Source organism: Burkholderia sp. RF7-non_BP4, assembly GCF_001521935.1.
Taxonomy (GTDB): domain Bacteria; phylum Pseudomonadota; class Gammaproteobacteria; order Burkholderiales; family Burkholderiaceae; genus Burkholderia; species Burkholderia diffusa.
On sequence record NZ_LOTA01000007.1, the window covers coordinates 1 to 57671 of the forward strand.

The 57671-nt window shown below is 67.0% G+C and carries 50 protein-coding genes and 1 pseudogene (1 of these 51 running past the window's edge); 35 read left to right on the forward strand and 16 right to left on the reverse strand.

Features of this window, described 5'->3' with window-relative positions:
• The 13 genes and pseudogenes from WS49_RS35510 to WS49_RS02590 form a co-directional block, all read left to right on the forward strand.
• A pseudogene (locus WS49_RS35510) lies at positions 1-435 on the forward strand (bacteriophage T4 gp5 trimerisation domain-containing protein); the annotation flags it as partial.
• Complete coding sequence (locus WS49_RS02535) at positions 435-1364, forward strand: DUF4123 domain-containing protein (protein WP_156441317.1); 930 nt, start codon at positions 435-437, stop codon at positions 1362-1364. The pseudogene WS49_RS35510 and the gene WS49_RS02535, both read left to right, overlap by 1 nt.
• A 10-nt stretch (positions 1365-1374) precedes the next feature.
• Positions 1375-4194 (forward strand): toxin VasX, encoded by a 2820-nt coding sequence (locus WS49_RS02540; protein WP_156441318.1) that lies wholly within the window; start codon positions 1375-1377, stop codon positions 4192-4194.
• On the forward strand, positions 4191-5117 hold the full coding sequence (locus WS49_RS02545) for a hypothetical protein (RefSeq protein ID WP_156441319.1): 927 nt from the start codon (positions 4191-4193) through the stop codon (positions 5115-5117). Before WS49_RS02540 ends, WS49_RS02545 begins: the two co-directional genes overlap by 4 nt.
• A complete protein-coding gene (locus WS49_RS02550) occupies positions 5114-5596 on the forward strand; it encodes a hypothetical protein (RefSeq protein ID WP_156441320.1) in 483 nt (160 codons plus the stop codon). The genes WS49_RS02545 and WS49_RS02550 overlap by 4 nt, the downstream gene beginning before the upstream one ends.
• On the forward strand, positions 5593-6543 hold the full coding sequence (locus WS49_RS02555; protein WP_059524198.1) for a hypothetical protein: 951 nt from the start codon (positions 5593-5595) through the stop codon (positions 6541-6543). Before WS49_RS02550 ends, WS49_RS02555 begins: the two co-directional genes overlap by 4 nt.
• Positions 6540-7022, forward strand: a complete 483-nt coding sequence (locus WS49_RS02560) for a hypothetical protein (RefSeq protein WP_156441321.1) — start codon at positions 6540-6542, stop codon at positions 7020-7022. The genes WS49_RS02555 and WS49_RS02560 overlap by 4 nt, the downstream gene beginning before the upstream one ends.
• The gene (locus WS49_RS02565; protein ID WP_059524202.1) at positions 7019-7426 is read left to right on the forward strand and encodes a hypothetical protein; all 408 of its coding nucleotides are present in this window, start codon (positions 7019-7021) and stop codon (positions 7424-7426) included. Before WS49_RS02560 ends, WS49_RS02565 begins: the two co-directional genes overlap by 4 nt.
• 251 nt (positions 7427-7677) lie before the next feature.
• Entirely contained in the window at positions 7678-7935 is a 258-nt protein-coding gene (locus tag WS49_RS02570) for a PAAR domain-containing protein (RefSeq protein ID WP_059524204.1), read from the forward strand.
• A gap of 585 nt (positions 7936-8520) precedes the next feature.
• On the forward strand, positions 8521-9882 hold the full coding sequence (rimO, locus tag WS49_RS02575) for a 30S ribosomal protein S12 methylthiotransferase RimO (protein WP_059524206.1): 1362 nt from the start codon (positions 8521-8523) through the stop codon (positions 9880-9882).
• A gap of 3 nt (positions 9883-9885) precedes the next feature.
• Positions 9886-10812, forward strand: a complete 927-nt coding sequence (locus tag WS49_RS02580; RefSeq protein WP_059524207.1) for a sugar kinase — start codon at positions 9886-9888, stop codon at positions 10810-10812.
• 221 nt (positions 10813-11033) lie between these two features.
• Positions 11034-11576 (forward strand): hypothetical protein, encoded by a 543-nt coding sequence (locus WS49_RS02585; RefSeq protein ID WP_059524210.1) that lies wholly within the window; start codon positions 11034-11036, stop codon positions 11574-11576.
• 113 nt (positions 11577-11689) lie between these two features.
• A complete protein-coding gene (locus tag WS49_RS02590) occupies positions 11690-12874 on the forward strand; it encodes a cystathionine beta-lyase (protein ID WP_059524212.1) in 1185 nt (394 codons plus the stop codon).
• 85 nt (positions 12875-12959) lie between these two features.
• On the opposite strand, the gene serB is transcribed toward WS49_RS02590, so the two are convergent.
• Positions 12960-13805: a phosphoserine phosphatase SerB gene (gene serB / locus WS49_RS02595; protein ID WP_059524213.1), complete on the reverse strand. Its 846-nt coding sequence runs from the start codon at positions 13803-13805 to the stop codon at positions 12960-12962.
• 189 nt (positions 13806-13994) lie between these two features.
• Positions 13995-14936: a LysR family transcriptional regulator gene (locus WS49_RS02600; RefSeq protein WP_059524215.1), complete on the reverse strand. Its 942-nt coding sequence runs from the start codon at positions 14934-14936 to the stop codon at positions 13995-13997.
• A gap of 123 nt (positions 14937-15059) precedes the next feature.
• Between WS49_RS02600 and WS49_RS02605 the strand changes: the two genes are divergently transcribed.
• The 3 genes from WS49_RS02605 to WS49_RS02615 all read left to right on the forward strand — a co-directional run bounded on the left by WS49_RS02605 (position 15060) and on the right by WS49_RS02615 (position 17563).
• Entirely contained in the window at positions 15060-16076 is a 1017-nt protein-coding gene (locus tag WS49_RS02605; RefSeq protein WP_059524218.1) for a zinc-binding alcohol dehydrogenase family protein, read from the forward strand.
• A 209-nt stretch (positions 16077-16285) separates the two neighbouring features.
• A complete protein-coding gene (locus WS49_RS02610; protein ID WP_059524538.1) occupies positions 16286-16837 on the forward strand; it encodes a DUF6013 family protein in 552 nt (183 codons plus the stop codon).
• Positions 16838-17089: 252 nt separating this feature from the next.
• A complete protein-coding gene (locus WS49_RS02615) occupies positions 17090-17563 on the forward strand; it encodes a PliI family lysozyme inhibitor of I-type lysozyme (protein ID WP_059524220.1) in 474 nt (157 codons plus the stop codon).
• A 42-nt stretch (positions 17564-17605) separates the two neighbouring features.
• Here the strand turns inward: WS49_RS02615 and WS49_RS02620 are convergent, their stop codons facing one another.
• Positions 17606-18409 (reverse strand): ABC transporter permease, encoded by an 804-nt coding sequence (locus tag WS49_RS02620; protein WP_059524222.1) that lies wholly within the window; start codon positions 18407-18409, stop codon positions 17606-17608.
• Positions 18406-19107 carry an ABC transporter ATP-binding protein gene (locus WS49_RS02625; RefSeq protein ID WP_059524224.1) on the reverse strand — a complete coding sequence of 234 codons (702 nt, stop codon included), beginning with the start codon at positions 19105-19107 and terminating at the stop codon, positions 18406-18408. Before WS49_RS02625 ends, WS49_RS02620 begins: the two co-directional genes overlap by 4 nt.
• 152 nt (positions 19108-19259) lie before the next feature.
• Between WS49_RS02625 and WS49_RS02630 the strand changes: the two genes are divergently transcribed.
• Together WS49_RS02630 and WS49_RS02635 are read left to right on the forward strand one after the other, a co-directional pair.
• Entirely contained in the window at positions 19260-21557 is a 2298-nt protein-coding gene (locus tag WS49_RS02630; protein WP_059524226.1) for an AsmA family protein, read from the forward strand.
• A 132-nt stretch (positions 21558-21689) separates the two neighbouring features.
• Positions 21690-23282, forward strand: a complete 1593-nt coding sequence (locus tag WS49_RS02635; RefSeq protein ID WP_059524228.1) for an ABC-F family ATPase — start codon at positions 21690-21692, stop codon at positions 23280-23282.
• Between the two features lie 227 nt (positions 23283-23509).
• Here the strand turns inward: WS49_RS02635 and WS49_RS02640 are convergent, their stop codons facing one another.
• A complete protein-coding gene (locus tag WS49_RS02640) occupies positions 23510-23875 on the reverse strand; it encodes a hypothetical protein (RefSeq protein ID WP_059467440.1) in 366 nt (121 codons plus the stop codon).
• A 268-nt stretch (positions 23876-24143) separates the two neighbouring features.
• Here WS49_RS02640 and WS49_RS02645 point away from each other — a divergent pair, with 268 nt between their 5' ends.
• From WS49_RS02645 to WS49_RS02655, 3 genes are all read left to right on the forward strand, one after another.
• On the forward strand, positions 24144-25580 hold the full coding sequence (locus WS49_RS02645) for an aldehyde dehydrogenase family protein (RefSeq protein WP_059524229.1): 1437 nt from the start codon (positions 24144-24146) through the stop codon (positions 25578-25580).
• A 129-nt stretch (positions 25581-25709) separates the two neighbouring features.
• Positions 25710-26900 carry an NAD(P)H-dependent flavin oxidoreductase gene (locus WS49_RS02650; RefSeq protein ID WP_059524230.1) on the forward strand — a complete coding sequence of 397 codons (1191 nt, stop codon included), beginning with the start codon at positions 25710-25712 and terminating at the stop codon, positions 26898-26900.
• 66 nt (positions 26901-26966) lie between these two features.
• Entirely contained in the window at positions 26967-27608 is a 642-nt protein-coding gene (locus tag WS49_RS02655) for an OmpW/AlkL family protein (RefSeq protein ID WP_059524231.1), read from the forward strand.
• Between the two features lie 75 nt (positions 27609-27683).
• On the opposite strand, the gene WS49_RS02660 is transcribed toward WS49_RS02655, so the two are convergent.
• A complete protein-coding gene (locus tag WS49_RS02660; protein WP_027784516.1) occupies positions 27684-27887 on the reverse strand; it encodes a DUF1289 domain-containing protein in 204 nt (67 codons plus the stop codon).
• Positions 27888-28247: 360 nt separating this feature from the next.
• On the opposite strand from WS49_RS02660, the gene WS49_RS02665 reads away from it, so the two are divergent.
• The 4 genes from WS49_RS02665 to WS49_RS02680 all read left to right on the forward strand — a co-directional run bounded on the left by WS49_RS02665 (position 28248) and on the right by WS49_RS02680 (position 32333).
• Entirely contained in the window at positions 28248-29342 is a 1095-nt protein-coding gene (locus WS49_RS02665; protein WP_059524232.1) for a polyamine ABC transporter substrate-binding protein, read from the forward strand.
• Positions 29343-29428: 86 nt separating this feature from the next.
• Positions 29429-30589, forward strand: coding sequence for an ABC transporter ATP-binding protein (locus WS49_RS02670; RefSeq protein WP_059524233.1), 1161 nt, complete (start codon positions 29429-29431; stop codon positions 30587-30589).
• A complete protein-coding gene (locus tag WS49_RS02675) occupies positions 30586-31515 on the forward strand; it encodes an ABC transporter permease subunit (protein WP_059524234.1) in 930 nt (309 codons plus the stop codon). The genes WS49_RS02670 and WS49_RS02675 overlap by 4 nt, the downstream gene beginning before the upstream one ends.
• Positions 31512-32333, forward strand: a complete 822-nt coding sequence (locus tag WS49_RS02680; RefSeq protein WP_059524235.1) for an ABC transporter permease subunit — start codon at positions 31512-31514, stop codon at positions 32331-32333. The genes WS49_RS02675 and WS49_RS02680 overlap by 4 nt, the downstream gene beginning before the upstream one ends.
• Before the next feature lie 86 nt (positions 32334-32419).
• Here WS49_RS02680 and WS49_RS02685 read toward each other — a convergent pair whose 3' ends face one another.
• The 4 genes from WS49_RS02685 to WS49_RS02700 form a co-directional block, all read right to left on the reverse strand.
• The gene (locus WS49_RS02685) at positions 32420-34030 is read right to left on the reverse strand and encodes an RICIN domain-containing protein (RefSeq protein WP_059524237.1); all 1611 of its coding nucleotides are present in this window, start codon (positions 34028-34030) and stop codon (positions 32420-32422) included.
• A 138-nt stretch (positions 34031-34168) separates the two neighbouring features.
• A complete protein-coding gene (locus WS49_RS02690) occupies positions 34169-34975 on the reverse strand; it encodes a sulfite exporter TauE/SafE family protein (RefSeq protein WP_059524239.1) in 807 nt (268 codons plus the stop codon).
• A gap of 18 nt (positions 34976-34993) precedes the next feature.
• Entirely contained in the window at positions 34994-36685 is a 1692-nt protein-coding gene (locus tag WS49_RS02695) for a bifunctional protein tyrosine phosphatase family protein/NAD(P)/FAD-dependent oxidoreductase (protein WP_059524241.1), read from the reverse strand.
• Between the two features lie 29 nt (positions 36686-36714).
• On the reverse strand, positions 36715-37584 hold the full coding sequence (locus tag WS49_RS02700) for an MBL fold metallo-hydrolase (RefSeq protein ID WP_373557182.1): 870 nt from the start codon (positions 37582-37584) through the stop codon (positions 36715-36717).
• 264 nt (positions 37585-37848) lie between these two features.
• Between WS49_RS02700 and WS49_RS02705 the strand changes: the two genes are divergently transcribed.
• Positions 37849-39231: a sigma-54 interaction domain-containing protein gene (locus tag WS49_RS02705; protein ID WP_059524245.1), complete on the forward strand. Its 1383-nt coding sequence runs from the start codon at positions 37849-37851 to the stop codon at positions 39229-39231.
• 68 nt (positions 39232-39299) lie between these two features.
• On the opposite strand, the gene WS49_RS02710 is transcribed toward WS49_RS02705, so the two are convergent.
• From WS49_RS02710 to WS49_RS02725, 4 genes are all read right to left on the reverse strand, one after another.
• A complete protein-coding gene (locus WS49_RS02710) occupies positions 39300-40328 on the reverse strand; it encodes a MerR family transcriptional regulator (protein WP_059524247.1) in 1029 nt (342 codons plus the stop codon).
• 123 nt (positions 40329-40451) lie between these two features.
• Entirely contained in the window at positions 40452-42023 is a 1572-nt protein-coding gene (locus tag WS49_RS02715; RefSeq protein WP_059524248.1) for an efflux transporter outer membrane subunit, read from the reverse strand.
• Positions 42024-42025: 2 nt separating this feature from the next.
• Entirely contained in the window at positions 42026-45172 is a 3147-nt protein-coding gene (locus tag WS49_RS02720; RefSeq protein ID WP_059524250.1) for an efflux RND transporter permease subunit, read from the reverse strand.
• Positions 45169-46278, reverse strand: coding sequence for an efflux RND transporter periplasmic adaptor subunit (locus WS49_RS02725; RefSeq protein WP_059524253.1), 1110 nt, complete (start codon positions 46276-46278; stop codon positions 45169-45171). Before WS49_RS02725 ends, WS49_RS02720 begins: the two co-directional genes overlap by 4 nt.
• 191 nt (positions 46279-46469) lie before the next feature.
• On the opposite strand from WS49_RS02725, the gene WS49_RS02730 reads away from it, so the two are divergent.
• The gene (locus tag WS49_RS02730; protein ID WP_059524255.1) at positions 46470-47090 is read left to right on the forward strand and encodes a TetR/AcrR family transcriptional regulator; all 621 of its coding nucleotides are present in this window, start codon (positions 46470-46472) and stop codon (positions 47088-47090) included.
• 16 nt (positions 47091-47106) lie between these two features.
• On the opposite strand, the gene WS49_RS02735 is transcribed toward WS49_RS02730, so the two are convergent.
• On the reverse strand, positions 47107-48840 hold the full coding sequence (locus tag WS49_RS02735) for a ClcB-like voltage-gated chloride channel protein (protein WP_218921275.1): 1734 nt from the start codon (positions 48838-48840) through the stop codon (positions 47107-47109).
• Between the two features lie 114 nt (positions 48841-48954).
• Entirely contained in the window at positions 48955-50031 is a 1077-nt protein-coding gene (locus WS49_RS02740) for a YeiH family protein (RefSeq protein WP_059524260.1), read from the reverse strand.
• Positions 50032-50142: 111 nt separating this feature from the next.
• Between WS49_RS02740 and WS49_RS02745 the strand changes: the two genes are divergently transcribed.
• The 8 genes from WS49_RS02745 to WS49_RS02780 all read left to right on the forward strand — a co-directional run.
• Positions 50143-51036: a LysR family transcriptional regulator gene (locus tag WS49_RS02745; protein ID WP_059524262.1), complete on the forward strand. Its 894-nt coding sequence runs from the start codon at positions 50143-50145 to the stop codon at positions 51034-51036.
• 153 nt (positions 51037-51189) lie between these two features.
• Positions 51190-51954 carry a TIM barrel protein gene (locus WS49_RS02750; protein WP_059524264.1) on the forward strand — a complete coding sequence of 255 codons (765 nt, stop codon included), beginning with the start codon at positions 51190-51192 and terminating at the stop codon, positions 51952-51954.
• 28 nt (positions 51955-51982) lie between these two features.
• The gene (locus tag WS49_RS02755; protein ID WP_059524266.1) at positions 51983-52975 is read left to right on the forward strand and encodes a sugar kinase; all 993 of its coding nucleotides are present in this window, start codon (positions 51983-51985) and stop codon (positions 52973-52975) included.
• A gap of 163 nt (positions 52976-53138) precedes the next feature.
• A complete protein-coding gene (locus WS49_RS02760; RefSeq protein ID WP_059524268.1) occupies positions 53139-54419 on the forward strand; it encodes an MFS transporter in 1281 nt (426 codons plus the stop codon).
• A gap of 5 nt (positions 54420-54424) precedes the next feature.
• On the forward strand, positions 54425-55390 hold the full coding sequence (locus tag WS49_RS02765; protein ID WP_059524540.1) for a 2-hydroxyacid dehydrogenase: 966 nt from the start codon (positions 54425-54427) through the stop codon (positions 55388-55390).
• Positions 55391-55712: 322 nt separating this feature from the next.
• Positions 55713-56756, forward strand: coding sequence for a LacI family DNA-binding transcriptional regulator (locus WS49_RS02770; protein ID WP_059524270.1), 1044 nt, complete (start codon positions 55713-55715; stop codon positions 56754-56756).
• 54 nt (positions 56757-56810) lie between these two features.
• Positions 56811-57599 carry a YhfC family intramembrane metalloprotease gene (locus WS49_RS02775; RefSeq protein ID WP_059524272.1) on the forward strand — a complete coding sequence of 263 codons (789 nt, stop codon included), beginning with the start codon at positions 56811-56813 and terminating at the stop codon, positions 57597-57599.
• Positions 57600-57612: 13 nt separating this feature from the next.
• Positions 57613-57671, forward strand: the 5' portion of a protein-coding gene (locus WS49_RS02780) for a DUF3022 domain-containing protein (protein WP_059524274.1). Its footprint extends 304 nt past the window's final position; the window shows 59 of its 363 coding nt (coding positions 1-59); it begins with the start codon at positions 57613-57615; the stop codon falls past the right edge of the window.

Here is a 57671-nt window from a genome sequence, read left to right on the forward strand (position 1 = left end):
ATCGGCCGCAACCACACCATCCACACGGCGAAGGACCGCACCGAGGAAGTCGGCAACCATCGTCGCGACAAGACGGCCGCCAATCACACGGCAGACATCGGCGGTCATCTGGAGCAGCGCGTGCAGGGGCATGCCGAGCTGGAGGTGGGGCAAGCCATTCGACATCGCACCAAGGTCTATGAAATTCACGCTGCCGAGCAGTTGGAAGTCAAAGGCCCCGGTGGCACCGTGCGCATCGATGGCGGTGGGATCACGCTGGAAGGCGCGGCGATTCGTACGAAAGGACCTATGCAAATCAACTCGGGCACCGCAAGCAACGCGCTCGCGTTGCCTGCTGCGCCTCGTACGGGGCAAGGCATGGACCGCGCCTGCGCGATGCGTGCCGACGGTTCCTGCCCACGGAAGCAGTGTCCCTGCGGCAAGGGAGCAGCGTGATGAATACGACGATCGATCAACGCCAATGGTCGCGTGAGGTGGTGAACACCCTCTCTCGCCCAAGTTGGGCAACGCTGGAGCAAGGGTCCCGCCCCTGGCTTTGGTTAAGTGGCGCACATAGCGAAACGCTTGAAGAAGACGTGCAGTCGATCACTAACGGTTTTGAGTATCGGTGGGTCTGGCGCAACACAGCCTGGGAGTATGGCTCCCCTGGCTATCGTCAGGGCCCCTTGCTGGTGCCGCTCGACGAGGCGCTATATGCCCATGCCGTCGACCATTGGCTAACTCGACAAGCCGGACTGATCCTGCTGAGCCCGGACGGCTGCGACAACCTGGTGGTCCACCTCCAACGACTGCGCCAGTTGACGGCATCCGACGGATTTCCGCTCGGCTTCAGCCTGCATGCGGCGCGACAACTCGAAGAGCTCTGTGAAGGATTGCCGTCGGCTCGCCTGTCCGAACTGTTCGGTCCTATCCAGCGCTTCATCTGGTATGCCGGTGAGGAGCAGACGGGGGAATGGTTGTTTGCCGATGCGCCGTCCACCGATCGCCCTGCGTCGATAACCAATGAACCTATCGCTTTGTCCTTGGACGACGAGGACGCACTTGACCAAGCCAGCCACGCATGGTTCATGCGCGACTGCGCCCGCAGGTTCCGTCATCGCTTTCCTGCCTACGACCATCCGGATAACGAACCGGTGCTATGGCGGTATCTGAATCACTTCGCCAACGAAGCAACTGATCAACTGGCGCTCACTACGGAGCGGGACGTGCGTCACTACATGGCACTGCGTTTCCAGTATCCGCATGACTTCTTTGCCAAGGACTCCACCTTGCGTGACATCTTGCTCCAGCGACAGGTGAAGGCGAAACAGCGACTGTTCGACGCCGAGGCGCGATTGGCGGCGCGGGCCGCCGAGACGTCCTGAAGGAAATCCTATGGAAACCACCTGTAAAAAGGCCCTATGCCCGGACCGTCCCGGCGAGAAAAAAATCCGCAAAGCTACATCGGCACCCCCGTGCGAGCGAGGCGTGCCCGTCTATCCGTTGCGCTATGGCATTGCGGATAGCGCTCCAGACAGCAAAGTGTTTTCGACGCTCACCATCGCGAGCTATCCCGCGCTCAAAGGGGGCAAAGCCTACGGTTTGCGCGTGCTACGTCCAGGCAGCTACGTCTATCTCTGCTACTTCGAAAACGGCCGCATGTGGACGCAGCACTACCAGGTGACCGAGCAGGTGCGCTTTGCGCGCATCTGGTGGCGCGAGGAGGACGACAAGGATGCCGCACCAGGACGCCTGTCGAAACCCGGCGTAGGCACAGCGAAAACACATCTATTAGCTCCCGAGACAGCCGAGACGGTGTACATCCTGGTGGCCGATACCGTGCTCACCCACGAAACGCTCTGGCGTATCGAAACCAACCGGGACGGACTGCGTGACAAGCTCGCCACGACCGTTAAACCGGCGGGCGGCGCTGGACAGCGACATGCTTTCCCGGTTGAGCAGCTCCCCAATGCCACGCCGGAATTGCATTCCTTCGTCGTCAGCACCTTGCCTCGGCAAATCCCGTGGAGCGAGATTCCGCTTCCTGGAGAAACGCCTAATCACTATCGCATCCTGGAGGGCATGTACATCGCGCTGGCACCACGGAAAGACACCAAGCCATTGGTCGTGGTGTTGCAAGACCCGCTCGGAGTCGTCAGCGAGCTGCACTACTTGGCCACGGGCGCAGTCAAGGAGAAGGCGCAATTCGAGAGCAAGCATGCCCACAAACTGCAAAGCGCGAAACACATCGCCAATTACTTCACCGCCGCGGAGCAGCGCGCACAATGGTCACCCGACTTGGCTAAAACCGTCGCCAAGCAACGCAGGCTGATCGACTTCAACGGTGCGATGGCCTTTCCTGCCACATACGCCACGCAGCTTTCCAGATTCGAGGACCGTATCAAGATAGCTGTCTCGGACGTGGCGGCTTGGGTCAAACACATCGACAAACGCACGCTATTGGGTGCTGCGCTCACTTGCTTCGACCTGACTGTGCTGCGTAATGCGCGTGACTATGAAAAAGCCGTGTTCCAGTGTCTTGGTGCCTTGGTCCATACCGAGGAAGGGCAGAAAACGCTGGCGGACATCGTCGAGATATCGGCCGACAAAAGTCCCTATTGGCTGGCCTTGGCCAACGGTAGCGAAGTGCTCATGGAGCGTGTGAAAGACAAGGCGCTGGATATCGCCAAGAACGTTTTCGACGTGGTGGACAAGTTCCTTGAAGAGCATGCGGCCACGCCGGCCACCAACGCCTTGATTGGTCTGTTGCAGGCGCTACCGCCGGCAAAGTCCGCAGATGTGCTGGTGCGGCGCGTGCGCCACGTGCTCGAAATCCGCTTCAATGCCACCATTGTTCTTTACGAACTCTCCATCGCGGATTTCCAGCGCTTCCTTTGGGAATTCCAGGGGTTCAAGACGCTGGGCGCGGAGCGCCTGCGCGGCTGGAAGTTGCCCACGCCCAAGGTGATCCACGAGGAGGGGACAGCACGCGTCGTGTTTTACGACTGGGTCAAGGTCGGCGAAACCACTTACCGTGAATTGGACCAGGCTCCTGCCAAACGACCGGCCCTGCCGCCGAAGCGACCTATCGCGTTGGAAGGGAATCCTTTTGTTAATGCACTGAATCGGCTGCGTGGGCCGGGGGGATACTTCTTTACCGGGTTAGGGGGGTATTTGGCTTGGAAGAGCATGACGGATGCGAACAAGCAGTTCAATATGGCCGGTGGCATTGCAAATCGGATCAACTTAGCGGGCGCGACCTTCGCCTTGGTGGGCGCAGGGATCGAAGTCAGTACGACTGTCTTGGCCTTCGCTGCCGAACGACGCACAAACGCTGCGTTGGCTACAAGCGCAAAAATCTTTGGCGCCAAATACGGCGTTGCCATCCTTGGCGCAGGTGGTGCGGGGCTTGCAGCCTTGGCGGATATGGTTCGCGCGAGAAGCGCACTAAACGACGGCAACTCAGAACAAGCGTTCATGTATCTAGGATCGGCAGTTGCTGGCGGCTTCATGGCCCTCGCCGCTTGGGGAGGCGGTACGGCCACAGCGGCAACCGTGGCTGGTGGTGGTGCGCCTGCCCTCGTGTTAGGTTTGACGCCGGGGGGCTGGCTTGTCGTGGGTCTTCTTGCGTTCGGCGCGGGCATCGCTTTTGCGGTCGGGATTAATTTGACCAAAGACGGGCCCGTGGAGATATGGCTCAGGCACAGCGCATGGGGCGCCAATTACCGTCATTACACCAACAGCGAGGAACTCGACGCCATCCACGGTCTCTATTTCCGCCCGCGCTTGAGCGCAGAATGGAACCAGGCATCCGGTTACAAGGTCGGCACGCTGCGTATCAATTGCCAATTGCCCGGCGTCACCGATAGGCCCGGCGAACGCTTCCAGACCCGGTTGGCAATCACCCTTCGGGGTGATCCGATGGCACGGGTCGACGGTCCGATTGTGTATGCGTCGGGAAATCCCATCAATTACAACGTCCAGTGCTTAGTCACGGCCCTTGGCGATACCGGCAACGAGTGTGGCTGGGCCATCCAGATGCACCAAGACGCCACGGTGGCGTTGGAGTATCTGTATCTCCCCGATCCTGAAACGCAACCTGGTTTGGCCATTGACCAGCCTGGTGCGCCAACGCCCTTGGTGTTCACCTCGGGCGGCTTATTTCGTGCCCCGATCGATAACACCAAGCTTGAGCCGGTGAAGGAGCCGCAATGAGCGAGACCGTCAAACGCTTACCGCGGAACCTGCGATTGGGTGGTACGCAACTGTACTGCGGTCAGGAGACCGGCGTACCGCCACGGCCGGATGGGGTGCGGCGTGTCAATGCCCAATGCGTCGAGCTCGAAACGTATGCGAATCTCACACATAGTAGTACTGCGGGTTTCATTGGAATAGTGTTCGTTGCTGCGGTTGCCATAACGTTGCTGATGCTTATTGTTTTTGGTTGGGCAAGCATCACCCATGAGCTGATTACGAGTCTTGCGTTTTGTGTATGTCTCGTTGTCGCGATGGCCTTCCTGTTTTACTATGCGAGCGGCGCGCACCGCTGTCGCGGCACCCGCAAGCTGTACTTCACCTACCCCAACGACCTCACGCGCCTGCACGCGCTCGACTGGGACCAGCTCGAAGTTCTCGCCGGCTTTATCCCCATTGTCTCGGCCAGTGGCTATGCCAGCCGTCATCCGCTTTATCTGATCGGCGTCGATCACGCCATGGATCCGCCCACCGAGATTTGTGCTGCCGCCGGCAATCTCGGCCTGGTCGACGGCGACCGTTCGGCGCGGGCGTTGTGGGCATATCTGCAGGCTTTCATGGCACACGGCCCGGAAGGGCTGCCCGAGCCTGCGCCATTGCCTCCGCGGCTGAGCCGTGGACAGGCGACACTGCAACCTTACCGCGACTGGTACACCGGCTTGCGTCGCACGTTGGCGAAGCCGCACGGCAAGCTCTGGACACCCATCACCATTCCCTTGTGGCTTGGCTGGCTGCTGATCAACGCCTTTCCCAACAGCGTCGAAGCGTGGCTGCAATACCACGTGCCCTATGCCACGTTTCCGAAGGAGATTGACGAGCTGTGCGGCTTCGCCGAGAAACGCAAGCCAGTGATTCGCGTCAATGGCGAGATCATCGAACCATGAAGGACATTCGAAGTGAACGTGGCTGCGTTCTTTCAGCACCATGGAATTTCAAACTGCTGCCAACCAGTTTGTTCTCTGGCGCCAAGCATTTGTCGCGGGGCTATGCGCTGATTAACGATCCGAGCCATGTACGCGAGTTACTGAGCGTGCGCAGCGTCAGTGAACAATGGGTAGAGTTGGAGGCGCAAAACAATGATCATCGCAACAGTGCGGCCACTTTTATTGGGCAGGGCTTCGCGCAGGAGCGCTCGATACGCGGCGCCACTGACCACATCAGCAACGAGTGCCGCTGGGCCATCCAGATGTATGAGGACGCTACGGTTGAGCTGGAGTATCTGTATCTACCCGATCCTGAAACGCAACCTGGTTTGGCCATTGACCAGCCTGGTGCGCCAACGCCCTTGGTGTTCACCTCGGTCGGCTTGTTCCGTGCCCCGATCGATGACAGCAAGCTGGCGCCGGTGAAGGAGCCTCAATGAGCGATGCGATCAAACGCTTGCCGCGGAACCTGCGCTTGGGCGGCACGCGGCTGTACCACGGTCAGGAGACTGGCGTACCGCCGCGGCCGGATGGGGTGCGGAGAGTCAACGCGAAGTGTGTGGAGTTGGAGACCTATACCAACTTCACGCGTAGCGGAAGTGCCGGGGCAGTAGGTATGTTCTTTATAGTATATCTCGTCGCCATATTGTTCGAGATATTCGTCGGGGGTACTGAACGCATCACCTTGGGGGTGATGTGGGGCATGATCATTTGCCTTCCACTCGTGCTAGGGGTGGGCTTTTTGTTTTACTACGCGAGTGGTGCCCACCGTTGCCGTGGCACCTTCATCCGCGTCCATCGCGGCACGCGCAAGCTGTACTTCATCTACCCCAACGACCTCACGCGCCTGCACGTGCTCGACTGGGACCAGCTCGAAGTTCTCGCCGGCTTTATCCCCATTGTCTCGGCCAGCGGCTATGCCAGCCGTCATCCGCTTTATCTGATCGGCGTCGATCTCGCCATGGATCCGCCCACGGAGATTTGCGCCGCCGCTGGCAATCTCGGCCTGGTCGACGGCGACCGTTCGGCGCGGGCGTTGTGGGCATATCTGCAGGCTTTCATGGCACACGGCCCGGAAGGCCTACCCGAGCCACCGCCATTGCCTCCGCGGCTGAGCCGTGGACAGGCGACACTGCAACCTTACCGCGACTGGTACGCCGGCTTGCGTCGCACGTTGGCGAAGCCACACGGCAAGCTCTGGACACCCATCACCATTCCCTTGTGGCTGGGCTGGCTGCTGATTAACGCCTTTCCGGACAGCGTCGAAGCATGGCTGCAATACCACGTGCCCTATGCCACGTTTCCGAAGGAGATTGATGAGCTGTGCGGCTTCGCCGAGAAACGCAAGCCAATAATTCGCGTCAACGGCGAGATCATCGAACCATGAAGGGCATTCGAAGTGAACGTGGCTGCGTTCTTTCAGCACCATGGAATTTCAAACTGCTGCCAACCAGTTTGTTCTCTGGCGCCAAGCATTTGTCGCAGGGCTATGCGCTGATTAACGATCCGAGCCATGTACGCGAGTTACTGAGCGTGCGCAGCGTCAGTGAGCAATGGGTAGAGTTGGAGGCGCAAAACAATGATCATCGCAACAGTGCGGCCACTTTTATTGGGCAGCGCTTCGCGCAGGAGCGCTCGATACGCGGCGCTACTGACCACATCAGCAACGAGTGCGGCTGGACTATCCAGATGCACGAGGACGCTACAGTTGAACTGGAGTATCTGTATATACCCGATCCTGAAACGCAACCTGGTTTGGCCATTGACCAGCCTGGTGCTCCAACGCCCTTGGTGTTCACCTCGGTCGGCTTGTTCCGTGCCCCGATCGATGACAGCAAGCTGGAGCCGGTGAAGGAGCCGCAATGAGCGATGAACAATCGCTGGTCGATAACCTTTCCCGCCTGGGATTCCTCCGTCGATACATGGCCGAAGGGTTGTCCGCCGTGCAACCCGATCCGCAGCGCACCCTCTACAAGTCCAGCGGCTTCACGAAGCCTGTCACCCTGAGCGATGGCCTGTTTGAATTCCTGTTCGACAAACTGGTCATTATCCCCGGCTACTACTTGGCCGGCGGCCCCTTGATCGACCGCTACCTGATTAGCCGTGCCGCGCGAGCTCAATGGCCGGCGGAAGTCGAGCGCCTATGCGCACCGGGTGCCGACCTGAGCGGCTACGACACGACACCCGTGGAAGCCCGCAAGGACGTCTTTTACCGCTTCAACGGCCACGGCTTCGATCTGGTCAATCGCCAAGGCGACGTGGTGGGTTGAGGTGCGTGCTCGAGATAGTCTCCCCGGTAAAAAAATGATGTTTGGAAAAGTCAAGAAGGTCCTGAGTTTCGAGGCGACCATTGCCCTGTGGCTGAAGTGAAGTGGCCCGCGGACATGGACCTCGAGTCGAGAACGGCACCTTGAAACAGGTGCACCGACACAAGCCATGGAGGCAGCGCCTACGGGGCAACACAAGTTTCAGTACGCGATGTCATAGATAGAGATGTAGTCCCAACCCAAAGGAGCTTGATATGCGACCTATCGTACTCGTCGGCCACCGACACAGCTGTCCTGTCCACGGTGATGGCACCGTCGTCAGCGGTGCAGGGTCCGCCGTCATCAACGGCCGGGCGGTGGCGCGCGTGGGTGACCGCATCAGTTGCGGCGCGGTGATCCAAACCGGTTCAACCGGCACGGAGATCGAAGGCCAGCCGGTGGCGCGCCAGGGCGACACCAGCAGCCATGGCGGCACCCTGGTCGAGGGCGAGGCCGGATGGATGGTGGAGTGACCGCAGCCCGTGGCAGTGGTCCCGACCGGAGGCTGCCGTCATCGATGTCTACCGAAGACGGGGGCGCGCGCCGCGGCCAAGGAAGGAGCGATGGAATCGCGGACCTGGCGATCATCAAGAGAGTGCCGATAACGGCGGGCGGCATGGATAAGGCGTCTGACCGTACCCGAATGGCCGACGTCGAGAGCGTTTTCGACCGTTGGCGAGCTCCGCCCCGTAGATGACGGTGAAAAATTGCAGCTGATTGAGGATATCTTGGCGGTGGTCCGGCCGAAACTTTTCGGTTCAGCGCGACTCAGTCGGTCCAAACCACCACATCGGCACCGAGGCGGCCGCTACCTGACCGTCCGTGACGGCGCGCAGGAATATGCCGACCGCGCCTTACGGGACGAAGCGCTGATGGCAGGCTGACAGCCCTTCGTCTTGAAGTGATAGGGACGCATCAAAGTCCGTCTTGTCGTCGGCCACCTGCCGGCCCGCGCAGTCAAGCTGGCGGTCTATGCCGCCGCCGGCCGCCGGTTTTGCCTCCCTGACCCATAAATAGCTGTAAACTCACGCTTTTGCCGCCACGCCCCCACATTCCAGATGTCCCAGTCCCCCAAAGTAGGCTTCGTGTCGCTCGGGTGCCCGAAGGCGCTCGTCGACTCCGAACAAATCATCACCCAACTGCGCGCCGAAGGTTATGAAATCTCCGGCACCTACGACGGTGCCGACCTCGTCGTCGTCAACACCTGCGGCTTCATCGACGAAGCCGTGCAGGAAAGTCTCGACGCGATCGGCGAAGCGCTGACCGAGAACGGCAAGGTGATCGTCACCGGCTGCCTCGGCGCGAAGTCGAGCGCCAGCGGCTCGAACCTGATCGAGGAAGTCCACCCGAAGGTGCTCGCCGTCACCGGCCCGCACGCGGTGGGCGAAGTGATGCAGGCCGTGCACTCGCACCTGCCGAAGCCGCACGATCCGTTCGTCGACCTCGTGCCGGCCGCCGGCATCAAGCTCACGCCGCGCCACTACGCGTACCTGAAGATCTCCGAAGGCTGCAACCACCGCTGCACGTTCTGCATCATCCCGTCGATGCGCGGCGATCTCGTGTCGCGTCCGGTCGCGGAAGTGATGCTCGAGGCGGAGAACCTGTTCAAGTCGGGCGTGAAGGAACTGCTCGTGATCTCGCAGGACACGAGCGCGTACGGCGTCGACGTGAAGTACCGCACGGGCTTCTGGAACGGCAAGCCGATCAAGACGCGCATGACCGACCTGGTCGCCGCGCTCGGCGAACTCGCCGCGCAGTACGGCGCATGGGTGCGCCTGCACTACGTGTATCCGTATCCGAGCGTCGACGAAGTCATTCCGCTGATGGCCGAAGGCCCGTTCAAGGGCCACGTGCTGCCGTATCTCGACGTGCCGTTCCAGCACGCGCATCCGGAAGTGCTGAAGCGCATGAAGCGCCCGGCGAACGCCGAGAAGGTGCTCGAGCGCGTGCAGAAGTGGCGCGAGATCTGCCCGGACCTGACGATCCGCAGCACGTTCATCGCCGGCTTCCCCGGCGAGACGGAAGAGCAGTTCGAAACGCTGCTCGACTTCATCCGCGAGGCGGAACTCGATCGCGTCGGCTGCTTTGCCTATTCGCCGGTCGAAGGCGCGACCGCGAACGACCTGGACGGCGCACTGCCGGACGACGTTCGCGAAGAACGCCGCGCGCGCTTCATGGAAGTCGCCGAGGAAGTGTCGGCGCGGCGCATCCAGCGCAAGGTCGGCAAGACCCTCAAGGTGCTGATCGACGAAGTCAGCGAGGAAGGCGGCATTGGCCGCACGGCGGCGGATGCACCGGAGATCGACGGCGTCGTCTACATCGAACCGGCGACGAAGGCGTCGAAGCGCTACAAGGTCGGCGATTTCGTGTCGGTGAAGATCACCGGCGCGGACGGCCACGACCTGTGGGGCGAGGTCTAAGCGATGACCGCAGCGTTTCCGCAGATCCTCGCGCTCGGCGAGGCGATGATCGAATTCAACCAGTCGCAGCCGGGGCGTCCGGAGTTCCTGCAGGGCTTCGGCGGCGACACGTCGAACTTCTGCATCGCCGCGGCGCGTCAGGGCGCGTCGACGGGCTTCGTGTCGGCGATCGGCGACGATCCGTTCGGCCGCTTGCTGGCCGACATGTGGGCGGCGGAAGGCGTCGACACGGCGTACGTGCGGATCGACCGCTCGGCGCCGACCGGCGTGTATTTCGTCACGCACGGCGCGGACGGCCACCAGTTCGACTATCTGCGCGCGGGCTCCGCGGCGAGCCGCTACGCGGTGGCCGACCTGCCGCTCGATGCGCTGGCCGCGGCGAAGGCCGTGCACCTGTCGGGCATCAGCCTCGCGATCAGCACGGCCGCATGCGACGCCGCGTTCGCGGCGATCGACCACGCGCGCGGCAACGGCGCGCAGGTCAGCTTCGATACGAACCTGCGCCTGAAGCTGTGGCCGCTGCCGCGCGCCCGCGCGGTGATGCGCGAGGCGCTGCGCCAGACGGACATCTGCCTGCCGAGCTGGGACGACGTCACGGCGCTCACAGGCGCGAACGATCGCGACGCGATCGTCGATGCGATGCTCGAACACGGGCCGCGGGTCGTCGCGCTGAAGCTCGGCAAGGAAGGCGCGTACGTGGCGACCCCGAACGAACGGCGAGTGGTGCCGGGCTTCGCGGTCGAGGCCGTCGACGCGACGGGCGCGGGCGACTGCTTCGGCGGCGCGTTCGTGGCGCGGATCGTCGCGGGCGACGATCCGTTTGCGGCGGCGCGTTATGCGAACGCGGCCGCGGCGCTGTCGACGACGGGTTACGGCGCGGTCGCGCCGATTCCGCGCCGCGAGGCCGTGGAACGCCTGATGCAGGGCTGACGCGGATCACGCACGCCGGTCGTGACCTCGCTCGCGTGACGCACGCATCCGCAAACCCTGGATGACGGGCGACATGCGACGTGAAGGTGGCCAGCGGCGTGCGTACCGCGATCGGCGTTTTCGCACGCGTGATCGCTACGCGCGCGTGACGACGACCATCGGCGGCAGGCAGCATGCCGCCGTGTTTTTTCGAGCGAATCTGAAGCAAGGAGCAACACAAGGTGGGTCGATATTCGGAATGGCAACGTGCGCTGGTGATCGCCGGTGCGCTGGCGGCGGGCCTCGCGATGCCGGGCGTGGTCGCGGCGCAGGCCGCCGCGCCGGGCGTGCAGCAGGATGAAGCGACACCCGCGCGGCCGCTGCGGCCGAATCCGGAATTCGCCCGCCTGCCGCGCTACGAAGGCACGCTCGGCGACCGGCCGATCGTCGTGCATCTCGGGCCGAAGACGGACGAGGAAGGCGTGCATGGCGAATACCAGTTCGCGGACACGGGCGAGGTGGTGCTGCTCGCCGGCGACCGCGACGGCGACACGCTCGAAATCGAGGAATCGAACGACGGCACGAACATCACGGGCGTGTGGATCGGCCGCTTCGACGCGACGGGCGACCTGAAGGCCGACCGGATGAACTCGGACGAATCGGATCCGCAACCCGTCGTGCTGCGTCTGGCGCCGGGCAAGCGCGCGGCGCTGCAGGTGCGCGACGGCCGGATACGGGAAATCGAGACGGTCGGCGGCATCGTCAACCTGCGCACCGACGACTGAGCGCGCGCTGGCTCGGTGCGCGCGGCGCGCATTGTACCGGGCCAAGCGCGCCGATTTTGGCTAATCTAGCGACACATTCCGCAACCGAACGGCCTTTCCTCCGGCCTCCTGCCATGACTGCATCCAATCCGAAGCGCGCACTCCAGACCCGCATCGTTCAACCCGACGACATCATTCCGGAAGGCTTCCGCTCGTTCGTCCCGCCGGTCGCGCGGGCATCGACGGTCGTGTTCCCCGATCTCGCGACGATGCGCGCGCTGGTCTGGCACAACGACAACCAGTGGCGCTACGGGCTGCACGCGACGCCGACGTCGCTCGCGCTCGCGCAGCGGCTCGCCGAGATCGAAGGAGGCACGCATGCGCTGCTGCAGCCGTCGGGTCTCGCGGCGATCATGAACGTCTATTTCGGGATCATGAAGGCGGGCGACGACGTGCTGATCCCGCACAACATCTACGGGCCGAATGCCGATTTCGGCAACTGGCTCGCGAAGGATTTCGGCATCACCGCGCGCTTCTACGATCCGCTCGTCGGCGCCGGCATCGCCGACCTGATCCAGCCGAACACGCGGCTGATCTGGATCGAGGCGCCGGGCTCGGTGACGATGGAAGTGCCCGACGTGCGCGCGATCACGACGGTCGCGCAGGCGCGCGGTGTCGTTACCGCGATCGACAACACGTATTCGGCCGGCCTCGCGTTCAAGCCGTTCGAGCATGGCGTCGACATCTCGGTGCAGGCGCTGACCAAGTATCAATCGGGCGGCAGCGACGTGCTGATGGGCGCGACGATTACCGCGAACGCGGAGCTGCACGCGCAACTGAAGCTCGCGCGGATGCGCTGCGGGATCGGCGTGTCGGTCGACGATTGCTCGCTCGTGCTGCGCAGCCTGCCGAACATGCAGGTGCGCTTCGACGCGCACAGCAAGAGCGCGCTCGCGCTCGCGCAATGGCTGAAGGCGCGGCCGGAAATCGCCACCGTGCTGCATCCGCAACTGCCGGACTGTCCGGGGCACGCATCGTTCGTGCGCGACTTCACCGGCGCGGGCGGGTTGTTCTCGGTGGTGTTCGACGAACGCTACAGCAGCGAGCAGATCGATCGTTTCGTCGAGGCGCTCGAGCTGTTCGCGATCGGCTGGAGCTGGGGCGGTGCATGCAGCCTCGCGATGCCTTACGACGTGGCGTCGATGCGTGCGGAGTGGCCGCATCGCGGCACGCTGGTGCGCTTTTACGTCGGTCTCGAAGACGAAGCCGACCTGCGTGCGGACATCGAGCGTGCGCTGCAGGCTACGCTCGGCCGATAACGGAACCGAAGCGGAAAAACGAAACGCCCGCGCGATGCAATATCGCGCGGGCGTTTTTTCATGGACGGCGTGCGCAGACCGGAAATCAGAACAGCCGCAGCAGCCCGTCGAGGCCCACGTGGTCGAATGCGACGGTGGCCGCATCGCGCACGACGGGCTTTGCGTGGAACGCGACCGACAGTCCGGCTTCGGCCATCATCTTCAGATCGTTCGACCCGTCGCCCATCGCGATCGCGCGGCTCGGCTCGAGGCCGAGCGATGCGCAGGTATCGCGCAGCATGCGCGCCTTCACGTCCGCGTTGACGATTTCGCCGAGCACCTTGCCGGTCAGCTTGCCGTCGACGATCTCGAGCGTGTTCGCGTGCGCGTAGTCGAGGCCGAGGCGCGCCTTCAGGCGCTCGGTGAAGAACGTGAAGCCGCCCGACACGAGCAGCGTCTTCAGTCCCGCGGCCTTCACGCCGGCGAGCATCGTCTCCGCGCCCGGCGACAATTGCAGCCGTTCCTCGTACACGCGCTCGAGCGCCTGCGCGTCGAGCCCCGCGAGCAGTGCGACGCGACGCGTGAGGCTTTCGTTGAAGTCGCGGATCTCGCCGCGCATCGATGCCTCGGTGATCTCCGCGACCTGCGTCTTCAGCCCGCAGAAATCGGCGATTTCGTCGATGCATTCGATTGTGATCAGCGTCGAATCCATGTCCATCACGACGAGCCCGAACTCGCCGAGCGTACGGCCGGCTTCGACGAAGCCGAAGTCGAGCGCGTGCGTGCCGCAGTACGCGTCGATGTCGAGCCGCTGCGCGGGGTTTGCGTTTTCGATACGCAGCGCGTGATCGTCGGTCTGCACGATGCGGGTGCCGCGCGAGAGCGCGAGCAGCGGTTTGTGATGCGCGTCCGACAACGGCGCGAGACTCTGGATGACGAGGTTGTGGGTCATGACGGAATGATTGGAAGCGAATGAAACGCGTGCGCGGCCGGCATGCGGCCGCCTGCGAACGCGGGCCCCGTCCGGCGTCGGGCCGTCGCGTCGCGAACGCGCCATTGTAGCCGGTTGGTGTCAGGGCGCGACCGGATCGCCGCGGATGCCCGGCCGGCGCCGCCGCAAGCTCCGCTCGCGGGACGGCGCCTATCGTTCACCCGCGCCATCCCAGTAAGGCGGATCGCCGAAGTGTTCGGCCAGGAACGCGATGAACGCGAGCGTCTTGAGCGGCACGTGCGCGCGGCTCGGATAGACGGCCCAGATCGCGACGTCGTTCGCGAACGGGTAATCGTCGAGCACCGTGACGAGCGCGCCGCTCGCGAGCAGCGGGCCGACGTCCCAGGTCGACTTGATCGCGATGCCGAAGCCGTCGACGAGCGCTTCGCGGATCGCCTCGCCGTTGCTCGCGACGAGCCGGCCGCCGACGCGCACGGTGAGCGGGCCTTGCGGCGTGACGAACGACCAGTCGCGCTGGTCGCCGAGAATCACGCATTCGTGCTGTGCGAGATCGGCGGGATGGCGCGGCGTCCCGTGTTCGGCGAGATACGCGGGCGAGCAGCACAGCACGCGCCGGTTGGCGGCGAGCTTGCGCGCGACCAGCGTCGAGTCCTTCAGCGCGCCGAGGCGGATCGCGACGTCGTAGCCGTCGTCGACGAGGTCGACGATCTCGTCGGATAGCCGCAGGTCGAGCGACACGGACGGGTAGCGGCGCAGGAATGCGGGGATTACGGGCGCGACGTGCTGGCGGCCGAACGACGACGACATCGACACCTTCAGCCGGCCATACGGCTCGCTGCGGCCGTGGCCGACCGACGCGCGCGCGGCGTCGGCGGCCGACAGCAGCGCCTCGGCGCGGGCCATGAAGATTTCGCCGTCCTGCGTGAGGCTGATGCGGCGCGTGGTGCGATGCAGCAAGCGCGCGCCGAGCTGACGCTCCAACTGCGCGATGCGCGCGCTTGCGACCGCGGCCGACACGCCGAACTCGCGTCCGGCCGCGCTCACGTTCGCCAGCAGCGCCGCGCGCACGAACAGGCCGACGTCGAGCAGGTCGAGCGGCTTGTCGGGGGCCGGAATCGGATCGGATGCCATTATTCTGAAATTCCTGAAAATGTTTCAGGAAATATAGCGGTTTTCTCGAATGATCGGGCCGCCTACGATGGCAGGCATGGGGCTGCGCCGCGGCCCGCCCGATTTCCCTGAAGGAGTTTCGTGATGAAAGCCGTTGGACTGACCCGTTATCTGCCGATCGACGACCCGCAGGCGCTCGTCGACGTGGAGCTGCCGCAACCCGTGCCGGGCCCGCGCGACCTGCTCGTGAAGGTCGAGGCGATCTCCGTGAACCCGGTCGACACCAAGGTGCGCGCGCCGAAGCAGCAGGTCGAGGAGACCCCGCGCGTGCTCGGCTGGGATGCGGCCGGCACGGTCGTCGCGGTCGGTGCCGAGGTGACGATGTTCCGGCCGGGCGACGAGGTGTTCTACGCGGGCAGCATCACACGCCCCGGCGCGAACAGCGAATTTCACACGGTCGACGAGCGGATCGCGGCGCTCAAGCCGCGCTCGCTCGATTTCGCGGCGTCGGCTGCGTTGCCGCTCACCGCGCTGACCGCGTGGGAGGCGCTGTTCGACCGGCTGCGCGTGTCGCCGCAGGGTGCGGACGCGGGCAAGTCGGTGCTGATCGTCGGCGGCGCGGGCGGGGTGGGTTCGATCGCGATCCAGCTGGCGAAGACGCTCGGCAAGCTGCACGTGATCGCGACCGCGTCGCGGCCGGCGTCGGCCGAATGGGTGCGCTCGCTCGGCGCGGACGACGTGGTCGACCATTTCGGCGACTTGCCCGCGCAACTGCGCGAGATCGGTCATGCGAACGTCGACTATGTACTGATCTTCAACGATACGGATCGTCATTTCCCTGCCGCGGCGGAAGTCATCCGGCCACAGGGCGGCATTTGCACGATCGTCGAGAACGAGAAGCCGATTCCGGTCGAGCTGCTGAAGGCGAAAAGCGCGGCGTTTCACTGGGAGTTCATGTTCACGCGCGCGATGTTCGAGACGCCGGACATGGTCGAACAGCACAAGATCCTGAGCGAGGTGGCGAGGCTCGTCGACGGCGGCACGCTGCGCACGACGCTCGGCGAGCAGCTCGGCACCATCAACGCCGCGAACCTGCGGCGCGCGCACCAACTGCTCGAGGCCGGGCGCGCGATCGGCAAGCTGGTGCTGAGCGGATTCTGACCTCGAGGTCGGGGCGGAAAACCCGAGGTGGCCCGGCGTTTTCTCGAGAGGCGGCATCGCCCGTACGGGATACGGCGTCGCGAACGCAAGCGGGGTAACACCCGATGCGTTTGCGGCGCATTGCATGCCGCTTGGCGGTAGACTGGCAACGCATCATGCATCGAAAACCGCGCGGCACGCGCGTGCCGCCGCATTACAAGGAGGTCAGCATGAGCCAACGCAGCTTGTCAGTCGCCGCATCGTGGTCTGCCGTGTTCGCGGCGGCGTGCGTCAGCGCGAGCGTATTCGCGGCGCCGCCGGTCAAGGGCAGCCTGAAGGGCGGCGGGACGGGGCAGCTCGAATACACCGTCAAGGTCGACTCGAAGACCTTCGGCAATACGCAGGAGACGCGCAAGATCCGTTCGGGCGAAACGGACGACTTCTACTGGAAGTCGGTGCCGCCGGGCGGCGCGGTCGCGATGCCCGACGGTTGCCCGAACGCCGACAACCTGCCGCGCGACGCGAACGGCGCGATGGTGCGCCAGACCCAGGTGCGGCTCGCGCCGTCGGTCGACGCGAAGGGGATCGCGAACGTGCAGATGAGCTTCCAGGCTGCTGCGCCGAAAGGCACGCGCAACGTGAGCGCGGGCGGCAAGTCGCTGCAGTGCCCGGACGTCGTGTCAGTGAGCCAGGTCAAGTGGGTGTCGATTTCGACCAATGGCGGGTCGAAGTCCGTCACGATGAGCGACGGCACGAAGGTGACGGTGTCGATCAAGCGCTGAGCGGGGCGCGCGGGCCGGCAAGGCGTCCGGTGCGCGCGCAACCATCGCGATGCGCATCAGGGCGATTCGGGCAGGGTCGCGCGTGACGGTTTCATGGCGCGCGGCTTCGGGCCTTTCCGTTGAGCCATGTTCGATTTCGTCACGCCCTGCGCGCGCCGGTGGCGCGGTCATTTGCGCAGGCGGCCTGCGTGACGTCCTGCGGATGTCACGCTATCCTTGCGGCATCCTCCATCTTTCCCGAACGACATTCCGATGAAACATTACATGCGCGTGCTGCTGTCGGCTGCTGCGTTCGTTGCTGCCCATGCGCAGGCGGCGGACGATTGCAGCTTCGTGAAGAAGGTCGAGCTGCCGACGCGACAGCAGATCGCCGTCGTGTCGAGCGGCGCGCTCGAACCGTGCTCGACCGGCAGCTACGCGGTGCGCGTGTATTCGACCGCGCATGCCGCCCCCGGCTTCGATACGGACGACTACGTGACTGGCGTGCTGCATGCACGTGACGGCACCGTCGCCGATGCCTTCACCGCCGACCTCGGCGCGCGTGCGCCGCAGGCGCTCGTCGTCACGACACGCTCGGCCGGCAGCGGCGGTTACGTCGGTGCGCAGGCCTATGTGACGACGCCGCGCGCGGTGCGGCTCGTCGCGTCGGTCGACGGGCTCGCGCCCGACGCCGACGTCGCGGCCGCGTTGCGCCAGGCCATCGGCAAACGCCGCGCCGCCCGCTGACCGCACGCCACGCGGATGCCGCGTGCGCTGCGGCGCCGCGGGTCAATGCGCGCGTTCCTCGAGCCGCGTTGCAAGAAAGCGGTGATCGGCCGAGAACAACCGGCGATACGTCATCAGCACCGCGCCAACGGTGCCGAGCGCGGACGCCGCGGCGATCAGGAACATGATCACGATCTGGTAGCGCACGGCCTGCAGCGGCGACTGGCCGGCCAGCACCTGGCCCGTCATCATCCCCGGCAGGCTCACGACGCCGACGACGGCCATCTGGTTGAGCGTCGGCAGCATGCCCGCGCGCACAGCCTGGCGCGCGGCGTCCTGCGCGGCTTCCCAGCGCGTCGCACCGAGCGCCAGTGCCGTCTCGACGCGGTCGCGCCGCGCGGTCAGTTCCTCCATCATCCGTTCGACGCCGAGCGATACGCCCGTGAGCGTATTACCGAGGATCATCCCGAGGATCGGGATCGCATATTGCGGCGTGTACCACGGATGAATGCGGATCACGACGAACAGGCCGACGGCCGCGACGAACCAGCTGCTGAACCAGATCGACGCGATGCTGTCGACGCGCTGTCCGCGATACGTGCGCTTGCCGCGACCGGCGCCCGCGAAGCCTGCAATCAGCGTCATCAACGCGATGAGCGGCAGCACGACGGTCCAGTGCGGATGACCGAACACCCAGCCGAGCACGTAGCCGATCGCCAGCAGCTGCACGACGGTGCGCACGGCGGCGAGCGCGAGCTTGCGCCCGAGGCCGAGCGACAGCGCGGCCGAGATCGCACCGTTGATCGCGACGAGCGCGGCGGCGATGCCGACGTCGACGAGACTCAGATCCTGCAGAGCGGGGCTCATTGCTGCGCCTCCATCGCGTTCGCGGCGTGCAGCACGCCGGCCTGCATCACGAGCCGCATCGTGCCGATGCGGGCGGCTTGCGCCGGATCGTGCGAGATCCACATGTAGGCGCGTGCATCGGGGGCCGCGTCGAACCAGGCGCCGACGAGCGCTTCGATCGCGCGCGTCGAGTCGGGGTCGAGCGCGGACGTCGGTTCGTCGAGCAACAGCACGTCGGGGTCGAGCTGCAGCACGCGCAGGAGCGCGGCGATCTGCGCTTCGCCGCCCGACAGTTCGCTTGCCCGCTTGTCGAGAAAATCGGCGCTGCGACCGGCGCGTGCCGCGAGCGCTTCGGCGCGGGCCCGGTCGAACGTCACGTCGCGATAGATCGCGAGTGAATACGGATAGCGCAACTGCGCTTCGACGGTCCCGTCCATCTGCGCGGGCCGCTGGCGCACGTAGGCGACGCTGCGCCGGTAGCGCGGAATCGCGCCGCGCCTGATCCGCTCGCCGCGCCAGAGGATATGCCCGCCGTCGAGCGGGTCGAGCAACGCGAGCGCGCGCAGCAGCACGCTCTTGCCGGAGCCCGACGGTCCGGTGATAGCAATTCGCGATCCCGCGGCGAGGCTGAAATCGGTCGGCGCCAGCAGCGTCTTGCCGCTGCTGGCGTCGCGGCGCGTGATGTGCTGCGCATCGATGAGACCGGAGGGGGCTGTCATGTCACAAATGAAAAAAAGCGTTAATGGCGCCGAAGCGTTACTGCAGCGTGCGCCATAATACCTATTGAAAAGCCGCCGGTGTCGTGCTCCGTTCACTCACGCAAGTGGCCCGACATGGCGCGCAAACTCTGCAGAACAACAACGGAACCGCCATGACGCTAGCACGAGCCATCGGCAAATCGGCTGCATGGATCGTCGGTATCGTCGCACTGATCCTCGCGGCGGCCGGCATCTTCATTTTCACGTTCGACTGGAACCACGCGAAACCGTGGGTCAACGAACATGTGAGTACCGCACTTGGCCGCCCGTTCGCGATCAACGGCGATCTCAAGGTCGGCTGGCGCCGGCCCGACGGCGAGACCGGCTGGCGCGCATGGGTGCCCTGGCCGAGCTTCTCCGCCACGCAACTCGAGATCGGCAACCCGGACTGGGCGAAGGGGCCCAAGTTCGTCACGCTCGATGCCGCGCATTTCGATCTCGCGATTCTTCCGCTCCTCGCGCACGAAATCGTCATTCCGTCGATCGATGTCGTCAATCCCGCGGTCGACCTCGAGCGGCTCGCCGACGGCCGCAATACGTGGACCTTCCAGTTCAAGCAATCGTCGCAGCCGTCGCCGTGGAAGGTGCGGCTCGACAGCTTCGGTTTCGCGAAGGGCGTCGTCACGTATCGCGATGCGATCACGAAGGCCGATCTCACGGTCGCGATCGATACGCTCGGCCAGCCGATTCCGCTCGGCGACGTGCTGAAGGAGCAGGAGCAAACGTCGCGCGCGGCGTCGGCGCAGCGTGTCGGCAAGAGCGGCGCCGCCCGACTGAGCGCGAAGGCGAGTGCCGAGGCCGCGTCGGGTGCGTCGGCGGCGCAAGGCGCGAGCGGGGCGTCCGCCGCAACGGCGTCGGGTGCCTCCGCTGCCGCGCCGGCTACTTCGGTTTCCTCCGCATCCACGGCCGTGCCGGCATCCGGCGCGAGCGGTGCGTCCGCTGCGTCGGGTGCCGCTGCGCCCGCGAAGCCGGCCGGCCCGACGTATGCGTTCGGGCTCAAGGTCGACGGCCGCTACAAGAACGTGCCGATCAGCGGCACCGGCAAGGTGGGCGGCGTGCTGGCGATCGAGAACGCGACGCAGCCGTTCCCGCTGCAGGCCGACGTGAAGGCCGGCGACACGCGGCTGGCGATCGTCGGCACGCTGACCGACCCGATGCATCTCGCGGCACTCGACCTGCGTCTGTGGCTGCAAGGCACGTCGATGTCGCACCTCTACCAGATCACCGGCATCACGCTGCCGGACACGCCGCCGTATGCGACCGAGGGGCGCCTGATCGGCAACATCAAGCAGCACGCGAGCACGTTCCGCTACGAGAACTTCAACGGCCGCGTCGGCGGCAGCGATCTCCGCGGCACGCTCACCTGGGCGCAGCGCGAGCCGCGGCCGAAGCTGTCGGGCGAGCTCGTGTCGAACCTGCTGCAGTTCTCCGACCTCGCGCCGGTGATCGGCGCCGACTCCGCCGCGAGCAAGGCGAAGCGCGGCGACACGACGCGCCAGCCGCCGGACCGCGTGCTGCCGGTCGCGACGTTCCGCACCGAGCGCTGGAGCGCGATCGACGCGGACGTGAAGTTCACCGGTCGCAAGCTGATCAAGAGCCCGCAACTGCCGATCACCGACCTCTACACGCACATCCTGCTGCAGGACGGCGTGCTGTCGCTCGAACCGCTGCAGTTCGGCGTCGCGGGCGGCACGCTCGCGACCAACGCGCATCTCGACGGCAGCCGCACGCCGCTCAAGGGCCGCTTTACGCTGGCCGCGCGTCACTTGAGGCTGAAGCAACTGTTCCCGACGCAGAAGGTGATGCAGACCGCGCTCGGCGAAATCAACGGCGACGCGTCGCTGTCGGCGACCGGCAACTCGCCGGCCGCGCTCGCGGCGACGTCGACCGGCGAAGTGAAAGCGCTCATCACGGATGGCCGCATCAGCCTGCTGCTGATGGAGGCGGCGGGGCTGAACGTCGCGAACGTCGTCTACGAAAAGCTGTTCGGCACCCGCGACGTGAACATCAATTGCGCGGCGATCGACTTCGTCGCGAACGACGGCATGCTCGACCCGAAGGTGTTCGCGCTCGATACGGACGACGCGCTGATCAACGTCGACGGGCCGGTCAACCTGCGCGATGAATCGATCGATCTGAAGATCCATCCGCATACGAAGGGTTTCCGGGTCTTCTCGTTGCGTTCGCCGTTGTACGCGAAGGGCACGTTCAAGAACCCGAAGGTCGGCGTCGACGCCGGCGCGCTCGCGCTGCGCGCGGGCGCGATGGTCGGGCTGGGCCTGATCAACCCGTTCGCGGCGCTGATTCCGCTGATCGCGCCGAGCAATAACCGCGACGTGCCGTGCTCGGAGCTGTTCGGGCAGATGAAGGCCAAGGCGGCGCAGAAGGAGGCGCTGAAGGCCGGCAAGTGAGGATGTCCGGGGCAGGGCCGGCGCCGCGCGCGGCGGGCCGGTTGGCGGGGCCGGAACAGGGCGGTCGGCAGTTTCTCCGACACCTGCTAAAATACACGGTTTTCCGTCGATTTCTCTCTTACGGGACCTGCCGTGCTTTCTACTGCCAACATCACGATGCAATTCGGGCCGAAGCCCTTGTTCGAGAATATCTCGGTCAAATTCGGCGAGGGCAACCGCTATGGTCTGATCGGCGCGAACGGCTGCGGCAAGTCGACCTTCATGAAGATCCTCGGCGGCGACCTCGAGCCGAGCGCCGGCAACGTCGCGCTGGAGCCGAACGTGCGCCTGGGCAAGCTGCGCCAGGACCAGTTCGCGTATGAAGACGTGCGCGTGCTCGACGTCGTGATGATGGGCCACACCGAGATGTGGGCCGCGATGACCGAGCGCGACGCGATCTACGCGAACCCGGATGCCACCGACGACGACTACATGCACGCGGCCGAGCTCGAAGGCAAGTTCGCCGAATACGGCGGCTACGACGCCGAGGCGCGCGCGGGCGCGCTGCTGCTCGGCATCGGCATCGAGGAGAAGTTCCACAACGGCACGATGGCCGACGTCGCGCCGGGCTGGAAGCTGCGCGTGCTGCTCGCGCAGGCGCTGTTCTCGAAGCCGGACGTGCTGCTGCTCGACGAACCGACCAACAACCTGGACATCAACTCGATCCGTTGGCTCGAGCACACGCTCAACGAGTACAACTCGACGATGATCATCATCTCGCACGATCGTCACTTCCTGAACTCGGTGTGCACGCACATGGCCGACATGGACTTCGGCACGCTGAAGGTCTGGCCGGGCAACTACGACGACTACATGCTCGCATCGGCACAGGCGCGCGAGCGCCAGGCCGCGGCGAACGCGCGCGCGAAGGAGCGCGTGGCCGAGCTGCAGGACTTCGTGCGCCGCTTCTCGGCGAACAAGTCGAAGGCCCGCCAGGCAACGAGCCGCGCGAAGCAGATCGACAAGATCAAGATCGAGGAATTCAAGCCGTCGTCGCGTCAGAACCCGTTCATTCGCTTCGAGTTCGAGAAGAAGCTGCACAACGTCGCGGTGGTCGCCGAAGACATCACGAAGAAGTACGAGCGCACGATCTTCCAGAACTTCAACCTGTCGGTGCAGCCGGGCGAGCGCATCGCGATCATCGGCGAGAACGGCGCGGGCAAGACGACGCTGCTGCGTTCGCTGCTCGGCGCGCTGCAACTCGATCACGGCACGGTGAAGTGGTCCGAGAACGCGAATGTCGGCTACATGCCGCAGGACACGTACGAGGAGTTCCCGAACGACATCACGCTGATGGACTGGATCGACCAGTACCGCAAGGACGGCGACGACGAAACCATGGTGCGCGGCACGCTGGGCCGCCTGCTGTTCTCGTCGGACGACATCAAGAAGTCGGTGAAGGTGCTGTCGGGCGGCGAGAAGGGCCGCATGATCTGGGGCAAGCTGATGCTCGGCCGCCACAACGTGCTGCTGATGGACGAGCCGACCAACCACATGGACATGGAGTCGATCGAGTCGCTGCAGATCGCGCTCGAGCAGTTCGAAGGCACGCTGATCTTCGTGTCCCACGACCGCGAATTCGTGAGCGGGCTGGCGAACCGGATCATCGAAGTGCGCACGGACGGCACGCTGTTCGACTTCGGCGGGAATTACGAGGAGTTCCTCACGAGCCAGGGGCAGGAGTAATTGCCCGGGCAGCCATGCCCGATCTGATGTACCGGAAGCCCGCCAGGTGGAAGCCTGGCGGGCTTTTTCGTATCCAGGCCGACCAGGTGAGCGCGTGCCGCGCCAGCCCGGCGTCCCGATGAAGGGAAAATGTCAGGTCGGGCGTTGCGCCCGCGATCGCGATTCGACGCGGCGGCGCCGTTTCCCGCAGGCAGCCGCTTGCACCGCCTCGCGCGCCGCCCGGCGCGTCAATCCGCGAGCCGCTTGTCGGCGAGCGCCTTGCAGCAGTCCTCGTACACCCATTGCACGAGTTTCGCCCGGTAGTCGAGATCGTCGGTATCGACGATTTCCTCGACCGCGTCGCGCGCCCACGACGCGTCGACGAAATCGGCGTGCCGCTTTGCGATGTCCTGCGCCAGCGCGGCCAGCTTCGCGATCGCGAGCCAGTCGGACTGCCGGTGGTGGCGGTCGAGCCAGCGGTGTGCGGCCTGCACCTGGAACGACGCATCCGGCCAGGATTCGTTCAGGTAAAACGCGCCGAGATTGCCGCAGGTGAGCCAGCACAGCAGCTCCAGGCGATCTTGCGAGCCGAGGATATGGGGTGCGTCGGTCATGGCAGCGCTCACGAAAGCATCGATTCCGGGTGGCGCGGCCTGCAGCAGCCGGCGCCGATACTAAAAACATAGCACGATGCGGGGCCCGAGGTGCGACCTCGTGATGCGTCGGCGCGGCGCGGATGCCGCGGTGGCGGGAAGCGGGCGTCCGGCGCCCGGTCCCCGGCGTCCGCGCGGGCCGTTCGATGACGCTCGAAATCACGCTCGGCGTCGTCGCGGAGCCGCGCCGCACTCGTTAGAATGGCCGTTTTCCGGGAGACAGGAAGCGATGAAAATCTACGATCAGTTCTATATCGACGGCGCATGGCGCAAACCGGCCGGAACGGGCACGATCGACGTGATCGACTCGGGCACCGAGGCCGTGATCGGCCGGATTCCCGAGGGCGTGGCGTCGGACGCGCAGGACGCGATCCGCGCGGCGCGCGCGGCATTCGATGCATGGGCCGCGACGCCGGCCGCGACGCGCGCGGCCTATCTGCGCAAGATCGTCGAGCGTCTGCAGGCGCGCAGCGAGGAACTCGCGCAGTCGATCACCGGCGAAGTCGGGATGCCGATCAAGCTGTCGCGCGCGATCCAGGTCGGCGGTCCGATCTACAACTGGAAGGCATACGCGAAGCTCGCCGAATCGTTCGAATTCGAGGCGAAGGTCGGCAACTCGTTGGTGGTGCGCGAGCCGGTCGGCGTCGTCGCGGCGATCACGCCGTGGAACTACCCGCTCAACCAGATCACGCTGAAGGTCGCGCCGGCGCTGGCGGCCGGCTGCACAGTCGTCCTGAAGCCGTCCGAAGTCGCGCCGCTCAACGCGTTCATGCTCGCCGAGGCGATTCACGAAGCGGGCCTGCCGGCGGGGGTGTTCAACCTCGTGTGCGGTTATGGCCCGGTCGTCGGCGAGGTGCTGGCGACCGATCCGGACGTCGACATGGTGTCGTTCACGGGTTCGACGCGCGCCGGCAAGCGCGTGGCCGAACTCGCGGCGGCGGGCGTGAAGCGCGTCGCGCTCGAACTGGGCGGCAAGTCGGCGTCGGTGATTCTCGATGATGCCGATTTCGCGGCGGCGGTGAAGGGCACGGTCAACGCGTGCTACCTGAACGCGGGCCAGACCTGTTCGGCGCACACGCGGATGCTGGTGCCGGAGGCGCGCTACGACGAGGCACGCGCGATCGCGAAGGCGGCAGCCGAAGCGTATGTCGCGGGCGACCCGCGTCAGGAAACGACGCGCCTCGGCGCACTCGCGTCGGCCGTGCAGCAGCAGCGCGTGCAGGCGTACATCCAGCGCGGAATCGACGACGGCGCGGAACTCGTGACCGGCGGCACGGGCCTGCCGGAAGGGCTCGCGAAGGGCTTCTTCGTGAAGCCGACGGTGTTCGGCCGCGTCGATCCGAAATCGACGATCGCGCAGGAAGAGATCTTCGGGCCGGTGCTGTCGATCATCACGTATCGCGACGAAGACGAAGCCGTGCGCATCGCGAACGATTCGCCGTACGGGCTCGGCGGCGCGGTATGGGCGGGCAGCGACGAACGCGCGATGCGCGTCGCGCGCCGCATCCGCACGGGGCAGGTCGACATCAACGGCGGCACGTGGAACGGCGCCGCGCCGTTCGGCGGCTACAAGCAGTCGGGACACGGTCGCGAAAACGGTGTGTACGGGCTCGAAGAATATCTCGAATACAAGTCGATGCAGCTCAAGCCGGTGAATCCGGCCTGAGCGTTTCACGCCGCATGACCTGGAACGGCACGCTCGCGTGCCGTTTTTTTATTGACGGCCGTCAAGGTGCGCGCCGGTGGATCCGTCGATCATCGCGTTTCCGATTTCCGATGTTTCGACGAGGTTCAGATGACCGCACGCACTTCCTTCCCGCCGCTCACGATTCGCGGCCGCACCTTGCTGCCCGTGGTGCAGGGCGGCATGGGCGTCGGCATCTCCGCGCACCGCCTCGCGGGCAGCGTCGCGCGCGAAGGCGCGCTCGGCACGATCGCGAGCATCGACCTGCGTCACCACCATGCGGACTTGCTCGCACGCTGTCGCGCGAATCCCGATCGCGCGACGCTGGAGGCCGCGAACCTCGAGGCGCTCGCGCGCGAGATTCGCCTCGCGAAGACCTACAGCGAAGGACGCGGGATGATCGCGGTCAACGTGATGAAGGCGGTGAGCGCGCATGCGGACTACGTGCGCGTCGCGTGCGACGAAGGCGCGGACGCGATCGTGATGGGCGCAGGCCTGCCGCTCGATCTGCCCGATCTCACGCAGGGTCATGACATCGCACTGATTCCGATCCTGTCGGACAGCCGCGGGATCGCGCTGGTGCTGAAGAAGTGGATGAAGAAGGGGCGGCTGCCCGACGGGATCGTGATCGAGCATCCCGCGCATGCGGGCGGCCACCTCGGCGTCACGCAGATCGACGACATGCACGATGCGCGCTTCGATTTCGCGCGCGTGCTCGACGAGACCGCGCAGGTGATGGCGTCGCTCGGTCTCGCACGCGACACGATCCCGCTGATCGTCGCGGGCGGGATCAACAGTCACGACACGGTGCGTGCGGCGCTCGCGGCCGGCGCGAACGGCGTCCAGGTGGGAACGCCGTTCGCGGTGACGGAAGAGGGCGATGCGCATCCGAACTTCAAGCGCGTGCTGGCCGATGCGCTGCCCGAGGACATCGTCGAATTCGTCAGCGTGACGGGGCTGCCGGCGCGCGCGGTGAAGACCCCGTGGCTCGATCGCTACCTGCGCAACGAAACGCGCATTCGCGACAAACTCGGCGCGTTCAAGCAGCGCTGCCCGACCGCGCTCGAGTGCCTGAGCGTCTGCGGACTGCGCGACGGCATCGAAAAGTTCGGCCATTTCTGCATCGACACGCGGCTCTCGGCCGCGTTGCGCGGCGACGTCGCGAACGGCTTGTTCTTCCGCGGCCGCGAAGCGCTGCCGTTCGGCAACGCGATCCGCAGCGTGCGCGATCTGCTCGACCTGCTGCTGACGGGCCGTGCGACGGAGCCTGCGACAAACCGTCCAATGTTTACGCTGGCTTGACGGATATCAAGACGACGCAAAGACCCTACGTGGAGAATGGAATAAATTCTACAAGGGGTCCGTACCATGCACAAAACGATTCGAACATGCATCACCGCTGCCGCCGTGGCGGCGAGCCTCGTCACGCTGCCCTCGCTGTCGCACGCGGCGTCGGCGGGAGACGGGATCAACCAGGGTGACGTCCTGGTCCGGCTGCGCGCGATCAGCATCCAGCCGAACGAGCGCGCGAGCGACACGCTCGGCGCGATCAATACCGGCGTGAACAACGCGATCGTGCCGGAACTCGACTTCACGTACATGATCCGCGACTACCTGGGCGTGGAGCTGATTCTGGGCACGTCGCGGCACCAGATGACGTCGAGCCTCGGCAATCTCGGCGGCGTGGGCGTGCTGCCGCCGACGCTGCTGCTGCAGTACCACTTCAACCATGCCGGCAAGGTGCGTCCGTACGTCGGCGCGGGCCTGAACTACACGTACTTCTACAACAACGGGCTCAACGTCGGCGGGGAAGGCGTGTCGATCAACAAGAGCAGCTTCGGTCCCGCGCTGCAGTTCGGCGTCGACGTGCAGTTGACGAAGAAGGTGTTCATGAACGTCGACGTGAAGAAGATCTGGATGAGCACCGATGCGACGCTCGGCGACAAGGGCATCGGCACGCTGCACATCGATCCGTTGATCGTCGGCGTGGGCGTCGGGATGAAGTTCTAGACGCGAGCGAAAAAGAACAGAGTTGGGGTTGGCGGCATGGCAGTCGGCATGCCGCTCTTTTTTTGTGCGGCGGATTTACAGCTTGTCGTACTGAAAGCGCATCGCGGTGCCTTCGCGCGTGATGCGCTCCCACACCGCGCGTTTCTCGTCGTCACTCAGGAACACCCAGTTCGACACTTCGCCGGCCGTGCGGCCGCAGCCCTTGCAGACTTCGTCGAAGAGGGTCGAGCACACGCCGATGCAGGGGCTGTCGGGCAGGTCGTGGAGGTTGGAGGCCATCGGAAGGGTTCGCGCGTTGAATCGTCAGGGCGTCATTTTAATGCATCGCGATGACGCGCCCCGGCCGCGATCCCGGCGGTGCGACGGCCACCCGTCCGGACGGTGTCGCGGCCGCCTTCTTTTCCTGATGGACAGACGCCGATTACCCGATAGAATTCCTCCGGAACGCCCCGCTGCGCGGGCCGTCCGAGCGGCCGGCCGCGGCAATCTGTTCCGTTTGCGCGACACCGGCATGATTTTTTTGTGACGGAGCGCGAATGGTGGTAGCGTTCGGGGTTTTCGAGGGGCGGCGTGCCGGGATGCGCCGCCATGACGAGGCAGACGGCAGCCGGACACGGGTCCGGCCGGAGGGAGAACGGGATGAAAGCAAAGGTAGTGGGCCGGTTCGCAGCGCTTGCGCTGTGCGTGGGTGCATCGGCGGCGGCGGCGAAGGATACGCAGCTCAATGTCTATAACTGGTCCGATTACATTGCGAAGGACACGATCCCGAACTTCGAGAAGCAGGCGGGCGTCAAGGTTCGCTACGACAACTACGACAGCGACGACACGCTGCAGGCGAAGCTGCTGACCGGCAGCTCGGGCTACGACATCGTCGTGCCGACGAGCAACTACGCGGGCAAGCAGATCGCGGCCGGCATCTTCACGCCGCTCGACAAGTCGAAGCTGCCGAACCTCAAGTACCTCGATCCGCAACTGATGGCGCTCGTCGCCGGCGCGGACCCGGGCAACAAGTATTCGGTGCCCTGGGCGTACGGCACGACCGGTCTCGCGTACAACCTGACGAAGGCGCAGCAGGCGCTCGGCAAGGTTCCGCTCGACAACTGGGACATCCTGTTCAAGCCGGAAAACATCTCGAAGCTGAAGACCTGCGGCGTGTCGGTGCTCGACGCGCCTGACCAGATGTTCGCGGCGGCGCTGCACTACATCGGCAAGGATCCGATGAGCACGAACCCGGCCGACTACAAGGCCGCGATGGAAGTGCTGAAGAAGATCCGCCCGTACATCACGCAGTTCAACTCGTCGGGCTACATCAACGACCTGGTCGGCGGCGACATCTGCTTCGCGTTCGGCTGGTCGGGCGACGTCGTGATCGCGAAGCATCGCGCGATCGAGGCGAAGAAGCCGTACAAGGTCGAGTACTACATTCCGAAGGGCGGCGCGCCGGTCTGGTTCGACGTGATGGCGATCCCGAAGGACGCGAAGAACAAGGACGCCGCGCTGCAGTGGATCAACTACATCGAGGATCCGAAGGTGCACGCGGCGATCACGAACGCCGTGTACTACCCGAGCGCGAACGCCGAAGCACGCAAGTACGTGCGGCCGGACGTCGCGAACGACCCGGCCGTCTACCCGCCGGCCGACGTCGTGAAGACGCTGTTCCTGCTCAAGCCGCTGCCGCCTGAAATCCAGCGTCTGCAGACGCGTCTGTGGACCGAGCTGAAATCGGGCCGCTGAAGCGAGCCGGAGCAGGCCAGCAGTCATGAAGCCCCTGGTGTCCCCGGGGGCTTTGTTCGTCAAACGCAGGAGAGAAGCAGCACATCATGAATAGCCAGTCGGGTGCGCCGGTCGCGGGCGCGCCGTCCTTCGTTCCTTCGTCCGGCGCCGATGCGCGCGCCGAGAACTTTGTCCAGATTGTCGACGTCGTCAAGAAATTCGGCGAGACGGAAGTGGTACGCAACGTGAACCTGACGGTGCGCCAGGGCGAGCTGTTCGCGCTGCTCGGCAGCTCGGGTTCCGGCAAGTCGACGCTGCTGCGCATGCTCGCGGGTCTCGAAACCGTCACGTCGGGCAAGATCCTGATCGACGGCGAGGACCTCGCGCAGATGCCGCCGTACAAGCGGCCCGTGAACATGATGTTCCAGTCGTATGCGCTGTTCCCGCACATGTCGGTCGAATCGAACGTCGCATACGGCCTCAAACAGGAAGGCACGCCGAAGGCGGAGCTGAAGGAGCGCGTCGCGGCGGCGCTCGAGCTCGTGCAGATGAGCAAGTACGCGAAGCGCAAGCCGCACCAGCTGTCGGGCGGCCAGCAGCAGCGCGTCGCGCTCGCGCGTTCGCTCGTCAAGCGCCCGAAGGTGCTGCTGCTCGACGAGCCGATGTCGGCGCTCGACAAGCAGATCCGCCAGCGCACGCAGATTGAGCTCGTCAACATCCTGAACAAGGTCGGCGTCACCTGCATCATGGTCACGCACGACCAGGAAGAGGCGATGACGATGGCGAACCGGCTCGCCGTGATGAGCGAAGGGCAGATCGTGCAGATCGGCTCGCCGAACGAAGTCTATGAATATCCGAACAGCCGCTTCTCGGCCGAGTTCATCGGCTCGACCAACCTGTTCGAAGGCGTCACCGTCGAGGACGAACCCGACCACGTGTACATCGAATCGCCGGAGCTGCCGAGCCGCCTGTACGTGAGCCACGGGATCACGGGCCCGCTCGGAATGCCGGTCACGGTGTCGGTGCGCCCCGAGCGGATCGCGCTCACGCGCAAGCCGCCCGAAGGCGCGTTCAACTGGGCGCGCGGCAAGATCACCAACGTCGCGTACATGGGCGGCTATTCGCTGTATCACGTGAAGCTCGATGCGGGCAAGACGGTGATCGCGAACGTGTCGAGCCTCGCGATCTCCGAGCTCGACACCCCGTCGCTCGGCGACGAGATCTACGTGCGCTGGAGCGCGACCGCGGGCGTGGTGCTGACGTCATGAGCACGCTCAAGTCCCTGCTCGCATGGCCTGTGCGGCGCTTCAACCTGACCGGCGGCTCGGCGGTCGTCGCGGGGCCGTATACGTGGCTCGTGCTGTTCTTCCTCGTGCCGTTCGTGCTGGTCGTGAAGATCAGCTTCGCGGAGCTGCAGCTCGGCATTCCGCCGTATACGGAACTCGCGTCATACGCGGACGGCGTGGTGCACATCGCGCTGAACCTGTCGCACTATGCGTTCCTGCTCACCGACAGCCTGTATTTCGCGACCTACGTGAATTCGGTGGTGGTCGCGGCGCTCACGACGCTGCTGTGCCTGCTGATCGGCTATCCGATGGCGTATTACATCGCGCGTTCGAACCCGGCGACCCGCAACCTGCTGATGATGGGCGTGATGCTGCCGTTCTGGACGTCGTTCCTGATCCGCGTGTATGCGTGGATCGGGATCCTGAAGAACAACGGTCTCCTGAACAACTTCCTGATGTGGATCGGCCTGACCCACACGCCGATCGAGCTGTACCGCACGAACTACGCGGTGTACATCGGGATGGTGTATTCGTACCTGCCGTTCCTCGTGATGCCGCTGTACGCGCACCTCGTGAAGATGGACCTGCGCCTGCTCGAAGCCGCGTACGACCTGGGAGCCAGGCCGTGGAGGGCGTTCGTGCAGATCACGCTGCCGCTTTCGAAGAACGGGATCATCGCGGGCTGCCTGCTGGTGTTCATTCCGGCGGTCGGCGAGTACGTGATTCCGGAGCTGCTCGGCGGCGCGAACACGCTGATGATCGGCCGCGTGATGTGGAATGAGTTCTTCAACAACGCAGACTGGCCGATGGCGTCGGCCGTGACCTGCGCGATGGTGCTGCTGCTGCTCGTGCCGATGGCGATGTTCCAGCACTTCCAGGCGAAGGAGCAGGAGGGCCGCCGCCGATGAAGCCGAATCGTTACCTGCAGTTCGCGGCGCTGTTCGCCGGTTTCGCGTTCCTGTACATCCCGATCATCAGCCTGATCGTCTATTCGTTCAACGAGTCGAAGCTCGTCACCGTGTGGTCGGGCTTCTCGTTCCGCTGGTACTCGGCGCTCGTGGAGGACGACGAACTGCTGACGGCCGCATGGCTGTCGCTGAAGATCGGCGTGCTGACCGCGTTCGCGTCGGTGTTCATCGGCACGTGGGCCGGCTTCGTGCTCGCGCGGATGGGCCGCTTTCGCGGCTTCGCGCTGTTCAGCGGGATGATCAACGCACCGCTGGTGATTCCCGAGGTGATCCAGGGGATCTCGCTGCTGCTGCTGTTCATCGAACTGGCGAAGTGGATCGGCTGGCCGGCCGAGCGCGGCGTGTTCACGATCTGGCTGGGCCACGTGATGCTGTGCATCTCGTACGTCGCGATCATCGTGCAGTCGCGCGTGCGCGAACTGAACCCGTCGCTCGAGGAAGCCGCGCTCGATCTGGGCGCGACGCCGCTGAAGGTGTTCTTCACGATCACGCTGCCGCTGATCTCGCAGGCCCTGATCGCGGGCTGGCTGCTGTCGTTTACGCTGTCGATCGACGACCTCGTGCTGTCGGCGTTCCTGTCGGGCCCCGGCTCGACGACGCTGCCGCTCGTCGTGTTCTCGCGCGTGCGCCTCGGCCTGAACCCGGAGATGAACGCGCTCGCGACGCTATTCATCGTCGCGGTGACGGCCGGCGTGGTGATCGCGAACTTCGTGATGCTGCGTCAGGAGCGCAAGCGGATGATGTCGTTCGCGACCTGACGCGCGCACGGCTGTCGTCATGAAAAACGCCCGGTGCCGACGTCGAGTCGGACCGGGCGTTTTCCTTATGTGCCGCGCCGAGGCGCTCAGTATGCGAAGCTCTTGCCGGGCGTCTTCCACACTGCCGTGGCCATAGTGCAAGCCTGCAGCGTCACGGCGCTGCCGGCCGGCGCGAGGCAGCGGCCGGTGGCCTGCGACACGAGTTGCGCTGTGCCCGGCAGCGTGCCGGCCTTCACCTGCCACTGCTGGCTCGCCGTGCCGGGCACGCAGGTGCGCAGCAGCGCGCCGTTGGCCGAGCCGGGCGCCTGCGCGGTGAGGCAGTAGCTGTACTTGGTCTGCAGCGTGCCGTCGCCGGCCACGACCCACAGTTGCGGATTGAAGTGCGTGCCGCCGGATGCGCGCACCGACGCGAGCGTCGGGCATGCGCCGAGCGTTGCGACGCTGCCGTCGGTCAGGCCGCCCGACGCCGTCAGGCACGCGCCGCCGCTTTTCACGAGGCCGGCGGCCGATTGCTGCGGCCCGCCGATCAGCGTGGCGACGCCATTCGCTTGCGACGCGTTCGCATAGCTCGCCGGACACGACTTGTTGACCGTGACCGAGGGTGCCGGGACCGACACCGCGTTGCCGATCGCGTCATACGCGCGAATGCTGAACTGCGCGTCCGTATGCGCGATCGACGCGCAGCTCGTGCGGCTCGAGTTCCAGTCGAAATATTCGACCCACTGGCTGATCCAGCCGACGGGCACCTGCGTCTGCGTGGTGCCGACGTAGATGCTGCCGATATCGAAGCTGTCGCCGGTTGTACCGTTCGTCACGTCGGTCACGTTGCTCTTGAACCAGCCGGGGCCCTGGCTCGTGTCCGGCGTGATGCGGAACCGGTACGTGTGGCCCGCGTGCCACTCGTAGCGATAGCGGCATTGCGCGCCCGCGCTGCCGTCCGTCGCCGAGCCGCTGACCGTGCAATAGCTTCCCGCGCCGATGCCCGCGCTCGCGGGCGTGCCGGGTTTGGCTGCGGTCGCGCCCCACAGGCTGAACAGGAACTGCTTGCCGACGCCTTCGCTGGCCGATACCAGCTCGGTCGACTGCAGGCCGGTGTAGCCGTTGAGCGAGCCGATCTGGTTCGACCAGAAGACGTTCGAGTTCGGGCCCGGGTCCGTTGCCGGCGTGATGAACAGGTCGAGCGTGCCGACGCTGCGTACCGTCGACGGGAACCACGTGTCGCTGTAAAGCCCCGGCGTCGAGCCGAGGAAACCGGACAGCGTCGGCGCGGTGGCGGCCGTCAGCGTCGCGAGCCCTGCGGCCGTATCGGCCGTGATCGTGAAGCTGCGCGCGCCTGCCGGCGGCAGCGCCGCGACCGGCGGCACACCGAGCGTGAAGCCGAGCGTGCAGGTGCTGCCCGCCGGCACCGTCATGCCCGACAACGCGATGCGCGACGTGCCGTCGTCGGTGAGCGTGCCGCCACACGTGCTGGTGAGGCCGCTCGCGCTGAAACCGGATGGCATGCCGATGAAGAGCCCGGCGGCAGCGGGCGCGGTGCCGGTGTTGGCGAGCTTGAGCGTTGCCTTGTCGGTTCCGCCGACCGACGGGGAGAGACTGGCGAGCGTCAGCGTCGCCGTATAGGCGGATGCGGCTAGCGCGGTGAGTGGCGTCAACAGCAGTGCGGCAAGTGCCGCGCTTCCTCGTTTACCGATGTGCATGACCGGACTCCATGGTTCTTGTTGGTGTCGATGCGCCGGGCACCGGCGCGCGGGGAGTCTAGCATGCGGCTTGCGGCGGTTTTGCGACGGCGGGTGCGGCTCCGGAGCAGGACGCGGGGGCGATTCCCGCGCCCCGGATCACGCGCCGAACGCCGCCTTCGCCAGCAACCCGAGCGCGACGCAGACGAGCACCGCAGCGAAGCCGGCCTGCACGTGCCGCGCGGACAGGTGCCGGGACGCATTGCGTCCGACCGCCATGCCGATTGCGGTCGCGACCGTGAACCACAGCGTCATGTCGAGCGGCGCGCGCGTGCCCGACACGAGCGTCGCGAGCACGCCGCCGGTGCCGACCAGCGCGATCACCATCAGCGACGTCGCGACCACGCCGTGCATCGACACGTTCGTGAACTTGCGCAGCATCGGCACGATCACGAAGCCGCCGCCGACGCCGAGCAAGCCCGTCATCAGCCCTGTCACCGCGCCGGTCGACGCGAGCGCGAGCCCGACCGGCCAGGACCACACGAGGCGGCCCGTATCGGGATTCACGCGGCCGACGCACAACCGCGATTCGTCCGCGTCGCCGGAGGCGTGGCGCAGTGCCTGCCGCAACAGGCGGCCCGCGACGACCAGCATCGTCAGCGCGAACAGCGCCAGCAGCACGCGTTGCGGCAGCACGTGCGCGAGCTTCACGCCGAGCGTCGTGAGCGGCACGCCCGCCACGGCCATCAACAGCGCCGCGCGATAGCGCACGAGCCCGCGACGAAACCCTTCGAGCGCGCCGAGCGCGGCGCTGCCCGCGACCGCGACGAGCGCGACGGGCGTGGCCTGCTGCATCGGCCAGCCCATCCCGACGACGAGCGCGGGCACCGCGAGAATGCCGCCGCCTGCGCCGGTGAGGCCGAGCACGGCGCCGACGAGGCTGCCGAGTACGAGGGAAATCAGCATGGTGTCATCGGGTTCCGGTCAACGTGCGATCGCGGGCTTCGCGAGCCATTCGCGGCCCTTGAGCATTGCCTTCCAGTAGAGCGGCGGCAGCAGGCGCTCCTTGAGCAGCCACGCGAGCCGGGACGGACGCCGGCCGTCGATCAGCCACGCGGGGAAGGTCGGCGCGACCTTGCCGCCGTAGAGGAATTCGGCGAGCACGATCTTGCCGCGCTCGACGGTGAGCGGGCATGACCCGTAGCCGTCGTACGCGGCGTCGCCGTGCGCGCGGCCCAGCGACGCGAGCACGTTGTGCGCGACGACGGGCGCCTGCTTGCGCGCGGCCGCGGCGGTTTTCGCGTTGGTCGTGTTGGTGACATCGCCGAGCGCGAAGATGTCCGCGAACTGCTTGTGCCGCAGCGTCGCCGGATCGACGTCGATCCAGCCGGCCGCATCGGCGAGCGGGCTCGCACGCACGAAATCGGGCGCCTTCTGCGGCGGCACGACGTGGATCATGTCGAACGCGCGCTCGACGGTTTCCGTGCCGCCGTCGGGCAACGCGCGCCGGAACGTCGCGCGTCGCGCGGGCCCGTCGATCGCCACGAGGTTGTGGCCGAACGACAGCGCGATGTCGTAGCGTTTCACGTACTCCATCAGCGCGGGCACGTAGTCGGCGACCCCGAACAGCGCGGCGCCCGCATTCAGGAACTCGACGTTCGCGGCGCCGAGGCTGCCCGTGCGCCGCCAGTGATCGCACGACAGGTACATCGCCTTCTGCGGCGCGCCCGCGCACTTGATCGGCATCGGCGGTTGCGTGAACAGCGCGTTGCCGCCGCGGAACGCCTGCACCAGTTCCCACGTATACGGTGCGAGGTCGTAGCGATAGTTCGACGTGACGCCGTTGCGGCCGAGCGTTTCCGCGAGGCCGTCGATCGCGTGCCAGTCGAGCTTGAGCCCCGGACACACGATCAGCTTGCGATAGCCGATGCGCCGGCAGCCGTCGAGCACCACGGTGTGCGCGTCGGGCTCGAAGCCGGCGACGGCGGCCTGGATCCATTTCACGCCGCGCGGCAGCAGGTCGACGATCCGGCGCGCGGTCGTGTCGGGCCGGAACACGCCCGCGCCGACCATCGTCCAGCCGGGCTGGTAGTAGTGCGTCTCGGCCGGGTCGATCACCGCGATATCGAGCGATGCGTCGCGCGCAAGCAGGCTCGACGCGACCGCGACGCCGGCCGCGCCCGCGCCGACGATCACGATGTCGTGCCGCGCGTCGACGGCCGGCGCGGCCTGGCGGCCGTCCTGCGCGAGTCCTTGCGCGGAACCTCGTGCGAGACGCGGCGCGAGCGCGGCGAGGTCATAGCCGGCCGTGGCGGCGATCGCGACGATGTCGCCGGCCGGACGCCTGTCGGCCTGCGACAGCGCCCACAGCGTCGCCGAGCGCGTGCCGCTACGGCAGTATGCGAGTACCGGGCCCGCGAGCGACGCGACGAGCGCGTCGAACTGCCGGGCCTGATCGTCGGTGACCTTGCCGGTGTCGACGGGCAGGTAATGGACGGCGATGCCGAGCGGCGCGGCGGCGGCGCGAATCTCGGCGACGGTCGGCTGGTCGGCGCCTTCGCCGTCCGGGCGGTTGCAGACGATCGTGCGGATGCCGGCCGCGTGGAGCGCGGGCAGGTCGGTCGCGGCGATCTGGGGCGAGACCGACAGCAGGTCGGTCAGCGGGCGGATGGTCATGTCGGGGGTTCTCCGGTCGGGGCGGCGGCTCAGATCGCGTCGAGCGGGATCTTCAGGTAACGCACGCCATTGTTTTCGGGCTCGGGCAGGTGGCCGGCACGCATGTTGACCTGCACGGACGGCAGCATCAGCACGGGCATGTCGAGCGTCGCGTCGCGCGCGGTGCGCATGGCGACGAAATCGTCCTCGGTCACACCGTCCTTCACATGCACGTTCGCGCGGCGCTGCTCCGCCACGGTCGTCACGAACTGCACGTCGCGGCCGCCCGGCTGGTAATCGTGGCACAGGTACAGGCGCGTGTCGGGCGGCAGGGCGAGCACGCGCGCGATCGAGCGGTACAGCGTGCGTGCGTCGCCGCCCGGGAAGTCGCAGCGGGCAGTGCCGTAGTCGGGCATGAACAGCGTGTCGCCGACGAACGCGGCACGCTGCGTCGCGTCGTCGACGCAGTAGGTCAGGCACGCGGGCGTGTGGCCCGGCGTGTGCAGTGCGCGAATCGTGAGCGCGCCGAGCGCGAGCGTGTCGCCGTCGTCGAGCAGCCGATCGAACTGGCTGCCGTCCTGCGCGAAGCCCGGGCCGGCGTTGAACAGCGTGCCGAACACGTGCTGCACGCGGCGCACGTGCGAGCCGATCGCGATCTGCCCGCCGACATGCGCCTTCAGGTACGGCGCGGCCGACAGATGGTCGGCGTGCACGTGCGTTTCCAGCAGCCAGTGCACGGTCGCACCGAGTTCGGCGACGCGCGCGATCAGCCGGTCGGCGCTGGCGGTGCGCGTGCGGCCCGATTTCGGGTCGTAGTCGAGCACGCTGTCGATCAGCGCGCACGCGCGGCTCGCGGTGTCGAGCAACAGGTAGCTGACGGTATGGGTCGCCGGGTCGAAAAAGCCTTCGACCGACAGCATGGGGGCATGGCTCACGGGTTGTCCTCGATCGGGTTCTGCATCTGCAATCGGCGATTCCATGTTCAAGAAGCATGCCAATCCGCGTCGCGACGCCGGGCGATGTGGCAGGTACTTGATTCGGCTCGGATTTCTGGCCCGATCGCGGTGCGCCGCGGGCGCGGCCGACGGGGCATCGTCGAAGTCGACTGCCATGTATGGCAGTGCTGTGGCAGAATTGGCAGTCGGTCTGGCAGTCCGACTGTCCATCCATTCCCGAGCCGCCTCATGAATCCGCACGACACCATTCCGATCGTTCCCTCACCGCCGCGCGACGTCATGCCCGACGTGCGCGCGCTCGTCGCGTATCTGGAGCAGGATCCGCAGCCGATGATCGTCGTCGATCCCGACTACCGCATCCTCGCGGCGAACGATGCGTACCGGCGCCAGTTCGGCGTGGCGGGTGTCGAGCACGTCGGCCGGCGCTGCTTCCAGGTCTCGCATCACTACGACGTGCCGTGCGATCAGGCCGGCGAGCATTGCCCGATGAAGCAGGCGCTCGAGTCGCGCGGCCTGAACCGCGTGCTGCACATCCACCATACGCCGCGCGGCCCCGAGCACGTCGATGTGGAGTTGCGGCCCATCTTCGATGCGCGCGGCGACGTGATCGCGTACGTCGAGCGGCTGACGACCGTGCGGAGCGCGTCCGCGCAGCCGAGCGCGGAAGGGCTCGTCGGCGGCGCCGACGCGTTCAATGCGGCGCTCGGCGCGCTGCAGCGCGTCGCGCCGTCGATGCTGCCGGTGCTGCTGCTCGGCGAATCGGGCACAGGCAAGGAACTGTTTGCGCGGGCGCTGCACGAGGCGAGCGCGCGCGCGATGGGGCCGTTCGTGGTCGTCGACTGTTCGGGCATCGCCGAAACGCTGTTCGAGAGCGAACTGTTCGGCTACGAGAAGGGGGCGTTTACCGGCGCGAACCAGCGCAAGCCGGGCCTCGTCGAGACCGCGCAGGGCGGCACGCTGTTTCTCGACGAGATCGGCGACGTGCCGCTGCCGATGCAGGTGAAGCTGCTGCGGCTGATCGAGTCGGGGACGTTCCGGCGCGTCGGCGGCGTCGAGGCGCTGCGCGCGGATTTCCGGCTCGTCGCGGCGACGCACAAGCCGCTGCGCGAGATGATCGACGACGGCCGGTTCCGGCAGGATCTCTACTACCGGATCAACGCGTTTCCGATTCCGCTGCCGCCGCTGCGCGAGCGGCGCGGCGACGTCGCGCTGCTGGCCGAATCGATCCTGCGGCGCATCGCGAACGCGCGTGCCGGCGCGGGCGATGCGAGCGCGCGACCGTTCGTGCTGACCGAGCATGCGCGTGCGTGCCTCGACGCATATGCATGGCCGGGCAACATCCGCGAGCTGCGCAACGTGCTCGAACGTGCGTGCCTGTTCGCGGACGACGGGACGATCCGCGTCGAGCATCTGCCGGCCGAGCTGGTCGCGGCGTCGGCCGCATCGCACGCGCATGCGGCGGACACGCGTGGCGTGTCGGACGCGGAACTCGTGCGGATTGCCGGCACCTTCGACGGTACGCGCAAGCAGCTGGCCGAGCACGTCGGGTTGAGCGAGCGCACGCTGTACCGGCGGATGAAGGCGCTCGGGCTCGGCGTGCGCGAGCGGTGAGCGGAAGCCGGCGCGCTCGCGCGGGCGGCGCGTGAAACCACCACGCACATCCCGCGGGGGCTACGCCGTCAACGCGCCGGCGCAAGCTGCGCCATCGCCTCGCGGATGAAACCGAGCAGCGTGTCGTCGACCCACGAATCCTTCGTCAGCGCCGGCTCGGTCATCATCGCATGCCGGAATTTCGCGTGCGTGGCCGGGTCGTTGCCCGCATAGCTGCGGAACAGGTCGAGCCAGCGTTGCGCGAGCGCGCGGCCTTCCGGCGAATCGGGCCGTGCGCCCGTATCGATCGCATCGCGCACGTCGCCCATCAGTTGCGGCCATTCCATCGCGTGTTCGCCGAAGTGCGCGCGCATGAAGCGGATCTCGTCCGGGTCGAGATACTTCTCGAAGATCCGCATCTTCGTTTCCGAGGACGCGCGCAGCACATAGTCGCGCAGCACGGTCGAGATGCCGAGTTTCGACTGCATCGCCGGTTCGCGCTCGTGCATCAGGTTCAGCTTCGCGAGCAGCCGCGGATCGTTGTTCGTGTCGCGCACGAGCAGCGCCATCCAGCGGCCGGCGAGCGCACGCACGCGCTCGTCCTCGGGCGGCACGCCCGCGTCGTGCAGCGCACGCACGTCGGCGACGAGCGCGATCCATTCGGCGTCGCCCGCCTGGCTCTTGCTGTACATCGGCAGACGCGCGAGTTCTTCTTCGGAAAAATATTTGTCGTACACGGTCATCAACTCCAGTGTGGTGAGCCAATCGGCCAGTTCCGGCTCGGTGCCCGCGGCGAGTTGCGCGTGCAGGTGCACGAGCCGCTCGCGCAGCTGCGCGGCCTGCGCGAGCTGGTGGTCGAGCGACGCGATCTGCTTCGCGACGAGCTCGACGAGCGGGGTGCCGGGCTGGTTCAGGTAGTCGCCGATTTCGGCAAGCGACAGTCCGAAGCGACGCAGGGCCTGGATCTGGTGGAGCCGGGCGATGTCGTCGCGGTCGTACAGCCGGTAGCCGTTGTCGGCACGCGCCGAAGGCGTCAGGAGGCCGATCGCGTGATAGTGATGAAGCGTGCGGACGGTCAGGCCGCTGCGTTTCGCCAGTTCTCCCACTTTCAGCCGCATGGTGTCCTCCGTTCGGTGCGCACACTGGAGTCTCGAACGTTACGCTACGTGAGGGTCAAGCGGAAGATCGCGGATCGGCGCGCGGGGTGGTTCCGCGCGCCATGCGTCCGGGGCAAGGGCGCGTTATTGCGGTGACGGCGGCGCGTCGGGCGTGGCCGCGCGCGCCTGGGCGGCGGGAGCGTCTTGATCCGCGTTGCCGGCGTGGCCTGCCGTCGCTGCGTTGCCGGTCGGCTCGACCGGCGGCGTGCCCATCGCCTGATAGAGCCGCGCGGTATCCGCGAAGCGTGCGCCCGTCGCGCGAATCTCGTCGAGCCGCGCGTTGCGGTACTGCAGCTCGCTCGCGCGCGCCGCCGACGGCGGCAACGCGCCGAGCCGCACGCGGGCGGCCGCGTCGTCGTACGCGCCGCGCGCGGACAGCGCGGCCCGCGACGACGCATCGAGCGCCTCCGCGTCGTGCTCGAGCGCGGCGAGCGAATCGGCGACGTTCTGGAACGCGCTCAGCACGGTCTGCCTGTACTGGTCGACCGTGGCTTCGTAAGTGGCCTTCGCCGCACGCCGCTGCGCGAGCAGCGCGCCGCCGTGAAACAGCGGCTGGCTCAGCGACGCCCCGACGTTCCAGATCGCGCCGGCGCCCGACAGCATCGTCGGCCAGCTGAAGCCGCCTTTGCCCATGGCTGCCGACAGCGACAGCTGCGGGAACAACTGCGCGGTCGCGACGCCGACTTCGGCGGCGGCCGCCTTCAGCCCCGCGTCGGCGGCCTGGATGTCGGGGCGGCTTTGCAGCAGGTCGGACGGCACGACCACGGGCACCTGCGTGGGCAGGTGCAGGTCGGCGAGCGTGAGGTCGGCGGGCGGCCGGTCGGGCGTGCGGCCGACCAGCACCGCCAGCGCGTGGCGCGCCGAGTCGCGCTGCTGGCGCAGCGCGGGCAGGCTCGCGGCGAAGGTGTCCGCGCTTTGCCGTGCGCTCAGCGCGTCGCTGTGCGACGCCGAGCCGAGCGCGTAGCGGCGTTGCGCGTCGTGCGCCTGGTCGTTCGCGAGCGCGACGAGCCGTTCGGTCGTCTCGATCTGCGCGTTGAGCACCGACACCGTGATCGACGCGGTGACGATGTTCGCGGCGAGTGCCCGACGCGCCGATTCGAGCTGGAACGCGCTGACGTCGACGCGTTTCGCGAGCGCGCGGTTCGCGAAGCGCGACACGCCGAACAGGTCGATCGTGTAGCTCGCCTGCAGTTGCCCGACGAACGTGTCGTACAGCAGCGTCGGCGCGCCGAGCGCGGGGATCGGCACGCCGAGTGCGCGCTGGCGCGTGGCCTGGGCGCCCGCGTCGATCGACGGCAGCATCGAGCTGCCGATCTGCCCGCGCAACTGCTCGCGCGCGGCATCCAGCGAATGCGAAGCCGCGCTGAGCGTCGGGCTGTTGCGCAGCCCTTCGTCGACGAGCGCGTTCAGCGCATCGGAGCGGTACTGCGTCCACCAGTCGGGCACGGGCTGCGCGCCGACCTCGAACTGCTGCGCAACGCCTTGCGCGGCGACCGTCTGCTGCACTTGCGGGGCGGCGCCGTAATGCGCGGGCGACGGCATCGCGGGCGGCTCGCCGCTCGGCGCGAACCATGCGCAGCCGGCGAGCGGGCCGGCGAGGCTCACTACCGCGAGCGCCCGCGCGGCCTTCGTTTTCAGGTTCATCGACAGTTCCATGATCAGGCTCCCGACGGGGCGGCAGGCGGGCCGTCGTGTGGCGGGCCGTCGCGCGGGTCGCGTTCGTCGCGCTTCACTCGGAACCACGCGGCGTACAGCGCGGGCAGGTAGAACAGCGTCAGCACGGTCGCGCTCGTGATCCCGCCCATCAGCGCGGTCGCCATCGGCCCGAAGAAGTTCGAGCGCAACAGCGGGATCAGCGCGAGCACGGCGGCCGCGGCCGTCAGCGTGATCGGGCGGAAGCGCCGCACGGTCGCGCCGACGATCGCGTCGAAGCGGCCGTGGCCGGCCGCGATGTCCTGCTCGATCTGGTCGACGAGAATCACCGAGTTGCGCATGATGATCCCGAACATCGCGATCACGCCGAGCATCGCGACGAAGCCGAACGGCTGCCCGAACAGCAGCAGCGTGCCGACCACGCCGATCAGCCCGAGCGGTGCGGTCAGCACGACCATCAGCACGCGCGAGAAGCTCTGCAGCTGGATCATCAGCAGCGTGAACACGGCGATCGCCATCAGCGGCATCTGCGCGTTGATCGACGTCTGCGCCTTCGCGCTTTCCTCGACCGACCCGCCGATGTTGATCTGGTAGCCGACCGGCAGTTGCGTGCGCAATGCATTCAGCTTGCCGTCGATCGCATGCGTGACATCGATGCCCTGCGCGCCGGCGCGCACGTCGGACTGCACGGTGATGGTCGGCTGGCGATCGCGCTCCCACACCACGCCGTATTCGAGCGCCGGCGTGAAGCGGCCGAGCGAGCCGAGCGGCACGGGGCCGTTCGGCGTCGGCATCGCGAGGCCCGCGAGCTTCGCGGGATCGACGCGATCGGGGCGCGGCGCACGCAGGTCGACCGCGATCAGCTTGTCGCGTTCGCGATACTGCGTGACGGTCGTGCCGGACAGCGTCATCGCGAGGAAGCTCGACACGTCCTGCGACGTGACGTTCAGCGCGCGCGCCTTCTTCTGATCGAGCTCGAAGCGCACCGAGCGCTCGGCCGGCTCATCCCAGTCGAATTGCACGTTCATCGTGCGCGCGTCGCCGCGCATCGTTGCCGCGACCTTCTCGGCGATCGAGCGCACCATCGCGATGTCGTCGCCGCTCACGCGGAACTGCACGGGGTAGCCGACGGGCGGCCCGTTCTCGAGCCGCGACAGGCGCCAGCGCACGGCCGGGAAGCGGTCGCGCAGCGTGGTCTCGAGCCACGTCGCGAGCTTCTCGCGATCCTCGACGGATTTCGCGGTGACGACGAACTGCGCGAAGTTCGGCAATTGCAGTTGCTGGTCGAGCGGCAGGTAGAAGCGCGGCGCGCCGCTGCCGACGAAATTCACCGAATGGTCGATCTCGGGCCGCTTGTCGAGCACCTTCTCGAGGCGTTCGGTCTCGCGCAGCGTCGCCGCGAACGACGCACCTTCGGGCAGCCGCAGGTCGACCAGCAGCTCGGGGCGATCGGAGCTCGGGAAGAACTGCTGCGGCACGAGCGAGAAACCCATCAGCGCGACGACGAAGAGGGCGCCGGTGATCAGCAGCACGACGAAGCGGCGCTCGATGCACCAGTCGATCCAGCCGCGCAGGCGCGTGTAGAAGCGCGTGTCGTAGATGTCGTGCTCGTGATCGTCCGGCAGATGCGCTTCGTGCGCGTGCTTCTTGCGCTCGGGCAGCAGGTGGTAGCCGAGCAGCGGAATCAGCACGACGGCCGCGAACCACGACGCGATCAGCGCGATCGCCGACACCTCGAAGATCGAGCGCGTGTACTCGCCGGTGCTCGATTTCGCGAGCGCGATCGGCAGGAAGCCCGACACCGTGACGAGCGTGCCCGTCAGCATCGGGAACGCGGTGCTCGTGTACGCGAACGCGGCGGCGCGCGCGCGGCTGTAGCCCTGTTCGAGCTTCACGGCCATCATCTCGACCGCGATGATCGCGTCGTCGACGAGCAGCCCGAGCGCGAGCACCAGCGTGCCGAGCGACACCTTGTGCAGCCCGATGTCGAACAGGTACATGAACAGGGCCGTGACGGCGAGCACGACCGGAATCGAGATCACGACGACCATCCCGGTGCGCAGGCCGAGCGACACGAGGCTCACGACCAGCACGATCGCGACCGCTTCGGCGACGGCTTCGAGGAAGTCGTCGACCGAATGCGACACCGCATGCGGCATGCTCGACACCAGCGTCAGCTTGAGGCCGGCCGGCAACTGCGCCTGCAGGTCCTTCGATTCGGCGTCGAGCGCCTTGCCAAGCCGGATCACGTCACCGCCAGGCTGCATCGTCACGCCGATGCCGAGCACGGCATGGCCTTGGGTGCGCATTTGCGTGACGGGCGGATCGTCGTAACCGCGCTTCACGGTGGCGAGATCGCCGAGCCGGAACGTGCGGCCGTTGATGCGGATCAGCGTGTCGGCGATCGCGGCGACGTTGTCGAACTGGCCGCTCGGCCGCACGAACACGCGATCGTCGGCGGTCGTGAGCACGCCGGCCGACGAGATGTCGTTCTGCGCGTTGATCGCCTGCCCGAGCTGCTGCGGCGAGATGCCGAGACGCGTGAGCTGCGTGTTGTCGGCCTCGATGAAGATCCGCTGGTCGGGGTCGCCGAAGTAGTCGACCTTGCCGACGCCGGGCACGCGCAGCAGCACCGTACGCAGCTGGTCCGCGTAGTCGTGGAGTTGCGCGGGCGTGAAGCCGTCGCCTTCGAGCGTCCAGATGTTGGTGTAGACGTCGCCGAACTCGTCGTTGAAGAACGGGCCCTGCACGCCCGGCGGCAGCGTATAGCCGATGTCGCCGACCTTCTTGCGGATCTGGTACCAGGTCTCGGGCACGTCCTTCACGGGCGCCGAATCCTTCATCGTGAAGAAGATCAACGATTCGCCGGGCCGCGAATAGCTGCGCAGGAAGTCGATAGCCGGCGTTTCCTGCAGCTTGCGGCCGATCCGGTCGGTCACCTGCTCCTGCACCTGCCGCGCGCTCGCGCCGGGCCAGAACGTGCGGATCACCATCACGCGGAACGTGAACGGCGGGTCTTCGGATTGCGCGAGCCGCGTGTACGCGAGGATGCCCGCGAGCGTCGCGAGCGCGATCAGGTAGACGACCAGCGCCTGATGGCGCAGCGCCCATGCCGACAGATTGAACCGGCCTTCTTCGCGGGGGCCGCTCATGACGCGAAGTCCTCGGCATGCAGCGGTGCGATCGGCCGCACCTTCTCGCCCGCGCTGACCGTGTGCACGCCTTGCAGCACGACGCGCTCGCCAGGCTGCAGCCCGCTCGACACGGTGACGGTGCGTTCGTTGAAGCGCGCGACGTCGACGCGGCGCAGTTCGAGCGTGTCGTCCTTCGTGCGCACGACCCACACGGCCGGATGCGGGCCGTCGTGGAACAGCGCGGTCGCGGGCAGCGTGATGCTCGGCGCGTTGCCGGCAATCGGCGCGCCGTCGAACGCGACGGTCGCGGTCATCCCGAGGCGCACGGCCGGATCGGGCGCGGCGAGCGTGAGCTTCACGCGGTAGGTGCGGCTTTGCGGATCGGCGGCCGGCGCGATTTCGCGCACCTTCGCGTCGAACCGGCGGCCCGGCAGCGACGGCAACGTGACGCTCGCCGCGTGCCCGGGCGCGAGCGACGCGAGCGCGGCTTCGGGCACGTCGCTGACGACATCGACGTCGCCCGACCACGCAAGCTGGTAGACGGCCTGGCCGGCGGATACGTTCTGGCCGGTGTCGGCCTGTTCGGCGGTGATGGTGCCCGCGTGATCGGCGACGAGCGTCGCATAGCGGAGCTGGTTCTTCGCGAGCGCGAGCTGCTGCTGCGCCTGGTCGCGCTGCGCGAGCGCGGACGTGTAGCTGTTCTCGGTCTGTTCGAGCTGCGCGGTCGCGATCAGGTTCTCGCGCGCCTGCGCGCGATCGCGGTCGAGCTGCTGCTTCGCGAACGCGAGGCCGTGCGATGCGGCAGCGAGCTGCGCCTGCGCGCTCGCGGCGTTCTTCTCGACGTCGGACGGATCGAGCAGCGCGACGACCTGGCCGGCCTTGACGGTGTCGCCGAGCCGCACCTTGCGTTCGACGATCTTGCCCGCGATGCGGAACGACAGCGGCGTCGCGTAACGCGGCTGGATCTCGCCGGGCAGCGTGGCGGCCGCCGCGGCGCCGTCGGCGTGCGCGGGCAACGCGACGACCGGGCGCGGCGCGGGCGGCGCGGCTTCCTTCGGGTGGCAGGCGGCGAGGACGAGCGCGGTGCCGATCAGCAGCACGGCGCGGGAACCGGAGCGATTCACGAAACCCCCAGATGAGGTGAGAACGGAGCGAAGCCGGCAAGCGCGGCGGGCGCTTGCCCCGAGTGGCGCCGGCCCGGCGCGCACGAACACAGTCGAACGAGGTCGTTCGAAAACTGTGGCGGATTCTAATACACACCTGTATCTGAATGCAAAGATGAATCCGAAAGGGAGTTGGTGCTAGACTGCGCGCCATGAAACCACAGCGCTTAACTCGCGAGCAGAGCAGGGACCAGACGCGCGAACGTCTGCTGAATGCCGCGCACCGGATTTTTCTGAAGAAAGGCTATGTCGCCGCGAGCGTCGAGGACATCGCGGCGGCGGCCGGCTATACGCGCGGCGCGTTTTATTCGAATTTCCGCAGCAAGTCGGAACTGCTGCTCGAACTGCTCGAGCGCGACCATGATTCGGTGCGGGCCGATTTCGAGGCGATCTTCGAGGTGGGCGGGCCGCGCGAGCAGATGGAGTCGATGGCGCTCGCGTACTACCGGACGCTGTTTCGCGACGACGAATATTCGCTGCTGTGGGGCGAGGCGAAGCTGCAGGCGGCGCGCGACGCGAAGTTTCGCGTGCGCTTCAACCAGTTCCTGCACGGCAAGCGGCTGCAGATGGCCGAATTCATCCAGCGCTTCGCCGAGCGCGCGGGCACGCCGCTGTTGCTGCCGGCCGAGACGCTCGCGTTCGGGCTGATGTGCCTGTGCGACGGCGTTCAGTCGTACTACACGGCCGATCCGCAACATGTTTCGGCCGACGTGGCCGAATCGGTGCTGGCGGGGTTCTTCGCGCGGGTCGTGCTGGGGCGCGCGCCGGACTGAACGGGCCCGGTACAGCTCAGCGCTCGCCGGTCATCCGCCGGTACGCGTCGAGCAGCGACGTCTTGTAGACGACGCCCGCGAGCGTCGGCTCGGCCTCGCTTTCGATCACCGGCAGCCGTTCGCCCTGGAACGCCATGAAGCGCTCGAGCGCGGTCGCGAGCGGCATGTCGGGCGTGAGCAGCGGAAACGGCGTATGCGCGTAGTGCGCTGCCGTCTTGTCGGTGGTGTCGCGCTTGTCGAGCAGGTCGGACGTGATGTCCTTCAACGCGACCGCGCCGCGGAAGCGCCCGGCGTCGTCGGTCACGTACAGATACTTCACCGGATATTCGAGAAACACGCGCGTCATGTCGGCGACGCTCGCGGTGAGCGGCACGACCGTCTGCGCGGGCTGGATCAGCTCGCGCATCTGGGTGGTGCGCAGCCGCAGCCGTTCCTGCGCGTCCTGGTGGTGGCGCAGCGTGATCTCGTACATCGACGTCGTGCCCGTCGCGCGCGCGACGAAATACGCGAACACGCACGACACCAGCAGCGGCAGCACGACCTGGTAACTGAGCGTCATCTCGAAGATCATCAGGATGGCCATCAGCGGCGCCTGCGTGGCGCCGGCCATGAATGCACCCATTCCGACCATCGCATACGCGAAATACGCGGACGTGTGGCCGGGCCACAGCGCGTTCATCGCGAGCCCGAACAGCGACCCGAACACGGCCCCGACGAACAGCGTCGGCGTAAACACGCCGCCGACCGCGCCCGAGCCGGCGGTCGCCGCGGTCGCGATCACCTTGAACACCAGCACCGCGACGAGCGCCTGCCAGGTCCACGGCGAATGCAGGATCTGGTTCACGACGCTGTAGCCGTTGCCCCACACGTCCGGAATCCACACCGAGATCACGCCGACCACGAGGCCGCCGAGCGCGAGCCGCACCGGCAGCGGCACGGGCAGCCGCTTGAACTGGTTCTTCGACGCATCGAGCAGGTGCAGGAACTGCGGCGCGAGCACGCCGCACAGCGCGCCGAGTACGACGAACAGCAGCACCTCGGGGCCCGTCACGGCCGGGAACACCGGCATCTCGTATGGCGGCCGGTAGCCGGCGAATTCCCGCATCACGATGTTCGCGACGACGGATGCGACGACCATCGGCCCGAAGCTTTCCATCGCGATCGTGCCGAGCACGATTTCGGACACGAAGAACGCGCCGGCGATCGGCGCGTTGTAGGCGGACGTGATGCCGGCCGCCGCGCCGCACGCGACGAGCAGGCGCAGGCGCGGCGGGTCGAAGTGCACGAAGCGGCCGACCAGCGATGCGGCGAGCGCGGCGAGCTGCACCATCGGGCCTTCGCGGCCGATCGAGCCGCCGCTGCCGATCGTCAGCAGCGACGACACGCTGCGCCACAGGCTCTGCCGTACCGGCACGACGCCGTCGCCGAGCGCGACGGCTTCCATGTAGTCGGTGTTGCCGGATTTCCGGACGCCGCGCGTCGCGAGCAGCAGCACGCAGCCGGCGAGGAAGCCGCCCGCGGCCGGCATCCAGAACCGCACGTACCACGGCAGGCTTCGCGCCATCTGCACGAAGCTCCCGCTGTGCCCGGAGATCAGGCGCTGCATCAGGTCGATGCCTTCGCGAAACGCCATCGTGGCGAAGGCGCCGCCGACGCCGACGATGGCCGACCAGATCAGCATCGTATGAGCGTCCGACAGGCGGAACAGCGTCTGGGCGCGAGTGCGCAGCTTCAGCAGGAACGAGAGCACGGCTGAAAGAGGATGATGAAGTGGGCGGAGGAAAACGACGCGAAGCATAGCACTGCGCCGCGCCCGCGGGACCTTCCCGTCGGGCGCGGCGCGTGTCGCGACGTGGTGCGCGGCTCAGCCAAGCCAGCGCTGCACGGCCCAGGTGATCCCATAGCCGCCGGCGATCAGCCAGACGTACAGGATCAGGCCGGTGGTCAGGGCCCGCGGGCCGGCCTCGCGGATCTGCGACACGCGGGTCTCGATGCCGAGCGCGGTCATTGCCATCGTCAGCGCGAAGGTGTCGAGCACGTTCAGCGTGTGCGTGACGTCGGCGGGCAGCACGTTCAGCGAATTGACGATCACGAAGCCGAGGAAGCCGAGCGCGAACCACGGCACCGCCACCTTGCGCTTGCCGTGCGCGCCGTCGGCGCTCGCACCGGCCGGGCGTGCGGAGCGGGCGAGCCACCAGCCGAGCGTGAGCAGCACCGGCACCAGCAGCATCACGCGGGTCATCTTCACGATCGTCGCGACGTGCGCGACCTGCGGGCTGATGTCGCTCGCCGCGCCGACCACCTGCGCGACCTCGTGGATCGTGCCGCCGAAGAACAGGCCGAGGCCGGCCGGGTCGAGATTGAGCAGGCCGGCGTGATACGCGAGCGGGTAGAGGAACATCGACAGCGTGCCGAACAGCACCACGCTGCCCACGGCCATCGCGCTCTGATGCGGCTTCGACTGCAGCGTCGACTCGAACGCGAGCACGGCGGCCGCGCCGCAGATCGCGCTGCCGGCGGCGGTCAAGAGCGCCGCGTCGCGATCGAGCTTCATCACCTTCATGCCGACCCAGGTGCCGATCGCGAGCGTGCTGACGACGACCAGCACCGACACCGTCAGGCCCGGCAGGCCGACCTGCGCGATTTCCTGCAGGCTCACACGCAGGCCGAAGAACGCGACCGCGATGCGCAGCAGCTTGCGCGCGGAAAAGTTGACGCCGGCCGCCCAACTCGCGGGCATGCCGTCGCGCAGCGCGTTACCGTACAGCGCGCCTGCGACGATGCCGACGATCAGCGGCGACAGGCCGAGCCCGGCGATCGCCGGAAGTTGCGACAGACTGGTGACCGCGGCGGCGAACAGCGCGACGAACAGCACGCCGTTCAACTGGCCGCGCATCGACGGGGCGGCGTGATTGAGATGGGGAGTCGGAGCAGTGGACATGGGGCACCGTGATGAAACGGGTTGCGATGGCTTAATCCTAATTTGGTTATATCGATATGAAAAATTGTGATTTGTGACGTAAACTATCCGGAAATCCGATAATTCACGCTCATGACCCCGGATCAACTGATAACGTTCGCGGCCGTCGCCGAACATCTGAACATCAGCCGCGCCGCCGTCGCGCTGCATCTGTCGCAGCCGGCCGTGTCGGGCCAGTTGCGCCTGCTGCAGGACGAGTTCGGCGAGCCGCTGTACCAGCGCGAGGGCCGCGGCATCCGCCTGACGCCGGTCGGCGAACAGCTCGCGCAGTACGCGAAGGCGCAGCGCGACACGTTCGCGCAGGCGCGCGCGTTTCGCGACGCCGTGCGCGGGCTCGACGCCGGCACGCTGCGGATCGGCGCGAGCACGACGCCCGCCAGCTACCTGCTGCCGTACCTGATCGCGGCGTTTCAGCCGCGCGTGCCGCGGGTGGCGATCCACACGATGAGCGGCAATACGGCCGACGTGGTTGCCACGCTGGCGTCGCTCGACATCGCGATGATCGAAGGGCCGCCCGGCGAGGCGCTGCCGCCCGGCACCGCCGTGCATGCGTGGCACGAGGACGAGATCGTCGCGGTCGTGCCGGCCGGACATCCGCTCGCCGCGCCGGACTACGAAGCCGGCGTCACGCTCGACGCACTCGCCGCGCATCCGCTCGTGCTGCGCGAGGAGGGTTCCGGCGTGCGCCAGCTCGTCGAACGCGCGTTCGCGCATGGCGGCGCGCCGATGCGCGTCGCGTTCGAGATCGCGGGCGTCGAGGCCGTGAAGGAGGCCGTGCGCGCGGGGATGGGCGTCGGTTTCGTGTCCGCGATGTCGCTGCGGCACGAGGATGCGGCGCTCGTGCCGCGCTCGCTGGCCCCGGCGCCGCTCACGCGCCATTTCTCGATCCTCGTGCCGCACGGCGCCGCGCCGTCGCGCGTGGCGGCCCAGTTCCTCGACATGTGCATCACGCACGACGACGCATAGGCGCCGACCCGGGTGGTGGAATGCCGGACGCACGTGGGCGGGCGCGCGGCGGCCCGGCCTAGGGATTTCCTCTATGGCGTGCACCGGATGCGAAGCGCACCATCCGTCTCAAGCAAATGGAACCGGTTCCATTCCGGTGAAAAAAGGGCATAAATGGCAGACATCGTGATCGTGGCGAGCGCATTCGGGATGGACCGCGTGCGTCAGGAGGGCCACCGTGCATTCATCGCGACCGCGGCCGCATCCGGCGCGACCGGTTTCGAGGTGCGGCGCGAGCTGTTCGCATCGGACGACGACGCGACGCCCGGCGCGCTGGCCGAGCTTGGCGCGGCACTCACCGCGCACGGGCTGTGGTCGGTCTATTCGACGCCGGCCACGTTGTACACGGAAACCGGCGCGCTCGATGCCGACGCGTTGCGCGACACGCTCGTGGAAGCCGACGCGCTCGGCGCGCGCTTCGTCAAGTTTCAGCTCGGCGGCTTCGCCGGCGACGCGCATGCGTCCGGAATCGTCGCGTTGTCGCGCGGCGCGCGTGCCCGCGTGGTGGTCGAGAACGGCCAGCTGCCGGTGGGTGGCGCGCTCGCTCAATTCAGCGGGCTGTTCGCCGCGTTGACCGACGCGGGCGTGCCCGATGCGCTCGGCATGACGTTCGACATCGGCAACTGGCAGTGGCCGGGCGAAGCGCCGCTCGCGTGCGCGCACGCGCTCGCGCCGCATGTGGAATACATTCATTGCAAGGCAGTCGAGGGCGAGGGCGCGCGCCGTTTCGCGGTGGCGCCGGCGCCGGGCGACACGCTCGTCACGGACGTGCTCGCGGTCCTGCCGCAAGCGGCGCCGCGCGGCATCGAATTCCCGTTCGATGCCGCGGACCTGGCGGGCGATGCCGGCCGGCGCGTGGCGTGGCTCGCCGCCGCGTGACGCAGGAAGGATACGGAGGAATTCACTGATGAAGGCAGCACTCGATGTCGTGACCTACGGCGAAGCGATGGCGATGTTCGTCGCCGCCGAGCCCGGCCACCTCGCGCACGCGTCGCAATTCACGAAACGGATCGCGGGCGCGGACCTGAACGTCGCGATCGGCCTGTCGCGGCTCGGCTTCCGGGTCGGCTGGATGAGCCGGGTGGGCCGCGATTCGTTCGGCGGCTACGTGCTCGACACGCTCGCGCGCGAAGGCATCGACGCGTCGTGCGTGACCGTCGATCCGCGCTATCCGACCGGTTTTCAGCTGAAGTCGCGCAACGACGACGGCAGCGACCCGACCGTCGAATATTTCCGCAAGGGCTCGGCGGCGAGCCACCTGTCGTGCGACGACTACGTGGCCGACTACGTGCTCGGCGCGCGTCACCTGCACTTGACGGGCGTCGCGCCGGCGATCTCCGCGACGTCGTGCGAACTCGCGTTCCAGCTGGCGCGCGAGATGCGCGCGGCGGGCAAGACGATCTCGTTCGACCCGAACCTGCGCCCGACGCTGTGGCCGTCTGCCGACGTGATGGCGAAGACGCTGAACGCGCTCGCGACGCTCGCCGACTGGGTGCTGCCGGGCCTCGCCGAAGGGCAGCAGCTCACCGGGCACGACACGCCCGCCGACATCGCGGGTTTCTATCTGGCACAGGGCGCGCGCGGCGTGGTGATCAAGCTCGGCGCCGAGGGCGCGTACTTCCGCACGGCCGATGGCCGCGAGGGCACGGTCGCGGGCGAGCGCGTCGCGAACGTGGTCGACACGGTCGGCGCCGGCGACGGCTTCGCGGTCGGCGTGGTCAGCGCGCTGCTGGAAGGTCGGTCCGTCGAGCAGGCGGTCGCGCGCGGCAACCGCATCGGGGCGCTCGCGATCCAGGTGATCGGCGATTCGGAAGGCCTGCCGACCCGCGAGGCACTCGATCGGCTCGAAAACGTCAGCAATCGAGCCGATCGCTTAGAGGAAAGCGTCACCGCGCAATGAGAGGCCGGACACGGCACAATCCGCGGACCCATTTCGTGCTTCGTGCACGGTTTTGCATGAGGCCGGAGCAGGCGCCGATGCGCCGACGCCGGTCGATTCCCGAAAGGACGGGACGGGAGCAAGCGCTCGAGCGCCCGCTCCGGTCCACCCAGGAGACACTCTGATGGCAGCCAATCTCGCAGCACGACGCTGGTGGACGATCATGCCGATCGTCTTCATCACGTACAGCCTCGCTTACCTCGACCGCGCGAACTACGGGTTCGCGGCAGCGGCCGGCATCAACCAGGACCTCGGGATCAGCAAGGGCCTGTCGTCGCTGATCGGCGCGCTGTTCTTCCTCGGCTACTTCTTCTTCCAGATTCCGGGCGCGATCTATGCGGAGCGCCGCAGCGTCAAGAAGCTCGTGTTCGCCAGCCTCGTGCTGTGGGGCGCTTGCGCGGCGCTCACGGGCGTCGTCACCAACATCCCGTCGCTGATGGCGATCCGCTTCATGCTCGGCGTGGTCGAAGCGGCCGTGATGCCGGCGATGCTCATCTACATCAGCAACTGGTTCACGAAGAACGAGCGCTCGCGCGCGAACACGTTCCTGATCCTCGGCAACCCGGTCACCGTGCTGTGGATGTCGATCGTGTCGGGCTATCTCGTGCACGAATTCGGCTGGCGCCACATGTTCATCGCCGAAGGCGTGCCGGCCATCATCTGGGCCGTGTGCTGGTGGTTCCTCGTGCAGGACAAGCCGGCCGATTCGCCGTGGCTCACCGCGCAGGAAAAGAGCGATCTCGATGCTGCGCTCGCGGCCGAACAGGCGGCGATCAAGCCCGTGCGCAACTACGGCGAGGCGTTCCGGTCGCCGGCGGTGATCAAGCTGTGCGCGCAATACTTCTGCTGGAGCATCGGCGTGTACGGCTTCGTGCTGTGGCTGCCGTCGATCGTCAAGAACGGCTCCGAGCTCGGCATGGTCGCGACCGGCTGGCTGTCGGCGATGCCGTACCTCGCGGCGACGATCGCGATGCTGGTCGCGTCGTGGGCGTCCGACAAGGTCGGCTCGCGCCGCGGCTTCGTGTGGCCGTTCCTGCTCGTCGGCGCGGCTGCGTTCGCCGCGTCGTATGCGCTCGGCTCGTCGCATTTCTGGATCTCGTACGCGTTGCTGGTCGTCGCGGGCGCCGCGATGTACGCGCCGTACGGCCCGTTCTTCGCGATCGTCCCGGAGCTGCTGCCGAAGAACGTCGCCGGCGGCGCGATGGCGCTGATCAACAGCATGGGCGCGCTCGGCTCGTTCGTCGGCTCGTACTTCGTCGGCTATCTGAACGGGGCGACCGGGTCGCCCGTCGCATCGTATGCGTTCATGAGCGCCGCGCTCGTGGCCGCGGTGATCCTCACGCTGTCCGTCAAACCCCAGGCGCGCGATGCGCACCCGCTCGCGACGCCGCTGCAAGGAAAATGAAAACGATGAAGCCTCGTATCGTCGCGTACAAGCCGCTGCCCGATGACGTGCTCGCGTATCTGCGCGAGCATGCGGAAGTCGTGCAGGCCGACGGCGCCGACGCGCTCGCCGCTGCCCTCGGCGACGCGGACGGCGCGATCGGCGCGAGCCTGAAGGTCACGCCGCAGATGCTCGATCGCGCCCCGCGGCTGAAGGCCTGGTCGACGATCTCGGTCGGCTACGACAACTTCGACGTCGCGGATCTCACGCGGCGCGGCATCGTGCTCGCGCATACGCCCGACGTGCTGACGGAATCGACCGCCGATACCGTGTTCTCGCTGATCCTCGCGTCCGCGCGACGTGTGGTCGAACTGGCGGAGTGGGTGAAGGCCGGCCACTGGCATCGCAGCATCGGTCCCGATCTGTACGGCACCGACGTGCAGGGCAAGACGCTCGGCATCGTCGGGCTCGGGCGGATCGGCGGCGCGGTCGCGCGCCGCGCGGCGCTCGGATTCCGGATGCAGGTGCTGTACACGAATCGTTCCGCGCATGCCGAAGCCGAGACCCAGTATGGAGCCCGTCGCGTGACGCTCGACGAACTGCTCGCGCAGTCGGACTTCGTGTGCCTGCAGGTGCCGCTGTCGCCGGAAACGCGTCACCTGATCGGAGAGGCCGAATTCGCGAAGATGAAGCGCGGCGCGATCCTGATCAACGCGTCGCGCGGGCCGGTGGTCGACGAGGCCGCGTTGGTCGACGCGCTGCGCGCGGGCACGATTCGCGGCGCGGGGCTCGACGTGTTCGAGAAGGAGCCGTTGCCGGCGGATTCGCCGCTGCTGCGGATGAACAATGTCGTCGCGCTGCCGCATATCGGCTCGGCGACGCACGAGACGCGCCATGCGATGGCGCGCTGCGCCGCGGAAAACCTGGTCGGCGCGCTTGCCGGCACGCTGCGCACGAACCTCGTCAATCCCGACGCGCTCGCGCGCGTCTGAGCGGGGGCGGTCAGCCGGCGGGGCCGCCGGCCGGGTTAGAGGCGATGGTCTTGGTACGGGAGGGCAGGCTGCGTTATGATCGCCCGCTCGTCGCATCGACGACCCGGCCACGCGGCCGGCGGCGTTCGGCGGCGGGCATCCGTGCCAGGTCCGGTGCGGCCGATCGCCGTGCGTTTCAGGCGACCGGAGCGGGCGCGAACGCGCCGGCTTCGATCGACCGCGAAGCAGGGGGGCGGCGGCGTCCGCCGGGTGGCTTTCGTATCCAACAACAAAGGTCCGTTCGCACACGAAGCGGCGCGGATCGTACGTCGCGAGGCACGACTTGAGCGATTCGCAACCTTCCACGCAGCGTCCGGCGACGATCAGCGACGTCGCACGCGAAGCCGGCACGGGCAAGACCAGCGTTTCGCGCTATCTGAACGGCGAGACGCACGTGCTGTCCGCCGATCTGCGCCAGCGGATCGAGGCGGCGATCGCGCGCCTCAACTACCGGCCGAACCAGATGGCGCGCGGGCTGAAGCGCGGCCGCAACCGGCTGCTCGGCATGCTCGCGGCCGACCTGACCAATCCGTATACCGTCGAAGTGCTGCAGGGCGTCGAGGCCGCGTGCCACGCGCTCGGCTACATGCCGCTCATCTGTCATGCGGCCAACGAGGTCGAGATGGAGCGGCGCTTCCTGCAGCTGCTCACGACCTACCGGGTCGAAGGGCTGATCGTCAACGCGCTCGGCGCCGAGGAAGACGTGCTGCGCCCGCTGCGCGGCGCCGGCATTCCGGCCGTGCTCGTCGACCGGACGGTCGAGGGCTTCGAGGCCGACCTGATCGGGCTCGACAATACCGAGGCGATCGAGACGGCGATCGCGCACCTGGTCGCGCGCGGCTTCGATGCGATCCATTTCGTCGTGCAGCCGTTCGAGCGCGTCAGCTCGCGGCGCCTGCGCGAGGCCGCGTTTCGCGCGGCGCTCGACGCGCGCGGACTGCCGGTGCCGCCGACGGTCGTGCTCGACCTGAACGAGCCCGCCGCGGCCGCGGCGGCGCTTGCCGACGTCGACGCGCGCATCGACGACGCGGCGCGGCGCGGCGTGCGTGCGGCGCTGTTCGCCGCCAACGCGCCGGTCGCGCTCGCGATCGCGCGCCATCTGCGCGCGCGTTTCGGCGCGGCGTGGCAGGAAAAGGCCGCGCTGCTGTCGATCGACGATCCGGAGTGGGCCGAGCTGATCGGCATCACGACCATTCGTCAGCCGACCTACGAGATCGGCTACAAGGCCATCGAATTCGTGCACGAGCGCATCGACGGCGCGGCCGGCGACGTGCGCGTCGCATTGCTGCCGGGCGAGCTGATTGCGCGCGCGTCGACCGCAAGCTGAGTATCATTCGGGGCACGCGGCGCGTCAGGTGCGCTGCCCCGAACAAGGAAATTCATGACTGTCGCTCCCGTCACGCTGGCGGTGCTGATCGCCGCCACGCTGATCATCGCGCTACTGCCGTTCGTTCTCTTCCGTCTCCTGCGCAAGCCGCTTTCGCTCGACCGCCGCGACACGATCGTCGGTGTCGCCGTCTTCACGCTGTTCGCGATGATCGTCGAACGCGCATTCCATGGCCTCGTGCTGAGCCAGACGCCCGCCGGAGGCTGGCTCACGCAGCCGCTCGCATTCGTCGCATACAGCGCGCTCGCGACCGCCGTGTTCGAAGAGGTCGGCCGCTATCTCGGGATCCGGTTCCTCAGCCGCCGCTACGGCGCGTCGGCCGGCGACGGGCGCGGCATCGGCTACGGGATCGGCCATGCCGGCGCCGAAGCGTGGTTCGTCGGCGTGCTCGTATGGGGCCAGTGGTCGTATCTCGCGTGGCTCGCGAGCCGCGGCCAGCTCGAGACGCAGCTCGCGGACCTGCCGGGCGATACCGTCGTGCGGCTGCACGTGATGCTGGCGACCTTGTCGGCACAGTCGATGCTGCTGTTGCTGCTCGAGCGCTGCTCGGCGTTCGTGGTGCAACTCGCGCTGTCGGTGCTGGTCTGGCGCGGCGTGCGCGCCGGCCGCGCGGGCGTGCTGCCGCTCGCGATCGTGCTGCATGCGCTGGCGGTCGCGCCGGCGCTGCTGTATCAGGTGCGCGTGCTGCCGGCCGGATCGCTCGAGGCCGTGTATTTCGTGCTGGCCGCGATCCTGGTCGCCGTGCTGGTGAAGACGTGCCGGTCGCCGCGTGCGGCGGCCTGACGGGAGAGGCGGAATGGACGACTATCTGATCGAATGCCAGAGCGCCGAATTCGACGCGCTCGCGCGCGTGAT

Bases quoted from the DNA above. Each gene is read 5' to 3' on its own strand.
- WS49_RS02535 (WP_156441317.1), top strand. From the start codon at position 435: ATGAATACGACGATCGATCAACGCCAATGGTCGCGTGAGGTGGTGAAC.
- WS49_RS02540 (WP_156441318.1), top strand. From the start codon at position 1,375: ATGGAAACCACCTGTAAAAAGGCCCTATGCCCGGACCGTCCCGGCGAG.
- WS49_RS02545 (WP_156441319.1), top strand. From the start codon at position 4,191: ATGAGCGAGACCGTCAAACGCTTACCGCGGAACCTGCGATTGGGTGGT.
- WS49_RS02550 (WP_156441320.1), top strand. From the start codon at position 5,114: ATGAAGGACATTCGAAGTGAACGTGGCTGCGTTCTTTCAGCACCATGG.
- WS49_RS02555 (WP_059524198.1), top strand. From the start codon at position 5,593: ATGAGCGATGCGATCAAACGCTTGCCGCGGAACCTGCGCTTGGGCGGC.
- WS49_RS02560 (WP_156441321.1), top strand. From the start codon at position 6,540: ATGAAGGGCATTCGAAGTGAACGTGGCTGCGTTCTTTCAGCACCATGG.
- WS49_RS02565 (WP_059524202.1), top strand. From the start codon at position 7,019: ATGAGCGATGAACAATCGCTGGTCGATAACCTTTCCCGCCTGGGATTC.
- WS49_RS02570 (WP_059524204.1), top strand. From the start codon at position 7,678: ATGCGACCTATCGTACTCGTCGGCCACCGACACAGCTGTCCTGTCCAC.
- rimO (WP_059524206.1), top strand. From the start codon at position 8,521: ATGTCCCAGTCCCCCAAAGTAGGCTTCGTGTCGCTCGGGTGCCCGAAG.
- WS49_RS02580 (WP_059524207.1), top strand. From the start codon at position 9,886: ATGACCGCAGCGTTTCCGCAGATCCTCGCGCTCGGCGAGGCGATGATC.
- WS49_RS02590 (WP_059524212.1), top strand. From the start codon at position 11,690: ATGACTGCATCCAATCCGAAGCGCGCACTCCAGACCCGCATCGTTCAA.
- serB (WP_059524213.1), bottom strand. From the start codon at position 13,805: ATGACCCACAACCTCGTCATCCAGAGTCTCGCGCCGTTGTCGGACGCG.
- WS49_RS02600 (WP_059524215.1), bottom strand. From the start codon at position 14,936: ATGGCATCCGATCCGATTCCGGCCCCCGACAAGCCGCTCGACCTGCTC.
- WS49_RS02605 (WP_059524218.1), top strand. From the start codon at position 15,060: ATGAAAGCCGTTGGACTGACCCGTTATCTGCCGATCGACGACCCGCAG.
- WS49_RS02610 (WP_059524538.1), top strand. From the start codon at position 16,286: ATGAGCCAACGCAGCTTGTCAGTCGCCGCATCGTGGTCTGCCGTGTTC.
- WS49_RS02615 (WP_059524220.1), top strand. From the start codon at position 17,090: ATGAAACATTACATGCGCGTGCTGCTGTCGGCTGCTGCGTTCGTTGCT.
- WS49_RS02620 (WP_059524222.1), bottom strand. From the start codon at position 18,409: ATGAGCCCCGCTCTGCAGGATCTGAGTCTCGTCGACGTCGGCATCGCC.
- WS49_RS02625 (WP_059524224.1), bottom strand. From the start codon at position 19,107: ATGACAGCCCCCTCCGGTCTCATCGATGCGCAGCACATCACGCGCCGC.
- WS49_RS02630 (WP_059524226.1), top strand. From the start codon at position 19,260: ATGACGCTAGCACGAGCCATCGGCAAATCGGCTGCATGGATCGTCGGT.
- WS49_RS02640 (WP_059467440.1), bottom strand. From the start codon at position 23,875: ATGACCGACGCACCCCATATCCTCGGCTCGCAAGATCGCCTGGAGCTG.
- WS49_RS02645 (WP_059524229.1), top strand. From the start codon at position 24,144: ATGAAAATCTACGATCAGTTCTATATCGACGGCGCATGGCGCAAACCG.
- WS49_RS02650 (WP_059524230.1), top strand. From the start codon at position 25,710: ATGACCGCACGCACTTCCTTCCCGCCGCTCACGATTCGCGGCCGCACC.
- WS49_RS02655 (WP_059524231.1), top strand. From the start codon at position 26,967: ATGCACAAAACGATTCGAACATGCATCACCGCTGCCGCCGTGGCGGCG.
- WS49_RS02660 (WP_027784516.1), bottom strand. From the start codon at position 27,887: ATGGCCTCCAACCTCCACGACCTGCCCGACAGCCCCTGCATCGGCGTG.
- WS49_RS02665 (WP_059524232.1), top strand. From the start codon at position 28,248: ATGAAAGCAAAGGTAGTGGGCCGGTTCGCAGCGCTTGCGCTGTGCGTG.
- WS49_RS02670 (WP_059524233.1), top strand. From the start codon at position 29,429: ATGAATAGCCAGTCGGGTGCGCCGGTCGCGGGCGCGCCGTCCTTCGTT.
- WS49_RS02675 (WP_059524234.1), top strand. From the start codon at position 30,586: ATGAGCACGCTCAAGTCCCTGCTCGCATGGCCTGTGCGGCGCTTCAAC.
- WS49_RS02680 (WP_059524235.1), top strand. From the start codon at position 31,512: ATGAAGCCGAATCGTTACCTGCAGTTCGCGGCGCTGTTCGCCGGTTTC.
- WS49_RS02685 (WP_059524237.1), bottom strand. From the start codon at position 34,030: ATGCACATCGGTAAACGAGGAAGCGCGGCACTTGCCGCACTGCTGTTG.
- WS49_RS02690 (WP_059524239.1), bottom strand. From the start codon at position 34,975: ATGCTGATTTCCCTCGTACTCGGCAGCCTCGTCGGCGCCGTGCTCGGC.
- WS49_RS02695 (WP_059524241.1), bottom strand. From the start codon at position 36,685: ATGACCATCCGCCCGCTGACCGACCTGCTGTCGGTCTCGCCCCAGATC.
- WS49_RS02700 (WP_373557182.1), bottom strand. From the start codon at position 37,584: ATGCTGTCGGTCGAAGGCTTTTTCGACCCGGCGACCCATACCGTCAGC.
- WS49_RS02705 (WP_059524245.1), top strand. From the start codon at position 37,849: ATGAATCCGCACGACACCATTCCGATCGTTCCCTCACCGCCGCGCGAC.
- WS49_RS02710 (WP_059524247.1), bottom strand. From the start codon at position 40,328: ATGCGGCTGAAAGTGGGAGAACTGGCGAAACGCAGCGGCCTGACCGTC.
- WS49_RS02715 (WP_059524248.1), bottom strand. From the start codon at position 42,023: ATGGAACTGTCGATGAACCTGAAAACGAAGGCCGCGCGGGCGCTCGCG.
- WS49_RS02720 (WP_059524250.1), bottom strand. From the start codon at position 45,172: ATGAGCGGCCCCCGCGAAGAAGGCCGGTTCAATCTGTCGGCATGGGCG.
- WS49_RS02730 (WP_059524255.1), top strand. From the start codon at position 46,470: ATGAAACCACAGCGCTTAACTCGCGAGCAGAGCAGGGACCAGACGCGC.
- WS49_RS02740 (WP_059524260.1), bottom strand. From the start codon at position 50,031: ATGTCCACTGCTCCGACTCCCCATCTCAATCACGCCGCCCCGTCGATG.
- WS49_RS02745 (WP_059524262.1), top strand. From the start codon at position 50,143: ATGACCCCGGATCAACTGATAACGTTCGCGGCCGTCGCCGAACATCTG.
- WS49_RS02750 (WP_059524264.1), top strand. From the start codon at position 51,190: ATGGCAGACATCGTGATCGTGGCGAGCGCATTCGGGATGGACCGCGTG.
- WS49_RS02755 (WP_059524266.1), top strand. From the start codon at position 51,983: ATGAAGGCAGCACTCGATGTCGTGACCTACGGCGAAGCGATGGCGATG.
- WS49_RS02760 (WP_059524268.1), top strand. From the start codon at position 53,139: ATGGCAGCCAATCTCGCAGCACGACGCTGGTGGACGATCATGCCGATC.
- WS49_RS02765 (WP_059524540.1), top strand. From the start codon at position 54,425: ATGAAGCCTCGTATCGTCGCGTACAAGCCGCTGCCCGATGACGTGCTC.
- WS49_RS02775 (WP_059524272.1), top strand. From the start codon at position 56,811: ATGACTGTCGCTCCCGTCACGCTGGCGGTGCTGATCGCCGCCACGCTG.